Source organism: Nonomuraea indica, from assembly GCF_002850745.1.
GTDB classification, from domain to species: domain Bacteria; phylum Actinomycetota; class Actinomycetes; order Streptosporangiales; family Streptosporangiaceae; genus Nonomuraea; species Nonomuraea indica.
This window is the reverse complement of record NZ_KZ559477.1, coordinates 1-57546: the sequence shown is the minus strand read 5'-3', so window position 1 is coordinate 57546 and position 57546 is coordinate 1. Positions and strand designations below refer to the sequence as shown.

Annotated in this window: 52 protein-coding genes, 1 pseudogene and 1 riboswitch (1 of these 54 only partly in view); of the genes and pseudogenes, 30 read left to right on the top strand and 23 right to left on the bottom strand. The window is 72.3% G+C overall.

Annotated elements, in window-relative coordinates; all coding sequences use genetic code 11:
- Together CXR44_RS27270 and CXR44_RS27265 are read left to right on the top strand one after the other, a co-directional pair.
- Positions 1 to 475 carry the end of a glycosyltransferase family 2 protein gene (locus CXR44_RS27270; protein ID WP_101788996.1) on the top strand. Its footprint begins 518 nt before the window's first position, so 475 of the gene's 993 nt are visible here — the last part of the coding sequence; its start codon lies off the left edge, out of view; it ends in the stop codon at positions 473 to 475.
- Positions 472 to 1779: an alpha-2,8-polysialyltransferase family protein gene (locus CXR44_RS27265; protein WP_245899438.1), complete on the top strand. Its 1308-nt coding sequence runs from the start codon at positions 472 to 474 to the stop codon at positions 1777 to 1779. The genes CXR44_RS27270 and CXR44_RS27265 overlap by 4 nt, the downstream gene beginning before the upstream one ends.
- Positions 1780 to 1884: 105 nt before the next feature.
- On the opposite strand, the gene CXR44_RS27260 is transcribed toward CXR44_RS27265, so the two are convergent.
- Positions 1885 to 3084: a DUF6716 putative glycosyltransferase gene (locus tag CXR44_RS27260; RefSeq protein ID WP_101788995.1), complete on the bottom strand. Its 1200-nt coding sequence runs from the start codon at positions 3082 to 3084 to the stop codon at positions 1885 to 1887.
- Complete coding sequence (locus CXR44_RS27255) at positions 3081 to 4022, bottom strand: hypothetical protein (protein ID WP_101788994.1); 942 nt, start codon at positions 4020 to 4022, stop codon at positions 3081 to 3083. The genes CXR44_RS27260 and CXR44_RS27255 overlap by 4 nt, the downstream gene beginning before the upstream one ends.
- Positions 4023 to 4198: 176 nt before the next feature.
- Here CXR44_RS27255 and CXR44_RS27250 point away from each other — a divergent pair, with 176 nt between their 5' ends.
- The 9 genes from CXR44_RS27250 (at position 4199) to CXR44_RS27210 (ending at position 14506) form a co-directional block, all read left to right on the top strand.
- Positions 4199 to 5152, top strand: coding sequence for a Gfo/Idh/MocA family protein (locus CXR44_RS27250; RefSeq protein WP_101788993.1), 954 nt, complete (start codon positions 4199 to 4201; stop codon positions 5150 to 5152).
- 124 nt (positions 5153 to 5276) lie between these two features.
- Positions 5277 to 5414: riboswitch (cyclic di-AMP (ydaO/yuaA leader) on the top strand.
- A 13-nt stretch (positions 5415 to 5427) separates the two neighbouring features.
- A complete protein-coding gene (locus tag CXR44_RS27245) occupies positions 5428 to 6105 on the top strand; it encodes a CHAP domain-containing protein (RefSeq protein ID WP_101788992.1) in 678 nt (225 codons plus the stop codon).
- Between the two features lie 332 nt (positions 6106 to 6437).
- Positions 6438 to 7766 (top strand): ABC transporter substrate-binding protein, encoded by a 1329-nt coding sequence (locus CXR44_RS27240; protein ID WP_101788991.1) that lies wholly within the window; start codon positions 6438 to 6440, stop codon positions 7764 to 7766.
- A 79-nt stretch (positions 7767 to 7845) separates the two neighbouring features.
- Complete coding sequence (locus CXR44_RS27235; protein WP_101788990.1) at positions 7846 to 8796, top strand: carbohydrate ABC transporter permease; 951 nt, start codon at positions 7846 to 7848, stop codon at positions 8794 to 8796.
- Positions 8793 to 9629, top strand: a complete 837-nt coding sequence (locus tag CXR44_RS27230) for a carbohydrate ABC transporter permease (RefSeq protein ID WP_101788989.1) — start codon at positions 8793 to 8795, stop codon at positions 9627 to 9629. Before CXR44_RS27235 ends, CXR44_RS27230 begins: the two co-directional genes overlap by 4 nt.
- Complete coding sequence (locus tag CXR44_RS27225) at positions 9626 to 11035, top strand: GH1 family beta-glucosidase (protein ID WP_101788988.1); 1410 nt, start codon at positions 9626 to 9628, stop codon at positions 11033 to 11035. The genes CXR44_RS27230 and CXR44_RS27225 overlap by 4 nt, the downstream gene beginning before the upstream one ends.
- A complete protein-coding gene (locus CXR44_RS27220) occupies positions 11016 to 12014 on the top strand; it encodes a LacI family DNA-binding transcriptional regulator (RefSeq protein WP_101788987.1) in 999 nt (332 codons plus the stop codon). The genes CXR44_RS27225 and CXR44_RS27220 overlap by 20 nt, the downstream gene beginning before the upstream one ends.
- Positions 12015 to 12104: 90 nt before the next feature.
- Positions 12105 to 13103, top strand: coding sequence for a phosphotransferase family protein (locus CXR44_RS27215; protein ID WP_101788986.1), 999 nt, complete (start codon positions 12105 to 12107; stop codon positions 13101 to 13103).
- A 65-nt stretch (positions 13104 to 13168) separates the two neighbouring features.
- Positions 13169 to 14506: a class II 3-deoxy-7-phosphoheptulonate synthase gene (locus tag CXR44_RS27210; RefSeq protein ID WP_101789115.1), complete on the top strand. Its 1338-nt coding sequence runs from the start codon at positions 13169 to 13171 to the stop codon at positions 14504 to 14506.
- A gap of 91 nt (positions 14507 to 14597) precedes the next feature.
- On the opposite strand, the pseudogene trxA reads toward CXR44_RS27210, so the two are convergent.
- Both trxA and CXR44_RS27200 read right to left on the bottom strand, forming a co-directional pair.
- Positions 14598 to 14987 (bottom strand): annotated as a pseudogene (gene trxA / locus CXR44_RS27205) (thioredoxin); the annotation flags it as partial.
- A gap of 164 nt (positions 14988 to 15151) precedes the next feature.
- Positions 15152 to 16834 carry an ExeM/NucH family extracellular endonuclease gene (locus CXR44_RS27200; protein ID WP_101788984.1) on the bottom strand — a complete coding sequence of 561 codons (1683 nt, stop codon included), beginning with the start codon at positions 16832 to 16834 and terminating at the stop codon, positions 15152 to 15154.
- 106 nt (positions 16835 to 16940) lie between these two features.
- On the opposite strand from CXR44_RS27200, the gene CXR44_RS27195 reads away from it, so the two are divergent.
- Together CXR44_RS27195 and CXR44_RS27190 are read left to right on the top strand one after the other, a co-directional pair.
- Positions 16941 to 18299, top strand: coding sequence for a pentapeptide repeat-containing protein (locus tag CXR44_RS27195; protein WP_101788983.1), 1359 nt, complete (start codon positions 16941 to 16943; stop codon positions 18297 to 18299).
- 84 nt (positions 18300 to 18383) lie between these two features.
- Entirely contained in the window at positions 18384 to 19049 is a 666-nt protein-coding gene (locus CXR44_RS27190; protein WP_101788982.1) for a permease prefix domain 1-containing protein, read from the top strand.
- A 9-nt stretch (positions 19050 to 19058) separates the two neighbouring features.
- Here CXR44_RS27190 and CXR44_RS27185 read toward each other — a convergent pair whose 3' ends face one another.
- Entirely contained in the window at positions 19059 to 19418 is a 360-nt protein-coding gene (locus CXR44_RS27185) for a helix-turn-helix transcriptional regulator (protein WP_101788981.1), read from the bottom strand.
- Between the two features lie 84 nt (positions 19419 to 19502).
- On the opposite strand from CXR44_RS27185, the gene CXR44_RS27180 reads away from it, so the two are divergent.
- The 8 genes from CXR44_RS27180 (at position 19503) to CXR44_RS27145 (ending at position 27928) form a co-directional block, all read left to right on the top strand.
- A complete protein-coding gene (locus CXR44_RS27180; protein ID WP_101788980.1) occupies positions 19503 to 20669 on the top strand; it encodes a cytochrome ubiquinol oxidase subunit I in 1167 nt (388 codons plus the stop codon).
- A gap of 10 nt (positions 20670 to 20679) precedes the next feature.
- A complete protein-coding gene (locus CXR44_RS27175; RefSeq protein WP_101788979.1) occupies positions 20680 to 21444 on the top strand; it encodes a cytochrome d ubiquinol oxidase subunit II in 765 nt (254 codons plus the stop codon).
- A gap of 6 nt (positions 21445 to 21450) precedes the next feature.
- A complete protein-coding gene (gene cydD, locus CXR44_RS27170) occupies positions 21451 to 23586 on the top strand; it encodes a thiol reductant ABC exporter subunit CydD (RefSeq protein WP_245899437.1) in 2136 nt (711 codons plus the stop codon).
- Positions 23583 to 25292 (top strand): thiol reductant ABC exporter subunit CydC, encoded by a 1710-nt coding sequence (gene cydC, locus CXR44_RS27165; protein ID WP_245899436.1) that lies wholly within the window; start codon positions 23583 to 23585, stop codon positions 25290 to 25292. Before cydD ends, cydC begins: the two co-directional genes overlap by 4 nt.
- Before the next feature lie 81 nt (positions 25293 to 25373).
- Positions 25374 to 25997: a transporter gene (locus tag CXR44_RS27160; protein ID WP_101788977.1), complete on the top strand. Its 624-nt coding sequence runs from the start codon at positions 25374 to 25376 to the stop codon at positions 25995 to 25997.
- The gene (locus CXR44_RS27155; protein ID WP_101789114.1) at positions 25994 to 26317 is read left to right on the top strand and encodes a transcriptional regulator; all 324 of its coding nucleotides are present in this window, start codon (positions 25994 to 25996) and stop codon (positions 26315 to 26317) included. Before CXR44_RS27160 ends, CXR44_RS27155 begins: the two co-directional genes overlap by 4 nt.
- Positions 26314 to 27195 (top strand): ABC transporter ATP-binding protein, encoded by an 882-nt coding sequence (locus CXR44_RS27150; RefSeq protein WP_101788976.1) that lies wholly within the window; start codon positions 26314 to 26316, stop codon positions 27193 to 27195. Before CXR44_RS27155 ends, CXR44_RS27150 begins: the two co-directional genes overlap by 4 nt.
- Positions 27188 to 27928 (top strand): ABC transporter permease, encoded by a 741-nt coding sequence (locus CXR44_RS27145; RefSeq protein WP_101788975.1) that lies wholly within the window; start codon positions 27188 to 27190, stop codon positions 27926 to 27928. The genes CXR44_RS27150 and CXR44_RS27145 overlap by 8 nt, the downstream gene beginning before the upstream one ends.
- Before the next feature lie 136 nt (positions 27929 to 28064).
- On the opposite strand, the gene CXR44_RS27140 is transcribed toward CXR44_RS27145, so the two are convergent.
- Positions 28065 to 29315, bottom strand: coding sequence for a S1C family serine protease (locus tag CXR44_RS27140; protein WP_101788974.1), 1251 nt, complete (start codon positions 29313 to 29315; stop codon positions 28065 to 28067).
- A 253-nt stretch (positions 29316 to 29568) separates the two neighbouring features.
- On the opposite strand from CXR44_RS27140, the gene CXR44_RS27135 reads away from it, so the two are divergent.
- A complete protein-coding gene (locus CXR44_RS27135; protein ID WP_101788973.1) occupies positions 29569 to 30018 on the top strand; it encodes a hypothetical protein in 450 nt (149 codons plus the stop codon).
- 272 nt (positions 30019 to 30290) lie between these two features.
- On the opposite strand, the gene CXR44_RS27130 is transcribed toward CXR44_RS27135, so the two are convergent.
- From CXR44_RS27130 to lon, 8 genes are all read right to left on the bottom strand, one after another.
- Entirely contained in the window at positions 30291 to 30899 is a 609-nt protein-coding gene (locus CXR44_RS27130) for a cadmium resistance transporter (protein WP_101788972.1), read from the bottom strand.
- 122 nt (positions 30900 to 31021) lie between these two features.
- Positions 31022 to 31153 (bottom strand): hypothetical protein, encoded by a 132-nt coding sequence (locus CXR44_RS41780; RefSeq protein WP_281260303.1) that lies wholly within the window; start codon positions 31151 to 31153, stop codon positions 31022 to 31024.
- Between the two features lie 73 nt (positions 31154 to 31226).
- Positions 31227 to 32762 carry an AMP-binding protein gene (locus CXR44_RS27125; protein ID WP_101788971.1) on the bottom strand — a complete coding sequence of 512 codons (1536 nt, stop codon included), beginning with the start codon at positions 32760 to 32762 and terminating at the stop codon, positions 31227 to 31229.
- Between the two features lie 143 nt (positions 32763 to 32905).
- Positions 32906 to 33484 (bottom strand): hypothetical protein, encoded by a 579-nt coding sequence (locus tag CXR44_RS27120; protein WP_101788970.1) that lies wholly within the window; start codon positions 33482 to 33484, stop codon positions 32906 to 32908.
- A gap of 137 nt (positions 33485 to 33621) precedes the next feature.
- The gene (locus CXR44_RS27115; RefSeq protein ID WP_101788969.1) at positions 33622 to 34446 is read right to left on the bottom strand and encodes a MetQ/NlpA family ABC transporter substrate-binding protein; all 825 of its coding nucleotides are present in this window, start codon (positions 34444 to 34446) and stop codon (positions 33622 to 33624) included.
- 10 nt (positions 34447 to 34456) lie between these two features.
- Positions 34457 to 35113, bottom strand: a complete 657-nt coding sequence (locus CXR44_RS27110; protein WP_101788968.1) for a methionine ABC transporter permease — start codon at positions 35111 to 35113, stop codon at positions 34457 to 34459.
- A gap of 31 nt (positions 35114 to 35144) precedes the next feature.
- On the bottom strand, positions 35145 to 36095 hold the full coding sequence (locus CXR44_RS27105; RefSeq protein WP_101788967.1) for a methionine ABC transporter ATP-binding protein: 951 nt from the start codon (positions 36093 to 36095) through the stop codon (positions 35145 to 35147).
- Between the two features lie 614 nt (positions 36096 to 36709).
- Positions 36710 to 39082, bottom strand: a complete 2373-nt coding sequence (lon, locus tag CXR44_RS27100; protein WP_101788966.1) for an endopeptidase La — start codon at positions 39080 to 39082, stop codon at positions 36710 to 36712.
- 166 nt (positions 39083 to 39248) lie between these two features.
- On the opposite strand from lon, the gene CXR44_RS27095 reads away from it, so the two are divergent.
- A complete protein-coding gene (locus CXR44_RS27095; RefSeq protein ID WP_101788965.1) occupies positions 39249 to 40526 on the top strand; it encodes a sensor histidine kinase in 1278 nt (425 codons plus the stop codon).
- A gap of 89 nt (positions 40527 to 40615) precedes the next feature.
- Complete coding sequence (locus tag CXR44_RS27090) at positions 40616 to 41272, top strand: response regulator (RefSeq protein WP_180903721.1); 657 nt, start codon at positions 40616 to 40618, stop codon at positions 41270 to 41272.
- A gap of 146 nt (positions 41273 to 41418) precedes the next feature.
- Here the strand turns inward: CXR44_RS27090 and CXR44_RS27085 are convergent, their stop codons facing one another.
- The gene (locus CXR44_RS27085) at positions 41419 to 42612 is read right to left on the bottom strand and encodes an ROK family transcriptional regulator (protein WP_101788963.1); all 1194 of its coding nucleotides are present in this window, start codon (positions 42610 to 42612) and stop codon (positions 41419 to 41421) included.
- 54 nt (positions 42613 to 42666) lie between these two features.
- On the opposite strand from CXR44_RS27085, the gene CXR44_RS27080 reads away from it, so the two are divergent.
- From CXR44_RS27080 to CXR44_RS27070, 3 genes are all read left to right on the top strand, one after another.
- Positions 42667 to 43311, top strand: coding sequence for an HAD-IA family hydrolase (locus tag CXR44_RS27080; protein WP_219602008.1), 645 nt, complete (start codon positions 42667 to 42669; stop codon positions 43309 to 43311).
- 30 nt (positions 43312 to 43341) lie between these two features.
- Positions 43342 to 43749, top strand: a complete 408-nt coding sequence (locus CXR44_RS42245) for an alpha-amylase family glycosyl hydrolase (RefSeq protein WP_219602007.1) — start codon at positions 43342 to 43344, stop codon at positions 43747 to 43749.
- A gap of 576 nt (positions 43750 to 44325) precedes the next feature.
- Positions 44326 to 44970 carry a biliverdin-producing heme oxygenase gene (locus CXR44_RS27070; protein ID WP_101788962.1) on the top strand — a complete coding sequence of 215 codons (645 nt, stop codon included), beginning with the start codon at positions 44326 to 44328 and terminating at the stop codon, positions 44968 to 44970.
- Between the two features lie 108 nt (positions 44971 to 45078).
- Here CXR44_RS27070 and CXR44_RS27065 read toward each other — a convergent pair whose 3' ends face one another.
- Positions 45079 to 45783: a type 1 glutamine amidotransferase domain-containing protein gene (locus CXR44_RS27065; RefSeq protein ID WP_101788961.1), complete on the bottom strand. Its 705-nt coding sequence runs from the start codon at positions 45781 to 45783 to the stop codon at positions 45079 to 45081.
- 191 nt (positions 45784 to 45974) lie between these two features.
- A complete protein-coding gene (locus CXR44_RS27060; protein WP_101788960.1) occupies positions 45975 to 46880 on the bottom strand; it encodes a LysR family transcriptional regulator in 906 nt (301 codons plus the stop codon).
- Positions 46881 to 47067: 187 nt separating this feature from the next.
- Between CXR44_RS27060 and CXR44_RS27055 the strand changes: the two genes are divergently transcribed.
- Positions 47068 to 47667 carry a TetR/AcrR family transcriptional regulator gene (locus tag CXR44_RS27055; protein WP_101788959.1) on the top strand — a complete coding sequence of 200 codons (600 nt, stop codon included), beginning with the start codon at positions 47068 to 47070 and terminating at the stop codon, positions 47665 to 47667.
- Between the two features lie 66 nt (positions 47668 to 47733).
- Positions 47734 to 49131 carry an MFS transporter gene (locus CXR44_RS27050; protein ID WP_245899435.1) on the top strand — a complete coding sequence of 466 codons (1398 nt, stop codon included), beginning with the start codon at positions 47734 to 47736 and terminating at the stop codon, positions 49129 to 49131.
- A gap of 79 nt (positions 49132 to 49210) precedes the next feature.
- On the opposite strand, the gene CXR44_RS27045 is transcribed toward CXR44_RS27050, so the two are convergent.
- A complete protein-coding gene (locus CXR44_RS27045) occupies positions 49211 to 50455 on the bottom strand; it encodes a cytochrome P450 (protein WP_425437455.1) in 1245 nt (414 codons plus the stop codon).
- Between the two features lie 168 nt (positions 50456 to 50623).
- Between CXR44_RS27045 and CXR44_RS27040 the strand changes: the two genes are divergently transcribed.
- Positions 50624 to 51988, top strand: coding sequence for an FG-GAP and VCBS repeat-containing protein (locus tag CXR44_RS27040; RefSeq protein ID WP_101788957.1), 1365 nt, complete (start codon positions 50624 to 50626; stop codon positions 51986 to 51988).
- Positions 51989 to 52149: 161 nt separating this feature from the next.
- On the opposite strand, the gene CXR44_RS27035 is transcribed toward CXR44_RS27040, so the two are convergent.
- The 5 genes from CXR44_RS27035 to CXR44_RS39690 form a co-directional block, all read right to left on the bottom strand.
- Entirely contained in the window at positions 52150 to 53682 is a 1533-nt protein-coding gene (locus tag CXR44_RS27035; RefSeq protein WP_101788956.1) for an alkaline phosphatase D family protein, read from the bottom strand.
- A 195-nt stretch (positions 53683 to 53877) separates the two neighbouring features.
- Positions 53878 to 54459: an HAD family hydrolase gene (locus tag CXR44_RS27030; RefSeq protein ID WP_101788955.1), complete on the bottom strand. Its 582-nt coding sequence runs from the start codon at positions 54457 to 54459 to the stop codon at positions 53878 to 53880.
- Positions 54456 to 55277 (bottom strand): hypothetical protein, encoded by an 822-nt coding sequence (locus CXR44_RS27025; RefSeq protein ID WP_101788954.1) that lies wholly within the window; start codon positions 55275 to 55277, stop codon positions 54456 to 54458. The genes CXR44_RS27030 and CXR44_RS27025 overlap by 4 nt, the downstream gene beginning before the upstream one ends.
- Positions 55278 to 55780: 503 nt before the next feature.
- Positions 55781 to 56251, bottom strand: coding sequence for a hypothetical protein (locus CXR44_RS39040; protein ID WP_144070090.1), 471 nt, complete (start codon positions 56249 to 56251; stop codon positions 55781 to 55783).
- A 42-nt stretch (positions 56252 to 56293) separates the two neighbouring features.
- A partial coding sequence (locus CXR44_RS39690; protein ID WP_180903720.1) for a hypothetical protein occupies positions 56294 to 57546 on the bottom strand: 1253 nt, incomplete at its 5' end.

Genomic DNA, 57546 nt, shown 5'->3' with positions numbered 1-57546 from the left:
GCTGCGTTTCCCCGGCTCGCTGCACACCGCCGAGGACCGGCCGTGGATCTGGCGGCTGCACCAGGAGGCGGCCACGTTCGCCGTGGTGTCGCTGGCCGGGATCTTCTACCGGCGGCAGGTGGCCGGGTCGCTGACGCAGGTGGGCGACGAGCGGCAGCTGCACTTCTTCGACGCGTTCGAGCTGGTGCTCAAGGACGTCGAGGAGGAGTTCAGGCCCAAGGCGGTGCGCAACTTCTGCTCGCTGCTCGCCCACCACCTGCGGCTCGCCGACCGGTTCACGCCGCGGCTGCGGGCCCGTTTCGAGGAGCGGGGCGCCTCCATGGTGCGCGGGCTGCCCCCGGACCTCGTCGCCGAGGCGCTGGCGGGCATGTCCGCCGAACGCGAGGCCGCCCTGCGCGCGCTGCTGCCCGACCTGCCCCCCAGCCCACACGTGCGGTACCGGTCCCGGCCGGGCCGCGACCGGGAGGACCCGTGACCGGACCCGACCCCGCCGGCACACCGGGAGGGCGCGCGAGCGCCGCCGCCCGGCCCGCCGGCACCACGGTCTGCTACGCCTCGACCCTGTTCGGCGCGATGTCGCTGGCCGCGGCGATCGACGAGGGACGCTTCGGCTCCGGCGGCCGGCGCGTCCTCATCGTCTCGACGAACTCCGCGGTGCCCGAGGTCACCACACCGCTCGACCGGACGCCCGGGTTCGCGGCGCTGCGCTCCCGCTTCGACGAGATCCACTCGTGGAACGAGCTGATCGCGCCGCTGCACCCGGCCGACTGGCGGGCGCGCGTGATCGAGGTGCCGATGCTGGAACGGCTGGTCAGCGGCCACCTCGCGCTGGGCCGGGTGGACGAGCTGGTGCTGGAGTCCATCGCGGTGCCGCCCGCCCGGACGATCGCCGGGCTGGTGCGCGACTGCCCGATCACCGTCTACTCCGACGGGCTGATGAGCTACGGTCCGACCCGTGACCCGCTGCCCGCCGAGATCTTCCGCCGGATCACCCGGCTGCTCCACCTCGACCTGGTGCCCGGCCTGACGCCGCTGCTGCTCAGCGAGTACGGGGTGCCCGCCGAGGTGCTGCCGGAGGCGGCGTTCCGCAAGGTGGTGCGGGAGGTGGCCGCCACCTCCGCGGCTCCGCCGGAGGGCGAGGCGATGATCCTCGGGCAGTACCTGTCGTCGCTCGGCATCGTCACGCCCGAGGAGGAGGCGCAGCTGCACGAGTCGATGCTGGGCGCGCTGGCCGCCCGCGGGCACGCGACGATCGTCTTCAAGCCGCACCCGGCCGCCGGGCGCGGGCACGCCCGACTGCTGCGCGCCGCGGCCGGGCGGCTGGGCGTGCGGCTGGAGGTGGTGGGCGAGAGCGTGCCCGCCGAGGTGTGCTTCGACGCGTCGCGGTTGCGGCTGGTGGCCGGCTGCTTCTCGACCGGGCTGGTGACGGCGCGGCGCTACTTCGGGCTGCCGGTGGCCTCGTACGGGACCGGCCTGGTGCTGGAGCGGCTCACGCCGTACGAGAACAGCAACCGGGTGCCCGTGACGATCGTGGACGCGCTGCTGCCCCGGCTGTCGGCGGACGGCGAGCTGCGCGAGCCGCCCGCCGTGGACCTGGCGGCGCTGGTGCGCGGCGTGGGCTACTGCATGCAGGCCGACGCCTACCCGGAGCTGCGTCCGGAGGGCGTGGCGTCCTTCGATCCCCGTTACTTCAAGCGCAAGCGCCTGGAGACCCTGGGCCTCGCCCCGCGTCCCACCGCCCTCACCCGCCTGCGCCGGAAGCTCCGCGCCGCCCTGTGACGCCGGAGGTCCGTCCCGGGGTCCAGGTCGCCGGCGAGGACGGCCTGCCCCCGTGGCCGGGGGCCTGGGCGTCACGGGCCCCGGCCGCCCGGCCCGGGGTGCTGGTCAGGTGAGGGCGCGCAGGTAGCGGCGCACGCGGCGCCGGGCGCGGTAGCCGGCCCGCAGCATGTGCGGCGGCACCTCGACGCGGAGCCTGGCGCGGCGCCGGGCCGCGGCGTGTTCGGGTCCGTCCAGCAGCGAGCGCGGCCGCTCGGCCGGGCCGGTCACCAGGGCGGCGAGCCGGTCGGTCCAGTCGTCGGCGTCGGCGGGGTGGAAGTAGTTGGCCGCGCACCATGCGGGGTCGGCGGCGCGGAAGGCGCCGCCGGCCAGGTCGTCGAGCGTCCCGAGCAGGCCGGAACCCTCGAACACCAGGTTGATCATCTCGGCGCTCACCCCGAAGTCGGCGAGCACCAGCGACGGCACGCCCTGCGCCACCGCCTCCAGGGCGGCCGTCGAGCTGACCGTGACGAACCCGGCGGCCCGCGCGAGCTGCTCGTGCATCGGCCCGGTCTCGAACGCGAGCCTGCCTGGCTCGCCCAGGTCCCGCCAGAGCCGCCGGTAGTGGTGGCGTTCGTTGTGGGTCTGCCGTTCGTCCTCCCAGGCGCGCAGCTTCACCACCACGTCGAGGTCGGGGCGGCCGGCGGCCAGCCGGGCCAGGGCGTGCAGGATCCGCTCCCGCTCCTCGCGCGGCCCCGGCACCTTGGCCTGGGTGGCGAACACGACCCGGTCGCCGCCGCCAGGCCGGGCGGGCAGGCCGTCGCGGCCCGCGCCGCGCGGGCGCAGGAACGGCAGCCGCGCCAGGCCGATCGCCCCTCCTCCGCCCAGCCGGGCCGCGATGCCGGCGAACTCGGCCACCTCCCGGCGGCTGTGCACCACGAACAGGTCGCAGCCGCTGCGGAACAGCCACGCCTTCTCCGTCGCCGGCACCGAGATGCCCGGCAGGCCGGTGACGAACACCGGCCGCGGGCGCAGCCCGTCCAGCACGTCGGCCACCAGCACGTCCACGACGGGGCCGGTGCAGGCCACGAGCACCACGTCGGGCCGCATCCGCTCCGCCGCGCGCCGCAGGGCGCGCGCCGACAGCACCTGCGGCAGCGGCTCCGCGGCCGGGGTGCCGCTCAGGGCTGCGGCGATCTGGCCCGGTGAGGGGGCGATCGGCGTGCGGACCACCGCGAGCCGTGTCGCGGGGTCCGGCGGCAGGTCGGCGAGCAGGCAGGCCGCCCATTTCAGGTACGAGTCGGAGTCGGCGACCGCCAGAACCCTCACCCGGTGACTCCCGTCAGATGCGATCGCAGGGCGGGCGCCGCCCTGCTGGTCCACCAGTCGTCCGGCACCTCGACCGGCTCGACCGCGACGCCGCGCGGCCCGAGGAGCACGCGCAGCGAGGTGATGGCCGTGGACGGCAGGCTGAGCACCCGCTGTCCCGGGTCCAGACCGCGCAGCGTCAGCTCGGCCGGGGCGCCGCCCTCGTGCACGGTGATGCCGGGCCGCTCGCGGATGAGTGCCACGTCCACGGGGTCCTCGCGCCGGTGCGGGTAGTAGGCGAGCGGCTCCTCGCCGGCCAGGTTCGTCAGCCAGCGCAGGTAGCGGTCGCGGTGCACGAGGCCGTTGCGGACCAGCGCGGTGCCCAGCACGACGGTCCGCTCGGCGGGGCCGGGTCCGGACGGCTGGGCACGCAGCCAGGCGAAGTCGTGGCGGACCAGGTCGGCTCCGGCACGGCGCACGGCCGCCTCCAGCTCCGCCGGGACCGGCAGCGCGGTGAACACCGTCACGCTGCTGGCGCGCAGGCGGAGGGCGGCGGCCAGCCCGAGCGCCGCGCGCGCGAGGCCCGGCTGGGCGCGTGCCCGCAGCAGCGGCCGGTACGGTCCGGCGGCGAGCAGCTCCAGCAGCCGGATCGTGGCCAGCCCGTCGTCGACGACGACCAGGCGGCGCGGTCCGGCGGTCAGCCAGCGCAGTTGCACCCGGCCGGAGAAGGCGTCGCCCGCGGCGTCCACCCGGCGCGGCAGGCGCTCGGCCGGCTCGGCCAGTTCGAGGCCCGGCGGGAGGGCCATGCGGCGCAGCTCCCGGCGGGTCGCCTTGAGCGCGCGCTGCCCGGCGCGGGGCACGACGACCGTCGCGGGGCCGAGGAGGCCGGCATGGTGGGCCTCGACGGCGCAGAGCATCTGAAGGGGTGACTCGACCCAGGCCGACGCCCGCTCGCGCACGCTGCTCCCTTCGCCGGTTGCCCGGCTGCAGCCGGTGCGCCACAAGGTAACCCGGCCGCCTTACACGGCCGGGAACGACGCGTGAACAACAGCCCCCGGCGCCTGTCAGGGACACCAGCGCGCAGACGGGGTCATAGGTGTCTAAAAGGTAATGCGGGTCGATAGGATCCTTTGCCGTGAAAGATCTCGCATGGGGCATCGCAGCGACCGGCGGCATCGCGCGGACCGTGGGGGCGGTCATCGCGGCGGAGCCCGGCATGCGGGTCGCGGCCGTCGGCTCCCGCGACGTGACCCGGGCCAGGGAGCTGGCCGGCGTCCTGGGGGCCGAGTCCGCCTACGGCTCCTACGCGGAGCTGTGCGCCGACCCCGCCGTGGACGCGGTCTACGTGGCGACGCCGCACGCCCAGCACCTGGAGGTGGCCGAGGCCGCCATCGCCAACGGCAAGGCCGTGCTGTGCGAGAAGCCGCTGGCCGCGTCGGTGGCCGACACCGAGCGGATGGTGCGCCTGGCCCGCGAGGCCGGGATCTTCCTCATGGAAGCGATGTGGATGCGCTTCAACCCGCTGATCCGGCGGGTCGCGACCGATCCGCGGTTCGGTGAGATCCGCTCGGTGCACGCCTCGTTCGGCTTCTCCTCGCCGTACGACCCGCTGCACCGGCTGTGGGCGCCCGAGCTGGGCGGCGGAGCCCTGCTGGACCTGGGGATCTACCCGTTCGGGCTGGCGCAGCTGCTGCTCGGCCGGCCCGAGCGGCTGTCGATGACCGGGTCGCTGGCGCCGTCGGGGGTGGACGCGGAGGCGGCCGGACTGCTGACCTACCCCGGCGGGCGGCGGGCGCTGGTCGAGGTGTCGCTGCGCGGCGCCTTCCCCAACAGCGCGTACGTGGTGGGCACGGAGATGCGCGCCGACCTCCAGGCGCCGTTCTGGGCGCCGAAGCGGCTGGTGCTGAGCGGGCCGTCCATGGAGCCCGAGGTGTACGACCTGGACCCGGCCGACAACGGCTACGCCGGGGAGGTCCGGGAGGTGCGGCAGGCGCTGGCCGAGGGCCGGACGGAGAGCGCCGTGATGCCCCTTGACGAGAGCGTTGCCATGGCCAGGCTGCTGGCCGACGCCCGCGAGCAGATTTCCTGACTTCCGCTTTGCCCTATTGTAAACCGCTTGCCGCATGCATTACCTTATGGGGCATTCGCGGCATACGTCCGGTTTCAACCGGTTCGTAGCCGGACCATCGCAAAGATCGAAGCATCACAGGACCCCCCTGTGACCGCTGAATCCGCCACGCGCGGAACCGGGGACCCACGTCCTTCTGGGGTGAATCGGCACATCAGTGCCGTAGGGCAGCTTCCACGCCCGAACCCGTCAGCTAACCCGGTAAGCGGCATGGAAGCAAGGAGTATCCCCGCTCGATGGCCATCAACCGTCTTCAGCATGCCCGCAAGACCGCCCTGCTGCGCGCCGGCGCCGGCGCCGGCCTCGCCCTCACCGCCACTTTCGGCCTAGCCTCCCCCGCCCTCGCCGACGTCCCCGAGAAGGCGCCGCAGGCCGCGCGGGTCGCGTCCGCCCCGCAGACCCAGCAGGCCAACAAGATCAGCGTGACCGCCTCCCAGCTCCTGCAGCTGGCCAAGGCCCAGGTCGGCACCTCGGAGAACGCCTACGGCGGCGGCACCAAGTTCCAGCAGTGGTACGCCAACTCCCAGCGCGCGCTGGAGACCATCCGCCGTGACGGCGGCACCCGCCGCGGCTACCTCAACGCGCCGTGGTGCGCGATGTTCGTCTCCTGGGTGGGCGAGCAGCTCGGCGCCCGCCCGCAGGTCGGCTGGGACGCCTGGACGGTGGCGCACGCCAGGTGGTTCGTGGCCAACAAGCGCTGGGGCGACGCGCCCAAGCCCGGCGCCGTGGTCTTCTTCTCCTGGAGCGGCGGCAAGTCCCTGAGCTCGATCAGGCACGTCGGCTTCGTGGTCAAGGACAACGGCAACGGCACCATCTCCACGATCGAGGGCAACACCGGCAACGGCCGCGTCGAGGAGCGCGTCCGGTCCAAGTCGGACGTCGTCGGCTACGGCTACCCCGAGTACGCCGGCTGATCCTCCCCACACATCGCGCGGCGAGTGCGCGCCCCGAACCCTGGGGCGCGCACTCGCGGTTTTTCCGGGACGCCGTCAGCGCCGGAGACGCCGGGCATGGACACGAATGCCGCGTGGCGATGGGAGCGCTCCCAGGTCTCGCCCAGCGGCTTTTCGGACTCTAAACCCGTTTCACCCCCACCAAAGCACCGTCAAGGTAACGGTTCCGTTTCGGGACGTTGACGCCCGCACATCACGCGGGCACTCTTTGTGGGAGCGCTCCCAAGGACCCTCCCACACGCCGCGGCAGGCCGCGGTGCACCTCCCACATCCACACCCAAGAGGGGTACGGAATGACGAACCACAAGCGCTTTGTTGTGACCGGCCTCGCGCTGACCGCGCTGGCGACCGTGGCCGCGTGCAGCGGCGGCGGAGGCAACACGCAGACGGCCACCCAGAGCGGCTCCGCGGCCGAGCCGGTCACCATCAACGTGCACACCTTCGGCGGCGGCGAGAACTTCGGCTACGACGAGGCCGTCAAGAAGTGGAACGCCGAGCACCCGAACATCCAGATCAAGTACCAGAACCTGACCGACCGGTTCGAGGACGTGTACCTGCCGCAGTTGCTCCAGCGTCTCCAGGCGGGGGCAGGCGCCGGGGACGTCGTCGGCATCGACGAGGGCGCGATGGGCCTCATGGCGGCCCGGCCGCAGTTCTTCACCGACCTCAGCCAGTACGGCCTCGACAGCCGCAAGGCCGATTTCCCCGCCGCCAAGTGGGAGGCCGGCCTCAACGCCGACGGCAAGCTGTTCGCCCTGGGCACCGACATGGGCGGCATGACGATGTGCTACCGCAAGGACCTGTTCGAGAAGGCGGGCCTGCCCACCGACCGCGAGGAGGTCGGCAAGCTCTGGCCCGACTGGAACGCCTTCTTCGAGACCGGCAAGAAGTTCGAGGCCGCCAAGACCGGCGCCAAGTTCATGGACGGGCCCAACACGATCTACAACGTGATCCTGTTCCAGGAGGCCCCCAAGAACGGCAACGTCGCGTACTTCGACAAGAGCAACCAGCTCATCCTGGAGAAGAACCCCGCCATCAAGACCTCCTTCGACTGGGTGCAGAAGTTCAGCCAGGCCGGGCTGACCGCCAAGCTGCAGGCGTGGAGCCCGGCGTGGGACAAGGCCATCAAGGGCGGCGGCTTCGCCACCATGGGCTGCCCGTCGTGGATGCTCGGCGTCATCGAGGGCAAGGCCGGCGAGTCCAACAAGGGCAACTGGGACGTCGCGGCCGTGCCGGGCGGCTCCGGCAACTGGGGCGGCTCCTGGCTCGCGGTGCCCAAGCAGAGCAAGCACCCCAAGGAGGCCGCCGAGGTCCTGAACTACCTCACCGGCAAGGAGGGCCACGTGGCCGCCTTCAAGGAGGCCGGCGCGTTCCCCAGCTCGATCCCCGCGCAGCAGGACACCGAGGTGTCGGGCCTGAAGAACGCCTACTTCAACGACGCGCCGACCGGCCAGATCTTCTCCGCCTCGGTGGCGAACCTGCAGCCGGTGTTCTTCGGTGAGAAGCACGCGCAGGTGAAGACCGCGGTCGAGAAGGTCCTGGAGGGCATGGACCAGGGCGCGGTCAAGTACGACGAGGCCTGGTCGAAGTTCGTCGAGGCGGGCGTGAAGGCGGCGGGCTGACCCCCGTACCCCGGACGCGGTGGCGCCCGTCCTCCCTCCTCGGGCGCCACCCCTCCCCCACCTCGCCGGAAAGGTATCCATGACTCTCCAACTCGCGCCGCCGCGGCAGGGGTCGCGCAGGCAGGCCCCGCCGCCCAGGCGGATGAGTCGCTTCGATCTCAAGGGCGTGCCCTACCTGCTGGTCTCGCCCTACTACGCGCTTTTCGCGATCTTCGGTGTCTTCCCCCTCGGCTACACGCTCTGGCTGTCCCTGCACGACTGGGAGCTGGCCGGCGACAAGACGTTCACCGGCCTGGACAACTACGCCGCGCTCGTCACCGACGCCGCCTTCTGGAACGCGGTCATCAACACGCTCGGCATGTTCGCGCTGGCCACCGTCCCGCAGCTGGTGCTGGCCCTGATGCTGGCCAACGCGCTGAACAAGCGGCTCAAGGGCAGGCTGCTGCTGCGCCTGGGCGTGCTGCTCCCGCTGGTCACCTCCGTGGTGGCCGTGGCGGTGATCTTCAGCCAGCTCTACAGCCGCGACTACGGGCTGTTCAACTGGATCCTCAGCTGGTTCGGCGTCGAGCCGGTCGTCTGGCAGAACGAGAAGTGGTCGTCCTGGCTGGCGATCTCCACGATGGTCGACTGGCGCTGGACGGGCTACAACGCGATCATCCTGCTGGCCGCGATGCAGACCATCCCCCGCGACCTGTACGAGGCGGCCGCGCTCGACGGAGCCTCGGCCCGCAGGCAGTTCTGGCAGATCACGGTGCCGATGCTGCGGCCGACCCTGGTGTTCGTCGTCTTCATCTCCACCATCGGCGGGATGACGCTGTTCGCCGAGCCGGTCATGTTCGAGGGCAACCCGATGATGACGGGCGGCACCACCGGCCAGTACCAGACCGTGGCGATGTTCATCGTCAAGGAGGGCTTCCGGGACTTCCAGATGGGCTACGCCGCGGCGGCGGCCTGGCTGCTGTTCGTGCTGATCCTGCTCGGAACGATGATCAACTACGGGTTCACCCGGCGCATCAGGGGGGCGCGATGAGGAACAGGCCCTGGGACGCGACGCTCCTGACCAAGGTGACGCTGGTGTTCGCCCTGGTGATGTCGGCGTTCCCGATCTACTACATGTTCATCATGGCGACCCGCACGAACGAGGACGCCGTGGAGACGCCCCCGCCGCTGCTGCCCGGCGGCCACCTCGGCGAGAACGTCGAGCGGCTGCTGGCCACCGAGGACGCCCACTTCCTGACCGGCCTGGTCAACTCCGCGATCGTGGCCACCACGGTGACGGTGTCGGTCGTGCTCATCTCCACGCTGGCCGGCTTCGCGTTCGCCAAGCTGCGCTTCCCCGGCTCCAAGCTGCTGCTCGGCCTGATCCTCGTCACCATGATGGTGCCGCTGCAGCAGATGGGCGTGGTGCCGCTGTACGAGCTGATGGTCACGCTCGGCTGGACCGGCCAGCTCCAGTCGGTGATCCTGCCGTTCCTGGTCAACGGCTTCGGCGTGTTCATGATGACGCAGTACACCTCCCAGGCGGTCCCCGACGAGCTGGTCGAGGCGGCCCGGGTCGACGGGGCGACGACCATGGGCATCTACCGGCGGATCATCATCCCCGCGCTGCGGCCGGGCATGGCGGTGCTCGCGCTGCTGGTGTTCATGCAGACGTGGAACGAGTTCATGTGGCCGCTCATCGTGCTGCACCCGGACAACCCGGTGGTGCAGACGTCCATCGCGGCGCTCAACTCCGCCCATGGCACCGACTACGTGATGCTGTTCACCGGCACAGCCGCCTCGGTCCTCCCCCTCTTCGTGGTTTTCGTGCTGTTCGGCCGGCAGATCGTCGGCGGCCTGATGGAAGGTGCGGTCAAGGCGTGACGACTCAACAGGAGCAGACGAGCTCCCACCTCCGCTTCCCCGCGACGTTCGCGTGGGGCGCGGCCACCTCGGCGTACCAGATCGAGGGGGCGGTGAACGAGGACGGCCGGGGCGTGTCCATCTGGGACACCTTCACCCGGACACCCGGCCGGGTGCTCGGCGGCGATCACGCGGACGTGGCCATCGACCACTACCACCGGTTCAGGGACGACGTCGCCGTCATGGCCGACCTGGGCCTGACCGCCTACCGCTTCTCCGTCTCCTGGCCGCGGATCCAGCCCGACGGCTCGGGGAAGGTCAACGTCAAGGGGCTCGACTTCTACAAGCGGCTCACCGACGAGCTGCGCGCGCACGGCATCGACCCGTGGCTGACGCTCTACCACTGGGACCTGCCGCAGGCGCTGGAGGACGCGGGCGGCTGGCCCAACCGCGACACCGCCTACCGGTTCGCCGACTACGCCCGGTGCGTGCACGACGTCCTGAAGGACCACGTGCACACCTTCAGCACGGTCAACGAGCCGTGGTGCGCGGCCTTCCTCGGCTACGCCTCCGGCGAGCACGCGCCGGGCCGCCGCGAGCCGGCCAACGCGGTCCGGGCCGCCCACCATCTCAACCTGGCGCACGGGCTCGCGGTCCAGGCCATGAACGCCCGGCGGGTGGGCGGCTGCGTCAACCTGTACGCGATCACCCCGGACACCGCGAGCGAGCGCGACCTGGACGCGGCGCGGCGGATCGACGGCCTGCAGAACCGCTTCTTCCTCGACGCGCTGCTGCTCGGCCGCTACCCCGACGACGTGATCGAGGACCTCGGCACCGGTCTGGACTTCGTCGCCGACGGCGACATGGCCGTCATCAACGCGCCGATCGACGTGCTGCTGGTCAACTACTACAGCCGCTTCACCGTCTCCGGCGCGCCCGGCGGGAAGGCGTCCGCCGCGGCGGCGCCGACCGACACCGGCTCGCCGTGGGTGGGCAGCGAGCACGTGTCGTTCGTCAACGGCGGCCGGCCGGTGACCGCCATGGGCTGGGAGATCGACCAGGAGGGCCTGCTGGAGGTGCTGACGCGCGTGGCGCGCGACTACCCGCCGATCCCGCTGGTCGTCTCCGAGAACGGCGCCGCGTTCGACGACGTGCTGGAGCACGGCCGGGTGCACGACGCCGAGCGGCGCGCCTACATCGACGCCCACCTGGGCGCCTGCCGCGCCGCGATCGACGCCGGCGTGCCGCTGGAGGGGTATTTCGCCTGGTCGCTGATGGACAACTTCGAGTGGGCCTGGGGCTACGGCAAGCGGTTCGGGCTGGTGCACGTCGACTTCGACACCCAGCGGCGGGTGCTCAAGGACAGCGCTCTCTGGTACGCCGAGATCATCCGGCAGAATAGGCGACATGAACCGACCGACTCTTGAGGCAGTCGCGGCCCGGGCCGGTGTCGGCCGGGGCACGGTGTCTCGGGTCATCAACGGATCGCCCAACGTCAGCGACAAGGCGCGCGAGGCGGTGCGCCAGGCCATCCAGGAGCTGGGCTACGTGCCCAACCGGGCGGCCAGGGCGCTGGTCACGCGGCGCACCGACACGGTGGCGCTGGTGGTCTCGGAGTCGGAGCTGCGCGTGTTCGACGAGCCCTACTTCGCCGGCACCATCCGCGGCATCGGCTCGGCGCTGTCCGAGACGGGCCTGCAGCTCATCCTCGCCATGGCGCAGTCGCGCGAGGAGCACGAGAGGCTGGAGCACTACCTGACGGGGCAGCACGTCGACGGCGTGCTGCTGCTGTCGCTGCACGGCGCCGACCCGCTGCCGGGCCGGCTGGAGGCGATGGGTGTGCCGACGGTGCTCGGCGGCAGGCCCGTCGGCCTCAACCCCTACAGCTACGTCGACATGGACAACCGGGCCGGCGCCCGGCAGGCGGTCAAGCACCTGCTGAGCCTCGGCCGGGGCGCGGTCGCCACCATCGCGGGTCCCCAGGACATGGGCGTGGGCGTCGACCGTCTGGCCGGCTACCACGACGCGCTGCTCCCCTCCGGCCTGCCGGAGATCGTGGCGTACGGCGACTTCTCCGAGGAGAGCGGCGCGTCGGCGATGCGCGAGCTGCTGGACCGTCATCCGGGGCTCGACGCGGTGTTCGCCGCCTCCGACCTGATGGCGGTGGGCGCGATGCGGGTGCTGAAGGCGGCCGGCCGGGCCATCCCGGGCGACGTCGCCGTGGTCGGCTTCGAGGACTCCAAGGCCGCCATGCACACCGACCCGCCGCTGACGACCGTCCACCAGCCGACCGAGGCGATGGGCCGGCAGATGGCCCAGCTGCTGGTGGCCCGGATCAACGGCGAGGAGCTGCGCCAGCCGGTGGTCATCCTCGACACCTATCTGGTGCGCCGCGAGTCCGCCTGACCTGTCCCGTGACCGGGCCGCTGACCGGTGGCACGCGCGTCGCACGGTGCGGGGCTGGACGATCAGCACGGGCGCCCGGACAATCGGCGCGTGGAAAGTAGGACGAAACGGCGCCTTTCGCCCGGTGAGCTGGACGGGCTGGCGCGGCGGGCCCTCGGCGCGGGCGTGCGCTCCTCGGCGGAGCTGACCGACGGGTTCGCCAACGCGGTGTGGCGGCTGACCCTCGACGACGGGCGCGAGGTGGTGCTCAAGCTGTCACCGCCGCCCGAGCTGGAGCAGCTCAGCTACGAGCGCCACCTGCTGCGGACCGAGGCGCGCGCCTGCGAGCTGGCCGCGGCGGCGGGCGTGCCGGTGGCGGCTCTGCTGGCGACCGGGTTCGACGACCCGGTGCTGGGCGGCGACTACCTCGTCCTCGGCATGCTCGACGGCGTCGCGTGGAACGCCGTGACGCCCGCCGTCCTGCCCGCCGGCGCCGAGGCGGCGCTCCGCCGCGAACTGGGCCGCCACCTGGCCCGGTTCAACACGGTGACGGGCGACGTGTTCGGCTACCCGCACGCCGGCATCACCGGGGCCACCTGGCGGCAGGCGTACCTCGCGATGGCCGGGGCGCTGCTGGCCGACGTCGAGCGCTACCCCACACCGCTGCCGCTGCCGCCCGCGGAGATCGCCGCGGTGCTCGCGGCCGCCTCGCCCGCGCTGGACGAGGTCACGACGCCGCATCTGGTGCACTTCGACGTGTGGGCGGGCAACGTCTTCCTGGACCTGACCGGGACGCCGCGGATCCAGGCCATCATCGACCACGAGCGGGCCTTCTGGGGCGACCCGCTGGCCGAGTTCGTCACCCCGACGATCTTCGCCGAGCTGCGCGAGGACGACCCGCTGCTGGCCGGCTACCGCGAGGTCACCCCGCTGGAGCTCACCCCGGCCGCCCGCGTCCGCCTCGACCTCTACCGGGCCTACCTCTACCTGATCCTGCTGGTGGAGAACGGGCCCCGGCAGTATCCGGAGGCGGAGTACGCGCGGCTGCGCGACGCGTCCACCACGGCGCTCACCGAGGTGCTCGACCGCCTCGCGCGGACCGGTTCGTGAAATCGCCTTCTCACAACGTGGACATCGGGGTCGGCCCAGACGAGCCGGTGGAATACCCTCGTCTCGTGAGCGCACAGAGCAATCTCGATTCCTGGCGAGCCCTCCCCGCGGCGCAGCAGCCTGACTGGCCCGACCGCGGCGAGCTCGACAAGGTCGTCGCCGAGCTCGGCGGCCTGCCCCCTCTCGTCTTCGCCGGTGAGTGCGACCAGCTCAAGGAGCAGCTGGCCGCCGTGGTCCGCGGCGAGGCGTTCGTGCTGCAAGGCGGCGACTGCGCCGAGACGTTCGCCGGGGCGACCGCCGACAACGTGCGCAACAAGCTCAAGACCCTCCTGCAGATGGCGATCGTGCTCACCTACGCGGGCAAGGTGCCGGTCGTCAAGATCGGCCGGCTCGCGGGCCAGTTCGCCAAGCCGCGTTCCAAGGGCACCGAGACGCGCGACGGCGTGGAGCTGCCCGCCTACCGGGGCGACATGGTCAACGGCTTCGACTTCACCGCCGAGTCGCGCACGCCCGACCCGTGGCGGCTGCTGAAGGCCTACCACTCCTCCGCCGTGACGCTCAACCTGGCCAGGGCGTTCACCAAGGGCGGCTACGCCGACCTGCGCCAGGTGCACGCCTGGAACCAGGACTTCGTGGCCGAGTCGCCCGCCGGGCGCCGCTACGAGCAGCTCGCCCGGGAGATCGACCAGGCGCTGGCGTTCATGCGGGCCTGCGGCGCCGACCCGGAGGAGTTCCACACCGTCGAGTTCTACTCCTCCCACGAGGCGCTGATCCTCGACTACGACCGGGCGCTGACCCGCATCGACTCGCGGACGGGCCTGCCGTACGACGTGTCGGCGCACATGGTGTGGATCGGCGAGCGCACCCGCCAGCTCGACGGCGCCCACGTCGACTTCTTCGCCCGCATCCGCAACCCGATCGGCGTCAAGCTAGGACCGACCACCACGCCCCAGGACGCCCTGGAGCTGGTCGAGCGGCTCAACCCGGACAACGAGCCGGGCCGGCTGACGTTCATCACCCGGATGGGCGCCCCCCGCGTCCGCGAGCTGCTGCCCAGCCTGGTCAAGGAGGTGACCTCGTCGGGCGCCCAGGTGGCCTGGCTGTGCGACCCGATGCACGGCAACACCTTCGAGGCGCCGAGCGGCCACAAGACGCGGCGGCTCGACGACGTGCTGGACGAGGTGGCGGGCTTCTTCGAGGTGCACCGTTCGCTGGGCACGCACCCCGGCGGCATCCACATCGAGTTCACCGGCGACGACGTGACCGAGTGCGTGGGCGGCGGCCAGGAGATCGCCGAGGACGACCTGGCCCTGCGCTACGAGACGGCCTGCGACCCGCGGCTCAACCGCGGCCAGTCGCTCGACCTGGCCTTCCGGGTGGCCGAGCTCTACCGCTCGGCCTGACCGGCCTCCCGCTCATCGCCTCGCACCGCCGCCCGTGCTCGCCTGAGCGCGGGCGGCTCGCCCTGACCCGGCCCGCGGCCCGGCCACAGGGTCAGTTCTGCTGGGCGTTCTTCATCTCCTCGTTGAGCTCCGTCCGGATGGCGTCCATGTCGAGGGCGCGCACCTGGCGGATGAGGTCCTCGAGGGCCGGCTCGGGGATGGCGCCCGGCTGGGCGTAGACGACGATGCCGTCGCGGATCGCCATCAGCGTCGGGATCGAGGTGATGTCGAAGCCCTGCGCGAGGGCCTGCTGCGCATCGGTGTCGATCTTGCCGAACGTGATGTCCTCGTGCTTCTCGGACGCCTTCTCGAAGATGGGGCCGAACATCCGGCACGGCCCGCACCACGCCGCCCAGAAGTCGAGCAGCACGATGCCCTTGTCGGCGATGTCGTTGAAGTTGGTCTCGGTTACCTCGATGGTCGCCACAAGAGGCTCCTCGTATCGTCTCTGTCGTCTCGTGTCGTCGGGTGCGTCTGCCGGTCTCCGTGCCCGCGAACCGTGCCGGGGACACGCCGCGCGGACGTACCCCTGTCAACCACGTACCCGTCGCCAGCATTCCATGCCCCCGGCCCGGCCGCGTCACGGCCGGGCCGGGGGCGTGCGGGTCATCGACGGGGCAGGGACAGGCCGACGACGAGCGGATCGTGGTCGGAGGAGCGGTAGGCGTCCGGACGGTAGAGGCCGGGCGGGTTGAACTCGGTGTTGTAGTCGAGGATGCGCGGCTCGTCGGCGTTGACGTGCCAGATCGTGGCGCCGGTGACCCGCTTGCGCAGGTCCCTGCCCACCAGGGCGTGGTCCAGCTCGCCCGCCAGCCCGTCGAAGACGTAGCTGTAGCGCTGCCGGGCCGGCACGAACCGCTTGGTGACGCTGGTCAGGCCGCCCGCCTCAAGGGTGTCGATCGGGTCCTCCTCGCCGTAGGCGTTGAGGTCGCCGAGGACCAGCGGGCTCGGCAGGTCGGCCACGAGCCCCAGCAGCGCCTGCGCCTGCCGGACCCGGGTGGCGTTCCAGCAGCCCTGCCCGTCGCCCTGGTCGGCGTCCGGGCCGCCGCCGGACGGGCAGGACCCCTTCGACTTGAGGTGGTTGACGACCATGGTGAACGGCCGGCCGCCCGCGGTCCTGCGGAAGGTCTGGACGAGTGGCGGCCGGCTGAACACCGGGTCCTGCGAGGCGCGCGGCTCGCCGACGGGGCTCAGCCTGGCCGGCTTGTAGATGAGGCCCACCTGGATGGCGTCCGTGCCGGGGTGGGGGTGCCGCAACGCGGCGTAGGTGCCGGCGCCGACCTCGGCGTTGATGGCGTCGACCAGCGCCTGCAGCGCGGTCTGGCCGTTGTTCTCGACCTCCATGAGGGCCACGGCGTCCGCGTCGAGGCCCTTGAGCGCCGCGACCAGCTTGGCGAGCTGGCGCTGCTGCTCCTCGGCGGTGGTCGCGCCGCGCGAGCCGAGGGTGGTGAACCAGTTGAGCGTGTTGAACGAGGCCACCTTGACGTTGCCGCCGACGGGCAGCGGGCGTGCCCGGCGCGGGTTGGCGTCCAGGTACGTGACCGGCTCGACGGGCTGCAGCCGGTAGGCGTCGAAGCCGTAGCCGAGGACGCCTGTCACACCCGTGGCGACCGCGCCGGCGCGGACGACCGGCGGCAGCGTGGCGGGGTTCTGCCGGGTGGAGCCGTCGTCGATGAGCAGCGCGCGCCGCCGGTTCAGCCCCGGGTCGACGCCCGGCCGGTCCGTCGGCTGGAACAACCGGCCGCCGGAGGAGACGGTGACCTCGCCGAACCGGCCGAGGTTGTAGTGGTCGCTGACGGTGAGCGGCTGCGGGAACGTCAGCAGCATGTTCTCGACATGTTCGAGCCCGTCGCTCGGCAGCCGGTACGGCAGGGCCGGGACGGTGCCGCTGCCGCAGACGTCCACCGCGGTCACCGGGGACAGCTCCGTCCACCCGTTGAACTCGAAGGCCCGGCCGGTCACCAGGACCCGGTCACCCGGCTTGACGTCCTTGAACGTGTCCCGGGCGAAGGCGAACAGGCCCTCGGAGGTGGCCGGGTCGCCGTCCGGCGCCGGATCCTGCAGGAAGAACCCGCTGAGCTGGTCGCTCCGCTGGAAGTCGCCGGTGACGACGCCCTCCACCCGGACGGTCTGGCCGGCCACCGGCGTCGCGTCGCCGCTGCCCTGCACCTGGGAGATGCGGTGGGTCGGCGGGGTGGCGCAGGGGTCGGCCGGCGTGGCGGCGGCGGGGGTGGCGGACAGGGCGGCGGCGACGAGCGCGGCGGCGACAGTCCGGGCTAAAACACGCATGACCGGCACTTTAGAGGGAGATGCGGTCACATATTTCTACATACATATAGCGAGAGCGTGAAATTATCGAACCTTGACATCGGCCCGCAGGGGGTATGACCCGTGCATGGACTGGGTCACCTGCACGCACTCCGCTGCCTGCACGGGAATCGTTCGCCGGCCGTACGGACTCTGCCTGTCACACCTGCACCCCGACGATCTCACCGCCACGCTGGCCGAGATGGCCCCCGGCCGGCTGCTCGACCTGCGCGGCACCGTGCTCGGCGGTGACCTGCTGACCCGCGTGCTGGATGCCACCGGGCGCCGGCCCGGCCGCACCCGGCTCGACCGGGTGCGCTTCACCGGCGACGTGCGTCTGTCCGGCGTGACGTTCGCCGGCGACGTGTCGCTCGACGGAGCGCTGTTCGAGCGGCTGGCGTCGTTCTTCGGCAGCCGCTTCGAGGGGAACGTGTCCCTGTCCGGGGCGAGGTTCGCCCGCGAGCTGTCCTTCCACGGCGTCGAGGTGCGCGGTCGCCTGTCGCTGGACCGGGCGGTGATGGCTCGCGACGCCCTGTTCAGCCAGGCGGGCTTCGGGCATGGCCTGTCGTGCGAGCGGGCCCGGTTCGACGGGTTCGCCACCTTCGACGGGGCCCGGCTGGGCGACGGGGCCACCTTCCGCGGCACCCGGTTCGGCCGCACGCTGTCGTTCCGCAAGGTGCGCGGCGGGGCCCTGTTCGAGGCCGCGCACTTCGCCGCCGACGCCTACCTGTCGGCGACCGGCCGGCTGTCTGCCGTCCGCGCCCGCGCCGACGGCATCCTGGACGTCACCGTCAGTGACGGCGGCGCGGACCTGCGACGGCTGGCGGTGGCGGGCGCGACCACGTTGCGGCTGGCCGACGCCCGGGCCGACCTGGAGGGCGCCGTGCTGCGCGGCCCCGCCACGGTGACCGGCCGCGGCGGCTCCGCGCTGACCTCGCTGCGGGAGGTGGACGCGCCCAGCCTGGCCCTGCACGGGCTCGACCTGTCGGCGTGCGGGTTCGCCGGGCTGGTGCATCCGGCGGGCGTCCGCGTCGAGGAGTGCCGGTTCGGGATGAGCGCGCGCGGCGTGCGGGAGGGCGTGCGGGCGCCGGTCATGCGCTGGCTGACCCGCCGGTCCGCGCCCGCCCGGGGGCAGGCGACCCGGCCCGACGAACGCGCCACAGGCACGGACGACGCACGCGCCGGAGGCTCGCCGGCGAACACGCATCGCGCCACGGGCACGGACGACGCGCGAGCCGGTGGGCTGCCGTCGCACACGCATCGCGCCGCGGACACGGACGACGCGCGAGCCGGTGGGCTGCCGGCGCACACGCAGCGCGCCGCGGACACGGACGACGCGCGGGCCGGAGGCTCGCCGGCGAGCACGGATCGCGGCACGCGCCCGGCCCGCGTCGCGGGGCGCGGCGCGGGCGTGCGGGCGTCGGAGGCCGGCAGCCGTCACCCCTGAGGCGGCCGGGCCGCGGCGATCCGGGTGCCCGGCAGCGGGTGATCCCCGATGGCCGCCCGTGGGGGAGATCCGTACACTTGGGGCATGCTGATCGACGACTACGTGGCCGATCTCAGCAGGGCCCTGGCGGGCCCGGCCGGCCCGAAGCGTGATCTGGTCGTCGAGGCGCGCGACAGCCTGACCGACACCGCCGACGCCCTGGAGGCGCAGGGGCTCGACCGGGAGGCGGCCGAGCGGGCCGCGGTCGAGGAGTTCGGCGTGGTCGCCGAGATCGCGCCGGGCTACCAGGAGGAGCTGACCGCGGTCTCCGGCCGACGGCTCGCGGCACTGCTGTTCCTCACCCTGCCGATGAGCGTGCTCATCTGGTCGGCGATCTGGCACCTCTTCCCGGGCGACCACAACGCGTGGAGCGCCCGGCCCGCCTGGTACGCCACCGCCACCACGCTGCTCGACGCGGTCCAGGTGGTGACCGGCCTGTACGGCGGGCTGGCCCTGTTCGCGCTCGGCCGGGGCGCCCGGCGGTTCGGCCGGACGGCGCTGATCACCAGGTCGCTGGGGCTCACGGTGATGGTGGCGCTGCCGCTGTGCGGCACGCTCAGCCTGCTCGTGACGGCCGTCTCCGACCTGCCCCCCGGGTTCGACCAGCTGGCGCCGGTCGCCGTGGCCGAGCTGGTCACCTCGGCCTTCTGGGTCCTCCAGCTCTACTGCGCCGTGCGCTGCCTCGCCCTCACCCGGCGCGCCCGCGCCTGACCGCGGTCCCTAGGAGCGCAGCGGACCCGTCTCGGCCCGCGCGTCGCCGGGGCGGGGCCGCAGCACGCTGCCGATCGCGGTGGTGAAGTCGCGCCACGCCGACCGCTCCCCCTCCAGTTGCCGGCGGCCCGACTCGGTCAACCGGTAGGTGCGCCGCTTGCGCCCGCCGACCGTGGCCCACTCGCTGGCCAGGTGGCCGGTGCGCTCCAGCCTGCGCAGCGCGGGATAGACCGTGCCCGTCGGCACGCTGAGCGCACCGCCGCTGCGCTCCTGCAACGCCTCGATGATCGCGTAGCCGTGCAGCGGCTCCGCTTCCAGAACGGACAGCAGCAGGGCGTCCATGTGGCCGCGCAGCGCGTCGGGGTTCATGTGCACGATCCTAGGCAACCCTGCAGCATGTAGACAGCCTACATGTAGGGTGTCTACACAACGGGAGGGAACGAGGAGGACGCCATGGATGTGCTCGACCTGGCACGGTTGCAGTTCGCGGCGACGGGAAGCCTGCATTTCCTGTTCGTGATGGTGACGCTGGGACTGGCGCCGCTGGTGGCGATCATGCACACCCGGTGGGTGCGCTCCGGCGATCCGGAGCACGAGCGGATGACCCGCTTCTGGGGCGAGGTCTACGTCATCAACTACGCCCTGGGCATCGTCACCGGGCTGGTGATGGAGTTCCAGTTCGGACTGTCGTGGGCCGGGTTGTCGCACTACGCCGGCGACGTCTTCGGCGCGCCGCTGGCCATGGAGACGCTGGTGGCGTTCTTCCTGGAGTCGACGTTCCTCGGACTGTGGATCTTCGGGTGGGGGCGGCTGCCGAGGCGGCTCCACCTGGCCTGCATCTGGCTGGTCACCCTCACCGCGTACGCCAGCGCCTTCTTCGTCATGGTGGCCAACTCCTTCCTGCAGAACCCCGCCGGCGCGCTGCTCAGGAACGGCCGGATGGAGCTGGTCGACGCCGCCGCGCTGTTCACGAACAAGGCCCTGGTGTTCGCGTTCCCGCACGTGATCGGCGTCGGGCTGTTCGCCGGAGGGATGGTGGTCGTCGGCGCGAGCGCGTACCGGCTGCGCCGCCGCGACGGCGAGGCCGCGTTCTTCACCGCGTCGCTGCGCACCGGCGTGGGCACGGCCTTCGCCGGGCTGTGGGTCGCGGTGGCCTTCGGCTACCCGCAGTTCGCCGGGGTGGCGGAGGGCAAGTTCGGCAGTGACCGGGGCGTGGCCACGACGGCGCTCGCGATCATGATGGAGGCGGGCAACCTGCTGTCCCTCGTGCTGCTCGCCCTGCTGGTGACGAGGAGCCGCCTGCCGCGCTGGCGGTGGTCGCACCCGCTGCTCATCGCCATGACGCCGGTGCCCTTCGCGCTGGCCGTCTGCGGCTGGCTCGCCCGTGAGGTGGGCCGGCAGCCGTGGATGATCTGGGAGCGGCTGAGCGTCGCCGACGCCATGTCGCCCGGGCTGACCTCCGGCATGGTCACCGCGTCGCTCGTCGGCTTCGTCGCGGTCCTCGGCATGCTCGCGGTCGCCGACTACGCGCTCATCGTCCGGGTGGTCAGGCGCGGCCCGCGCGACCTGCCCCTCGGCGCCACCGTCGACGAGCAGCGCTCCCCCGCGCTGAGCCACTAGGAGAGCCGTCGTGGAACTGATCTGGTACGCCGTCTTCGCGCTGCTGCTGGTCGGCTACTTCGCCCTGGAGGGCTTCGACCTGGGGGTCGGGATGCTGCTGCCCCTGATCGGCGGGGACCAGCGGGGCCGGGACCGCCTGGTGGCGGCCATGGCGCCGTTCGTGCTGGCCAACGAGGTGTGGCTGGTGGCCGTCGCCGGGACCCTGTTCGGGGTGTACCCGATGCTGGAGGGCGAGGTGCTGTTCGGCCTGTACCCGCTGGTGGTCGCCATGCTGCTGGCCTGGGTCGTGCGGGACGCGGGGCTGTGGTTCCGCCGCCGCGCCGACGGCGCCCGCTGGCGCTCCTTCTGGGACGCGATGATCACGGTGGGGTCGCTCGGGCTGGCGTTCGGCTGGGGCGTGGCGCTGTACGCCGCCGCCACCGGCTTCGCCGCCTCGCTGCTGCACCCGGCCGGGCTGCTGCTGGGCGTGGTGGTCACGCTGGTGCTGGCCTGGCACGGCTGGACGTTCCTCGGCTGGCGGGCGCCGGAGGCGGCCGGGATCACCCGTTCGGGGCGGGCCCTGGCGCTGTCGGGAGCGGCCGCCGCGCTACCGGCCGCCGCGGTGGTCGGGGGCGCCCTGCCGTACCTGCTGGAGCACAGCGCGCCGTCCCCTACGCTGAGTGTGCTCAGTGTCATGGTCCTCCCGTTCGCGCCGGTGATGGTGCTCGCGCAAGTATGGGTGTGGCGCACTTTCCGTCCCGGGAAGGGCCCGGTCAGGACTCTCTCGTTCTTCTGAGGTCACGTGCACAAGGATCTCCTGCGGCTCATGCGGGCCGAGCGGTCGGTACGGCGTCACCTGTCCGTCACGATGGTCGCGGCCGTGCTGGCGGGCCTGCTGGTGCTCGTCCAGGCCGAGCTGCTGGCCGGGGTGCTGTCCGGCCGGTTCGCCGCCGTCGCGCTGGCCGGCGTGGCCGGGGTGGTGGGCCTGCGGGCGCTGCTGGCCTGGACGCAGGGCGTCTTCGCCGGCCGCACCGCCACCGGCGTGAAGTCGGCGCTGCGTCACCGGTTGCTGGCCCGGCTGCAGGAGCTCGGCCCCGCCAGGCTGGCCGGCCACCGCTCCGGGGAACTGGTCACGCTGACCGGTCGCGGCCTCGACGGGCTCGACGCCTACCTGACCGGCTACCTGCCGGCCGTCGCCGTGGCCGGGGTGGTGCCGGTCGCGGTGCTGGTGCGGCTCTTCGCCGCCGACCTGGCGAGCGCGGTCATCGTGCTGGTGACGCTGCCGCTGATCCCCGTCTTCGGCGCGCTGGTCGGCCTGACGACCAAGGCGGTCACCGAGCGCCAGTACCACGCCCTGTCGCGGCTCGGCGGGCACTTCCTCGACGTGGTTCGCGGCCTGCCCACGCTGCGCGCCTTCGGCCGCGCCCGCTACCAGGCGGGCGTCATCCGGCAGGTGGCCGAGGCGCACCGGTCGGCGACCATGCGGACGCTGCGGGTGGCGTTCCTGTCGTCGCTGGTGCTGGAGCTGTGCGCGTCGCTGTCGCTGGCACTGGTGGCGGTGCCGATCGGGCTGCGCCTGCTGGGCGGGTCGCTCGACCTGACGACGGCGTTGCTGGTGCTGCTGCTGGCGCCGGAGGCGTACCTGCCGCTGCGGGCGATGGGCACCAGGTTCCACGCCTCGATGGAGGGCGTGGCCGCGGCCGACGCCGCCTTCGCCGTGCTCGACCGCTCCACCGAGCCGACCCCCGAACCGTCCCCTGTGCCCTCCCGTGAGCAGTCCCCCAAGCCGTCCCTGGGATCCTCCGTCGGGTCCTCCGCCGGAACCTCCGTCGGGTCCTCCGCCGGAACCTCCGCCGGGACCTCCGCCGGGACCTCCGGCGAGGACGCCGCCCGGACGCCTGCGGCCGGTACGGCCGGTACCTCCGGTGCGGCCGCCGCCGGGAGTGCCGGGCCGCCGGCCATCCGCCTGGAGAACGTGACCGTCCGCTACCCCGACCGTGACGACGCCGCCCTGACCGACGTGTCCCTCACGATCGGTCCGGGCGAGCACGTCGCCCTGGTGGGCGAGAGCGGCGGCGGCAAGAGCACGCTTCTGCACCTCCTCCTCGGCTTCGTCCGGCCTGCCTCGGGCCGGGTCCTCGTGGACGGCGTCGACCTGCGCGACCTCGACCCGGGGCCGTGGCGCGACCGGCTGGCGTTCGTCCCCCAACGCCCCCACCTGTTCACCACGTCGGTGGCCGGCAACATCCGCCTGGGCTCGCCCGACGCCACGCCGGAGGAGGTGCGCGAGGCCGCGACGGCCGCGTACGCCGACGAGTTCGTCCAGCGGCTCCCCGACGGCTATGACACGCCCGTCGGCGAACGCGGCGCCAACCTGTCGGCGGGCCAGCGCCAGCGCATCGCCCTGGCGCGCGCCTTCTGCCGCCCGCACGCCACGGTGCTGCTCCTCGACGAGCCGACGGCCCGGCTGGACGGGCGCAGCGAGGCGGCGGTGGTCGCCGCGACGGCCGACCTCGCCCGGGACCGCACGGCCGTCATCGTCGCCCACCGGCCCGCCATGATCGAGCTCGCCGACCGCGTCATCCGCCTGCACGAGGGCCGCGTCGTCGCCGACACGGCCGCCCGCGCCTCGCACCTCGAAGCCGACGGGACCCGGCACGGACCCACGACCGGAGCGCCACCACCCGGCACCGCCGACGTCGGGTCGCCGCGCGAGACCGCCGACGGCGGACCCCGAGCCGAAGCCACCGACGGCGGATTCCGGACCGAAGCCCCCACCGGCGGACCCCGAGCCGGGGCCGCTGACCGCGGACCCCGAGGCGAAGCCGCCGATGGCGGACCGCGGACCGGGGCCGCTGACGGCGGGGGGCGGGGCCGGAAAGGCACTGGAGACGGGAGGGCGCGGGCGGAGTCCCGCGGCCCGAGGGGGGACTCGTGAACCGGCGGATGGGAACCCGGCTCGGCTGGGCCGTGCTGGCGGGGGCGGCGGCCGACCTGGCCGGGCTCGGGCTGATCGCCGCCGCCGCCTGGCTGATCACCCGGGCGGCCGAGCAGCCGCCGCTGGCCGCCCTGAGCGTGGCGATCGTGGCGACGCGCGCGTTCGCCACCGGCAAGGGCGTCTTCCGCTACGCCGAGCGCCTCACCGGACACGACGTGGCCCTGCGCGCCCAGGCGGGCACCCGCGAGCGCCTGTACGAGGCGCTCATCGCGCCCCGCCCGCCCCGGCACGGCGGCGCCGACCTGCTGAGCCGGATGGTCGACGACACCGAGGCCGTCCAGGACCTGCTGGTCCGCTGCCTGCTGCCCGCCGCGGCCGCGGCCGTCACGGCCGTCGCCGCCGTGGGCATCGGACTGTTCGTGCTGCCGGTGACGGCGCTCGTCCTGCTGGCCGGGCTGGCCGTGGCGGGAGTGCTGCTTCCCGCGGTCACCGCGGCCGCGACGCGCCGCTGGGCGGCCAGGATCGCCCCGGCTCGGGCGGCGCTGGCGGGCACGGTGGCGGACCTGGTGCACGGCTCGGCGGACCTCGCCGCCTACGGCGCCGGCGAGCGGGCCCTGGAGCAGGCACGGGCCGCCGACGAGGCGCTGGCCTCGCTCGAACGCCGCCAGGCCCGCGTGCACGCCCTCGCCCTCGCCGCCGGCACCCTCGCCCAGGGGCTCACGGTGGCGGGCATCGTGCTGCTGGCGCAGGCGTCCGGCGCGGGCACGGTGGCCACCGCCGTGCTGGCGCTCACCGCGCTGGTGTCGTTCGAACCGGTCCTGCCGCTGGCGGCCGCGGGCGAGCGGCTGGCCGGCATCACCGCGGCGCTGCGCCGCCTCAAGGAGGTCCGCGAGGCCCCCACCGCCGTCACGGAGCCGCCGGCGCCCGCGCCGCTCCCCCGGCCGCCGTACACGGTCGAGGTCGCCGACCTGGTCGTCCGGCACGCGCCCGCCGGCCGGGACGACGGCCTGCCGCCCGCGGTGCCGCGGGCGGCGGTCGACGGTGTCTCGCTCACGCTGACGCCCGGCAGGCGGGTGGCGCTCGTGGGGCCGAGCGGGGCCGGCAAGAGCACGCTGCTGGCCGCCCTGATGCGCCTGGTCGAGCCGGAGTCGGGCAGCGTCCGGGTCAACGGCGTCGACGTCCGCGACCTCGCCTCCGACGACGTGCGGACCCTCATGACGGGGCTCACCCAGGACCCGTACATCTTCCAGACCACCCTGCGCGACAACCTGCGCCTGGCGGGGCCCGACGCGGGCGAGGAGCGGCTGCGCGAGGCCGTGCGCGAGGCGCGGCTGGAGCAGTGGGCCGACCGCACCGGCTGGGACGCGCAGCTCGGCGAGGACGGCAGGACCGTCTCCGGCGGGCAGCTGCAACGGCTCGCGCTCGCGCGGGCCCTGCTGTACGACCCGCCGGTGCTGCTGCTGGACGAGCCCGCCGAGGCGCTCGACGAGGAGACGGCGGACCGGCTCATGGCCGACCTGCTCGACGTGACCCACGGCCGCACCACGCTGCTGGTCACCCACCGGCTGCGGGGCCTGGAGGGCGTGGACGAGATCATCGTGCTGGAGGAGGGCCGCGTGATCCAGCGCGGCCCGCACGAGCGGCTGGTCGCCGAGCCCGGCTACTACCGCGACCTGTGGGAGTCCGAGGTCCTGACCCGCCGCTGAGCCCGCCCGGAACGGCCGTCTTGCCCTCGTCGCGCCAACAGGTTTACGATGCAAACCAGTTTGGCGATGAGAGAGGTTGAGATGGCAGACGACGGCGAGCCGGCACCGAGCCCCGAGGAGATGCTGCGGCTCATCGAGCGGCAGCGCGCCGACACCGTCAGGCGCCTCAAGGGTGATCCGCGGTTGTTGTACGCACCGTGGGGGGTCGCCTGGCTGCTCGGGTTCGGCACGCTGTTCCTGCACTACGGCCTCGGCGGCGAGCCGTACCTGGCGATCTCGCAGATGCAGGCGGTGGGCGTGATGCTGAGCCTGCAGGTGCTGGCCGGAGGCGTCGCCGCCTACGGCATCACGCGGATGAGCGGCCAGGTTCGCGGTGACAGCTCCGCCCGCGGGACGATGTACGGCTACGCGTGGTTCGCCGGGATGGTGCTCATGGCGGTCGTCGCGAGCCGGATGTCCCCGCAGCTCCCGCCCGAGGAGAGCGGCCTGCTCTGGGCCGCGGCGTCCATGCTGGTGGTGGGCGTCCTCTACATGGCGGGCGGGGCGATCTGGCTCGACTGGTCGATGTTCTTCGTCGGCGTCTGCGTCCTGGCCGTCAACGCGGTCGGCGTCGTGCTCGGCGCCGGCTGGCACGCCCTGCTGTCGTCGGTGCTCCTCGGCGGCGGCTTCGTCGTCGTGAGCTTCTGGCTGTGGCGGCGCGGATGACGGCCGGCAGCCCGCCGCCCGAGCTCGATCCCGTCATCCACGCCCAGGCCCGGCTGCGCGTGGTCGCCGCGCTCAACACCCTCGGCGACGGCGACGAGATGGCCTTCCCGGCGCTGAAGGACCTGCTCGGCATGACGGCGGGCAACCTGTCCGTGCACCTCACCAAGCTGGAGGACGCCGGATACGTCCGGATCACCAAGACCCACCGGGGGCGCACCCCGGTCACCTACGTCGCCCTGACCAAGCGCGGGCGGCTCGCCTTCGACGAGTACACCAAGGCGATCCGCGCGCTGCTCGACACCGCTGGAGGCCCGTCATGACCGTCCTCGCCCGTGCGACCGAGGTCACCCGCCGCTACGGAGACGTCCTGGCCCTCGACCGGGTCTCCCTCGACATCCGGGCGGGCGAGCTGGTCGGCCTGCTGGGCCCGAACGGCGCCGGCAAGTCCACACTGATCAACCTGTTCACCGGCCTGCGCAGGCCCACCTCCGGCACGGTCGAGCTGCTCGGCGGCTCCCCGCGGGACCCGGCGGTACGGCGGGACATCGGCGTCACCCCGCAGGAGACCGGCCTGCCGGAGGCCTTACGGGTGGGCGAGGTGGTCGACTTCGTCTCCGCGCACTTCCCGCGCCGTACCGGCCGCGACGAGCTGCTCGACCGGTTCGGGCTGCGGGACCTGGTCAGACGGCAGATCGGCGGCCTGTCCGGCGGGCAGAAGCGGCGGCTGGCCGTGGCGCTGGCGTTCGCGGGCGAGCCGGAGCTGGTCTTCCTCGACGAGCCGACGACCGGCCTGGACGTGGAGGGGCGGCGGGCGCTGTGGGACGGCATCAGGGCCTTCCACGACGGGGGCGGCACCATCCTGCTGACCAGCCACTACCTGGAGGAGATCGAGGCGCTCGCGCAGCGGGTCGTGGTCGTCGGCCACGGCCGCGTGCTGGCCGACGACACCGTTCCGGCCATCCGCGACATGGTCGGCGTGCGGCGGGTCACCCTGTCCGCCGACGCCCTGCCGGACCTGCCCGGCGTGCTGGGTTCGGAGCGCGAGGGCGACCGCGTCCACCTGCTCACCGCCGACCCCGACCGGCTCGTCGTCGAGCTGGTGCGCAGCGGCACCCCGTTCTCCGGGCTGGAGATCCGGCCGACCACCCTCGAGGAGGCCTTCCTCACCATCACCGCGAAGGAGAGCACCCTTGTCTAGCCTCGTGCTGGCCCACACCCGCTACCAGCTGCTGGAGCAGATCCGGGTGCCGATCGGGCTGATCTCCAGCGCGTTCTTCCCGGCCGCGTCCATGCTGGCGTTCGTCGTGCCGTTCGCGGCCGACGATCCGATGGCCGCGACGACGGCCACGGGATCGATGATGATGGTCGGCGCCATGTCGGCGTCCCTGATGGGGCTGAGCATCTCGGTCGCGCAGGACCGCGAGCAGCCGTGGAACGGCTACCTGCGCACGCTGCCCGCCGGGCCGCTGCCCCGCTTCGCCGGGCGCATCCTGACGACCATGGCCGTCATGCTGCTGGCGGTGATCCCGGTGCTGGTCATCGCGGCCCTGTTCACCGAGGCGACCATCACCGTGCCGCGGCTGCTGCTCGGCCTGGCGGCGCTGCTGGCCGGGTCGGTGCCGTTCATGCTGCTGGGCCTGCTGCTCGGCTTCCTGTTGTCGTCGAAGGCGGCCATCGGGGTGTCGCAGCTGCTGTTCTTCCCCGTGGCGATCCTGGGCGGGCTCTTCCTGCCCCTGCGGGTCATGCCGGCCTTCGTGCAGGCCGTCTCGCCGTTCGTGCCGAGCCGCGGCGCCGTCGAGCTGGTCTGGAGCGCCACCACGGGCGCGCCTGCCGACCTGGTGTCCGTGCTGGCGCTGGGCGGGTGGACCGCGGTCACGGCGGTGGGCGCCGCCTGGGCCTACCGGCGCGACGAGGGCCGCCGCTTCTCCTGACCGCGGTCCGCGGCGGGGAGGTCCTCATCCGCCACCCGCACGGCTGTGACGTGCGTGGCTTCCCGCAACGGTGAGGGTGTGCCGCCGAGTCCGCAGCGATCTCGACGGCACACCCGTCCGTGAGGGGGTCTGTGTGTTATTTCTTCTCCGCGAGGGTCACGGTGGCGGTCTGCTCCTTGCCGTCCCTCACGTATGTGATCTGAACCTGTTGGCCCACTTTGAAACCTCTGACCTGCCCAACCACTGTATCTCCCCCATCGACCGGCTTGTCGCCCATCTTGGTGATGAGGTCGCCTTCTTTGAGTCCGGCCTTGTCCGCCGGGCTGCCGGCGGTCACCTGACGGACGAGGGCGCCGGGCACGTCACCGGTGGCGTCGGTGACGCTCACCCCGAGGAACGCGTGGGTGACCTTGCCGCCGTTCATGAGCTGGTCGGCCACCTGCTTGGCGGTGTTGATGGGGATGGCGAAGCCCACCCCGATGTTGCCGGTGCCGCCGCCGGTGGCGATGGCCGTGTTGATGCCGACCACCTGGCCGGCCGCGTCCACCAGGGCGCCGCCGGAGTTGCCGGGGTTGATGGCGGCGTCGGTCTGGATGGCGCCGCCGATCGTGGTCGTCTCGCCCGCCTGACCGCGCTGCCCCCAGCCCGGGGGCATCTGCTGCTGCTCGCCGCCGACGGTGAGCGTACGGTCCAGCGCGCTGATGATGCCCGCGGTGACCGACCCCTGCAGGCCGAGCGGGCTGCCGAGGGCCAGCACCGGGTCGCCGACCCGCAGCGAGTCGCTGTTGCCGATGGTGGCGGCGGTGAGCCCGGAGACGCCCTCCGCGCGGATGACCGCGAGGTCGGTGGACGGGTCGGTGCCGACGACGGACGCCTTGGCGGTCTTGCCGTCGCTGAACTTGACCGTGAACATGGCGTCGCCGCCCTGCAGCCCGCCCTGCATGGCGCCCTGCACCACGTGGTTGTTGGTGAGGATCAGCCCGTCCGCCGACAGGACCACACCGGAACCCTCGCCGCTGTTGCCCTGGATCATCACGACCGACGGCTCCACCTTCTGCGCGACGTCGGCGATCGTCAGCGTGCTCGACGCCTGCCGGAAGGACGCCGGGGCGGGAGCGGCCGCGACGGTGCCGCTCTCGGGCTGGAACGCGGTGGCCACGGCGGCCCCCGTCACGCCGCCTCCGAGCGCCATCGCGGCGAGCGCGAGCCCCGCCACGGTCTTCCTACCGGGAGAGAAGCGGGGCCTCGCCGCCGCAGGAGGCGGCGGGGGCGTGGGAAGGCCCATGTGCAGGGTGTCCCGCCGGGGGAACCCACCCGCCGTGGGCGGGGTGTCACCGAACTGGCTCCAGCCGCCGTTCTTCTGCTCGCCAGGCTCGTTCGTGTTCATGTCATCTCCTCAAGTCCCGATGACTCAAGGGTGCCAAGAGCCGCGTAAGTGCAGGTTAAGGCGGTGATCGGAGCAGGTCGAGAAGCCTGACGGACGCCTTATCACCGCTGGTGAGGGCTCGGTCACCCAAGCCTGAGCCGCCGGAAAGATCTCGCGACTCACCGCTCTCCGCCTTGACGATGTAGATCACAAGGGTCGGCGGCTCCGCAAAAAGGGGAGGAGGAGGGAGCGGCTTCGCTGAGACAATCAGTGGATGATCAGCAAGGAGATCCGGTTCGACTGCCGGCAACTTGGCGACGGCGGCGCGCTCGTGATCGTCCCCCGCGTCGACGGAACACCGTTCACCGAGCTGATCGACAGGTTCGAGATCACGGCCGGGATGCAGCCCGCAGGCGACGCCTACGGCGGTCTGATCCCGCAGTTCTTCCGGTTCGGCCCGATGCGGGACCACTTCCTCGGACGATCCACCAACGCCATGGGGCCGAAGACACCTGTTCTCGGGTGTGAATGCGGCGAGTGGGGATGCTGGCCTCTCATGGCCCGCATCACCGTGACAGCTGACCTCGTGATCTGGACCTCCTTCGAGCAACCCCATAGCCCGGCCCGCGACTACACGGCATTCGGTCCGTTCCCGTTCGACCGTCACCAGTACGATGACGCCCTGCGCGCGCTGGACGCCGCGATCGGCTCCGACGAGACGTGATCCGCCCCCGCCCGGCCGCCAGTCCGGAGAGGCAGGGCAGCCGCTGCCCGATGGTGGACGTCGACCTGACGATGTTCGGCCGGCTCGACGAGATCGAGGAGGCGAGTACGGCTCAGCCTGCGCGCGCCCATCAGCCTCGGCATGCATCGACGGGGCATCCGCCCGGTGGCTCGCGGGGGTCCGGCGTTGCGACCGGCCAGCACCAGGCGGCAGGCAGGCGCATGCAGGCCGACCTTCACCTGGACCGGAGCACGCCGCCTCGTGACGAAGCTCTACAGCCCGAATGCGCCGCCTTCGATCAGGATGAACAGGCCGATGCCGGCCAGCACGATCGGCAGCAGGATGTGGCCCCACCGGCTCAGCGCCTTGGCGATGACCGGTCGAGTGGCGAAGAATCGGCCGGCAACGCACCACACGGCCACCAAGGCCAGGAAGACGATGACGTAGACAGCCATCGAGCCGATACCGCCGGTGGCGAAGACGGGGACGTACACGCCGATGTTGTCGCCGCCGTTCGCGAAGGTGACCGCGGCCACCTCCAGGACCTTCGGCCCCCCGGCACGTTCCTCAGCCGGCTGCCCGTCTCCGTTGCGCCCGTCACGGTGGTCCTTCCACGCCTGCAGGCCCGCCTTGATGCCCAAGGCCAGCGGGAGCAGGCCCAGGTAGGGCCGGAACGGCTCGGGAAGGAAGGTGGCGCCGAACGCTGCTGCCACCGCCACCGCCGAGATGCCCAGGAAGCCGAGATATTGACCGGCCACCACCCGCGTGGCGGCTCCGCGATGTCCGGCGCCTTGGGCGAAGAACAACGCCAAGAGCAGAATGTCGTCGATGTTCGTGACGGCGAACAATCCCGCCGCTTGCCCGATGATGCCCGCACTCACGCCGAGACGTTTCCTTCCACGCCAAGATGTCCCCGGCGACCCTACCGGCCGCGAGGGCCCATCAGCCCGGCGACATTGCGGCAGAGGGCTGTACGGGCTGTACAGCCCCGGTCCCGCCGCTGTCAGTCTCGCGTCGGGGTGCCGTCGCCGACCGCGGGGTCGCCCCGGTCCCGCCAGATGAGGACGGCGTAGAGGGCGCCTCCGACGCCGAACAGTCCGACGAGGAAGAGGACCGCGAGCAGCCATTCGGGCATGACGCCCCCCAACGGGCCGGCACAGGTGGATTTCAGTGTCGAGCGGCCCGCCGGCGGCGTCAATGGCGGCGGCTCATCGGCCGGCGGCCCAGTACTCGTCCCTGAGCAGCCGCTTGTAGAGCTTCCCCGTGGCGTGGCGCGGCAGCTCGGACCGGAAGTCCACCGACTTCGGGCACTTGTACGCGGCCAGCCGGGACCGGCAGTACGCGATCAGCTCGGCCTCCAGCGCCGGCCCCGCCTCGGCCGTCGGCACGGGCTCCACCACGGCCTTGACCTGCTCTCCCATCTCCTCGTCGGGCACGCCGAAGACGGCCACGTCGGCGACCTTGGGGTGCACCGACAGGACGTTCTCGGCCTCCTGCGGATAGATGTTCACGCCACCAGAGATGATCATGTACGAGAGCCGGTCCGTGAGGTACAGGAAGCCCTCGGCGTCGAGGTGGCCGATGTCGCCGAGGGTCGTCCAGCCCCGGCCCTGGGGGTCCTGCGCCGAGCGGGTCTTGCCGGGGTCGCCGTGGTACTCGAAGCGGATGCCGCTGTCGAAGTAGACCAGCCCCCGCTCCCCCACCGGCAGCTCGTTGCCGGCCTCGTCGCAGATGCGTACGGTGCCGAGCAGCGAACGGCCGACGGTGCCCCGGTGCGCGAGCCAGTCGTGGGAGTCGGTGTAGAGGAAGCCGTTGCCCTCGGTCCCCGCGTAGTACTCGTGGATGATCGGCCCCCACCAGTCGATCATCTGTTCCTTGACGGGGACCGGGCAGGGCGCGGCGGCGTGGATCGCGCAGCGCAGCGACGACAGGTCGTACGCCTTGCGGGTTTCCTCGGGCAGCTTGAGCAGCTTGCTGAACATCGTCGGCACGAGCTGGGTGTGCGTCACCCCGTGCCGCTCGATCAGCGCGAGGTACCGCTCGGGGTCGAAGCGTTCCATGACCACGACCGTCGCGCCGAGCCGCTGGAAGGTCATGCAGTAACGCAGCGGCGCCGCGTGGTAGAGCGGGGCGGGAGACAGGTAGACGCTGTCGGAGTCCGGCTTGAACAGGCCCTCGATGAGCCGGTAGAGCATGCCGGGCTCGGTGAGCGGCGCCTTCGGCAGGCCGGGTTTGACCCCCTTGGGCCTGCCGGTGGTGCCGGACGAGTAGAGCATGTCGGCGCCCTGCGACTCGTCGGAGATCGGGGTGACCGGCATCCCGGCCACCGCCTCCTCGTAGGAGGTGAAGCCCTCGGCGACGCCGTCGAGCATGAGCCGCAGCTCGACGCCGGGGGTGGCCCCGGTGATGGAGGTGGCGACGCCGGCCAGGTCGGCGCTGGACAGGAACACCTTGGCGCCGCAGTTGTCGACGATGTAGGCGAGTTCCTCGGACAGCAGCCGGGAGCTGATCGCCGTGTAGTACAGGCCGGAGCGGTGCGCCGCCCAGGCCACGGCCAGGAAGAGAGGGTGGTTGGGCAGCATGAAGGCGATGTGGTCGCCGCGCCGCAGCCCGGCGGCGCGCAGGAGGTGGGCCAGGCGGTTGGACTCCTCGTCCAGCCGGCGGTAGGTGAGGATCTCATCGGAGCCCGCCATGATCACAGCGGGCTTGTCAGGGGTGGCTGCCGCGATGACTCCCGGATGCATGGCCGAACACTATTCGGTCATTGCCGCCCGCGCCAGGATCCCCGCCCGCACGAACGGGGCCGCGCTCTCGCCCACACGAACCGGGCCGCGCCTCGTCGGCCGAGAGCGCGGCCCCGTCATGTGCCGCCCGTCCGCTGGGAACATCAGGCGGCCGCGTGGTAGACGTCCTTCCAGCCGGAGTGTCGGCCGGTCGGGCCGCCGAAGTGGCCCCTGCTCACGTCCACGAGGATGTGGGCGGCGTCCTTGCCGGAGAAGGAGAACTCGGCCGGGGACTTCTTGCAGTTGCGGAACTTCCTGACGTACGTGTCACCGTCGTGCTCGACGACCTTGAAGGTCTCCCACGCGCACTTCCTGCCGCCCCACCACTTGTCCGTGAAGAGCTTGCTGTGCACGGTGAAGACGTCGTGGTGCTTCCACACCCACGCGCGCTTCTTGGTCTTCGTGACGACGATCTTGCAGTGCGCGGGGCCGCTCTTGCCGGGCTTGCAGACCCGCTTCTTGACGACGACGGTCTTCCAGTACCAGTGCTTGTACGGCTTCTTCTCCACGCTCACGTGACCGGTGGCCTTGGCCTGGTGATCGGTGGAGAAGTAGGGGCCCCAGTCCGCCTCGTAGGCGGACTGGGCGCCGGCGGGGGTCGCCGCGTGGGCGGCGACCGGGGCGCCGACGGCCACGGCTGTGGCGGCGGCGGCGCCGATCAGGATGCGCGAGACGATTCGCACGGTCGGGTCCTCCTCGGGAGAGGTGTTGCTGTCCCCCCATGGGTACGCCGACCCCATTGCCGAATGCTTACAAATACCTTGAGAAGCGCTATAGCCCTAAATGCAGGCAATATCCTGATCTATCGGAAATATCGACACTATTCGGCGGCGATCACCGAGCCCGCGTACTTCTGCTTGATGAAGTCCTTGACCTTCTGGTCCTGCAGCAGCTTGCCGAGCGTGACGATGTTCGCGTCCTTCTCGTGCCCGGCCGCCACGACCAGGCCGTTGGCGTACGGGTTGCCCTCGGCCTTCTCCAGCACCAGGGCCTGCGAGGCGGGCTTGAGTCCGGCCTCGATGGCGTAGTTGCCGTTGATCACAGCGGCGTCGACGTCGTCGAGGGAGCGCGGGAGCTGCGCGGCCTCCAGCGGCTTGAACGCCAGGTTCTTCGGGTTGCCGGTCACGTCGCGCTCGGTCGCCGTGGTGCCGACGCCGTCCTTCAGCGTGATCAGGCCGTTGTCGGCGAGCAGCTTGAGCGCCCGGCCCAGGTTGGTGGCGTCGTTCGGCACGGCCACGGCGGCGCCGTTCGGCAGCGCGGACAGCTCGGTCACCTTCTTGGAGTACAGGCCGAGCGGCTCCAGGTGCACCGGGGTGACGAAGCTGAGCTTCGTGCCCTTGGAGGCGTTGAAGTCGTCCAGGTAGGGCTTGTGCTGGAAGAAGTTGGCGGCCAGCTGGCCCTCACCGAGCTGCACGTTCGGCTGCACGTAGTCGGTGAACTCCACGATCTCCAGCTTGAGCCCGGCGGCGGGGGCCAGGTTCTCCTTGACGTAGGTGAGGATCTCGGCGTGCGGCACCGGGGTGGCCCCGACCTTCAGCACGGTGTCGGCCGACTCGGCCGGACTGGAGGTGACGGGCTGCGACGACCCGCACGCGGTCAGCAACAGAGACAGGACGGCAGCGGCTACTACGCTCAGGTATTTCATCTTTTTTTCCTTACTTGTGTGACAGACGCCGGGCGACCACGTCGCCGAGGCTCTGGACGAGCTGCACGATCACGATCAGCACCACGACGGTCACGATCATGATCAGGGTTTCGAATCGCTGGTAGCCGTACCTGACGGCCAGGTCGCCCAGCCCTCCCCCGCCGACGGTGCCCGCCATGGCCGAGTAGCCGATGAGCGCGACGACGGTGACGGTGAGCCCGGCCACCAGCCCGGGGAACGCCTCGGGCAGCAGCACCTTGCCGACGATGGTCGTCCGGCCCGCGCCCATGGCCTGGGCGGCCTGCACCACGTCGGCGCCGACCTCGCGCAGCGCCGTCTCGACCAGGCGCGCGAAGAACGGCACCGCGCCGACGGTGAGCGGCACCACCACCGCGGCCGTGCCGATCGTCGTGCCGACGACCAGCCGGGTGAACGGGATGATCGCGATCATCAGCACGATGAAGGGCAACGACCTGCCCACGTTGACGACCACGCCCAGAACGGTCTTCACCGCCGGCAGCGGCAGCAGCCCGCCCCGGTCGAACACCACGAGCGCCACGCCGAGCGGCAGCCCGAGGAGCACGGTGAACAGCGTGGACCAGCCGACCATCTGCGCGGTCTGCCAGGTGGCCTCCACCAGCAGCGGCGCCATCTCGTCCCAGGTCATCGGTTCTCCTCCGTCACGGACGGGCGGGGGCTCACGGGGCCACCTCCACGATCAGCCCGCGCTCGCGCAGGTAGGCCAGAGCGGGCTCGGTGTCGCCGGTGACGGCGACCCGCAACCGGCCGACCGAGCCGCCGGCGAGCTCCTCGATCGAGCCGCCCAGGATGCTGATCTCCACGTCGAACTTGCGCACCGTCTCCGACACGACCGGCCGCTGCGGGTCGCCGGTGAACGTCAGCGTCACCGAGCCGGGCGGGGCGGGCTCGGGCAGCGGGAAGATGTCCCTCGTCAGGCGCGACCCCGGCGTCCTGATCAGGTCGGCGATGCGGCCCGACTCCCGCACCCGGCCGTCCGCCATGATGGCGACCGAGTCGCAGACGCTCTTGACGACGTCCATCTCGTGGGTGATCAGCAGGATCGTCAGCCCCAGCTCGGCGTTGAGCCGCTTGAGCAGGTCGAGGATGGAGTGCGTGGTGGCCGGGTCGAGGGCCGAGGTGGCCTCGTCCGACAACAGCACCGCGGGGTCGCCGGCCAGGGCGCGGGCGATGCCGACGCGCTGCTTCTGGCCGCCGGAGAGCTGGTGCGGGTGGTCACCGCCCCGGCCGCCGAGGCCGACGAGGTCGAGCAGCTCGGCCACGCGGCGCCGCCGTTCGGCCCGGGGCACGCCCATGACCTCCAGCGGGAAGGCCACGTTGCCGGCGACCGTGCGCGACGACAGCAGCGCGAAGTGCTGGTGGATCATGCCGATGCGGCGGCGGGCGCGGTTCAGCTCCCGCTCCGTGAGCGCGGTCAGCTCCTGGCCGGCCACGGTGACGGTGCCCGCGGTGGGCCGCTCGAGCAGGTTGACGCAACGCAGCAGCGTGCTCTTGCCGGCGCCGCTCTCGCCGAGCACGCCGTAGATCTCGCCTTCGCGCACGTGCAGGTCGACACCGTCGAGCGCGACGGTGTCACCGTACAGTTTGCGCAGGCCGGACACCTGGATCACAGAACATCCCCACGACTGGGGCGCGGCGCACGCCGCGCGGACCGAACAACGACCGGAACGAGACCGGCGGGTCAGCGGGTGCCCGGGGGGAACGGCAGGTGGCTCAGCCTGCGCAGCACGAAACCTGGCGAGATCATGGGTGACCTATCGGGGAGGGAACGGGCGGACTTGCTCGGCGGCTTGCTCAGCCGGCCTGACAGCACCTGCGGGCCGGACAGCCCATGGCACACATTCGCCCCATACGCATGCGACACCGGACGCCGGCGTGGGCGCTCGCGTGGCTTTTCGCGTATGCCTCGTTCACAACCCATGCCAACGACATGGGGACATGGGGCTATTCCCGGCCGCCGACGTGATCCGCGTCACGGTACGGGTCACGCAGGGCGCGGGGCCCGTCGCCGGCGGAGCCCCTCCTCCGGCGCGGGCCCGTCGCCGGCGGAGCCCCTCCTCCGCCTGGTAGCGGCTGCGGCGCGGGCGCCGGATCGCGGAAGACGCCCGGCCGGGGCACAAGCCCCGGCCGGGCGTCTCGCCGTGCCGCTCGCGGCCGATGGTCGATCTCCTGTGTACGCGACCGCCCCGCTCCCCCACGGGGTGCGGCGGGGCGCCCGCCCCGGTCAGGCGGCGGCCGTGGAGGGGACCTTGGCCGGGGTGAGGGCGATGTCCAGCACCTCGCGCACGTCGCTGACGGTGTGGATCGTCAGCTCGTCGCGCACCTCGGCCGGCACGTCGTCCAGGTCGGGCTCGTTGCGGGCCGGGATGAGCACCGTGGTGATGCCCGCCCGGTGCGCCGCCAGCAGCTTCTGCTTGACGCCGCCGATGGGCAGCACCCGCCCGGTCAGCGAGATCTCACCGGTCATGGCCACGTCACCGCGCACCTGGCGGCCCGACAGGAGCGAGGCCAGCGCCGTCGTCAGCGTCACGCCGGCCGACGGGCCGTCCTTGGGCACCGCGCCCGCCGGGAAGTGGACGTGCACCGAGCGGTCCTTCAACGCCGTGACCGGCAGCTCCAGCTCCGCGCCGTGCGAGCGGAGGTAGGACAGGGCGATCCTGGCCGACTCCTTCATCACGTCGCCGAGCTGGCCGGTCAGGGTGAGGCCCGTCTCGCCGGTCTCCGGGTCGGCCAGCGACGCCTCCACGTACAGGACGTCGCCTCCGGCGCCCGTGACGGCCAGGCCCGTCGCGACGCCCGGCACCGAGGTGCGCTGCCGCGACTCCGGCAGTGACGACTCCGGCACGAAGCGCGGCCGGCCGAGGTAGTCGACCAGGCTGTCGGCGTCCACCTGGACGGGCAGCTCGTCCTTGGCGGCGACCTTGCGCAGGATCCGGGCGACCGAGCGCTCCAGCGAACGGACCCCGGCCTCGCGGGTGTACTCGGCGGCCAGCCTGCGCAGCGCCGCGTCCTCGACCGCGACCTCCTCGGCCGTCAGGCCCGCCAGCTCCAGCTGCCGGGGCAGCAGGTGGTCGCGGGCGATGGCGACCTTCTCGTCCTCGGTGTAGCCGTCGAGCGTGACGACCTCCATGCGGTCGAGCAGCGGCCCGGGGATGGCCTCCAGGACGTTGGCCGTGGCCAGGAACAGCACGTCGCTCAGGTCGAGCTCGACCTCCAGGTAGTGGTCGCGGAACGTGTGGTTCTGGGCCGGGTCGAGCACCTCCAGCAGCGCCGCGGTCGGGTCGCCGCGGTAGTCGGCGCCCACCTTGTCGACCTCGTCGAGCAGGACGACCGGGTTCATCGAGCCTGCCTCGCGGATGGCGCGGACGATGCGGCCGGGCAGCGCGCCGACGTAGGTGCGCCGGTGGCCGCGGATCTCCGCCTCGTCGCGGACGCCGCCGAGCGCGACGCGGACGAACTTGCGGCCCATCGCGCGCGCCACCGACTCGCCGAGCGACGTCTTGCCCACTCCGGGTGGGCCGGCCAGCGCGAGGACGGCGCCGCTGCGGCGGCCGCCCACCACGCCGAGGCCCTTGTCCTGGCGGCGCTTGCGCACGGCCAGGTGCTCGATGATGCGGTCCTTGACGTCGGCGAGGCCGGTGTGGTCGGCGTCGAGCACGGCCCGCGCGCCGGCGATGTCGTAGTTGTCCTCGGTGCGGTCGTTCCACGGGATGTCGAGCACGGTGTCGAGCCAGGTGCGGATCCAGCCGGTCTCCGGCGACTGGTCGGAGGTCCGCTCCAGCTTGTCGACCTCCTTGAGCGCGGCCTCGCGGACCTTCGCGGGCAGGTCGGCGGCCTCCACGCGGGCGCGGTAGTCCTCCTCCTCGCTCTCCGCGGAGTCGCCGTTGAGCTCCTTCAGCTCCTTGCGGACCGCGGCGAGCTGCTGGCGCAGCAGGAACTCGCGCTGCTGCTTCTCCATGCCCTCCTGGACGTCCTTGCGGATCGTCTCGGCCACGTCGAGCTCGGCGAGGTGCTCGCGGGACCACTCGACCAGCCGGGCCAGCCGGTCGGCCGGGTCGGCGGCCTCCAGCAGCTCGACCTTCTGGGCCGTGGTCAGCCACGGCGTGTAGCCGGAGCTGTCGGCGAGCACGGAGGGATCGTCGATCTGGTTGACCTGGTCGACCACCTGCCAGGCGCCCCGCTTCTGCAGGATCGTGGTGGCGAGCGCCTTGTACTCCTTGGCGAGCTCGTGGGCGCGCTCGCTCACCGGGACGGGGTCGACCGTGAGGGCCTCCACCCAGAGCGCGGCACCCGGGCCGGTGGTGCCGGTGCCGACCCGCACCCGGTCGACGCCGCGCACGACGGCGGCGGGCTCGCCTCCCGGCAACCTGCCCACCTGCTCAACGACGGCCTGCACGCCGACGGCGCCGTAGCGGCCGTCGATCCGGGGAACGAGGAGCACCCGCGGCTTGTTGAGCCCGGATGCGCGGCTGGACGACTCCGCCGCGTCGATGGCCGCCCGCACCTCGGAGTCGGACAGGTCCAGCGGCACCACCATGCCCGGCAGCACGACCGCGTCATCGAGCGGCAGGACCGGCAGGATCAAGCTCTCACTCATGCGCACTCCCAAGGGTTGAGTTATACAGGCTCAATTCATCAGAGCCTCTGGATGTTCCCTTGCTTGCCGATGTTCGCTCAGAGCGAGCGTAATCATGTAAGTCATACCTGGGGATGAGGACCTGAGGCTGATGCACGGGTCCTGGCCGGGCTCGTAAGCTGGCCGGGTGATCTCGGCAGCGGTGCGTCCCTTCGCGCTGGCGCTGTTCCGGGGGCGAGCGGATCCGCCGCCGGTGCGTTCGGGGCGGTTCACGGCCCCGAGAGTGCCGCGCCGCCTGTCCGTCCTGCTGCCGTTCCAGCGGGTGCACCTGGCGCTGGTGGCCGACCTCCTGCTCGCCTACACGCTGTACGGGAGCACGCTGGGCGAGCTCGAGTCGTGGAACCTGGAGAGCAGGCTGCCGGTCGACGACAGCCTGCTCCACCTGCCCGCCCTGGCGGTCTCACTGCCGCTGGGGCTGCGCGACCGCCTGCCGCTCGCGGCCTGGCGGACGGCTCTGGTGCTGCTCCCGGCCTACCTCTTCGTGATGGTCGCCATCCGCCCTGAGGGCTCCATTCCGTACACGATGCCGTTCGTCCTGGCCTACACCCTGGTGCTCTACTCGGTGGCGGTGCGCTGCGCCAGACCCGTCACGTTCGCCGTCTGGGTCGTCAGCGTGCTGGGCATGGTGCTCATCGACACCGTCAGCATGCCGATCGGCGCGGTCGTCGTCACGGTGACGGTCCTGTTCGGCCACAACGTGCGCATCCGGCGCAGCGCCACGGCCAGGCTGGCCGAGGAGGAGCGGCGCACGCAGCTCGCGCTCGGCGCCCGGCTCGTGCTGGAGGAGCGCGCCCGCATCGCGCGGGAGCTGCACGACGTGGTCGCCCACCACATGTCCGTCATCGCGATCCAGGCCGAGGCCGTGCCGATGACGGCCGCGGGCGACGCCGCGCGGCTGGAGGCCGGGCTGGCGGAGATCCGCGCGCTGTCGCTGGAGGCCCTCGCCGAGCTGCGCCAGGTGCTCGGCGTGCTGCGCGACGAGGAGGGGCGCACCGACACGGCGCCGCAGCCCGGCCTCGACCGGATCGACGAGCTGGCGGCCAACGCCCGCAGCGCCGGCCTGACCGTGCGGGTCGAGCGTTCGGGTCCGCTCGACGGGCTGCCGCCGGCCGCCGGGCTGTCGGCGTACCGGATCGTGCAGGAGTCGCTCAGCAACGCGATGCGCCACGCGCCGGGGGCGGCGGTCACGCTCGTCCTCACGCGTGACGGCGACCGCCTGCGGCTGCGGGTCGCCAACGGGCCGGGCACCTCTCCCGGCGGCGCACCCGGAGCGGGGCAGGGGCTGGTCGGCATGCGCGAGCGGGCGGCCCTGCTGGGGGGCACCCTCCAGGCCGGCCCGGTGACCGGAGGCGGCTACGAGGTGACGGCGACCCTCCCGGTCGCCGCCCCCGAGGGGCCGTCATGAGCCGGGGCGACCCCGCCCGGGGCGGGATGCCGACGGGAGACGCTGGTGGGCCGCGGGCGGCAGGGCCGGATGGTGAGGGGAGTCGTGGGGTGATCCGGGTGCTGATCGCGGACGATCAGGGCATGGTCCGGACGGGGTTCGGGGTGTTCCTGGGCGCCCAGCCGGACATCGAGGTGGTGGGCGAGGCGGCCGACGGCGAGGAGGCGGTGCGGCGGGCCGCCGAGCTGCGGCCCGACGTGGTGCTCATGGACGTGCGCATGCCGGTGATGAACGGGCTGGAGGCGGCCAGGCGGCTGCTGACCGGCGGCGGCGGGCCCAAGGTGCTCATCCTGACGACGTTCGACCTCGACGACTACGTCTACGAGGCGTTGCGGGCCGGGGCGAGCGGGTTCCTGCTCAAGGACGCCTCGGCCGCGCAGCTCGCCGAGGCCGTGCGGGTGGTCGCCGCCGGCGACGCGCTCATCGCCCCGGCCGTGACCAGACGGCTGATCCACGAGTTCGCGCGGCTGGGCGGGCCGCGCGCCCCGACGGCCAGGCGGCTGGCCGACCTGACCGAGCGTGAGACGGAGGTGCTCACCCTGGTGGCCCAGGCGCTGTCCAACCAGGAGATCGCCGAACGGCTGGTCGTGGCCGAGCAGACGGTCAAGACACATGTGGGCCGCGTGCTGATGAAGCTCGGCCTGCGCGACAGGGCCCAGGCGATCGTGTACGCCTACGAGACCGGCCTGGTGCGCCCAGGCGAGTGACCCGACGCCGCACGGCCATACCCACGCAGACCGGCGCGACCCTCACACCGGCCCCAGCGGGCGGGCGTCACCGCCATGTTCCACAACTCCATCGGCGAGGTGGCCCGGTCCTCCCGGGAACCAGGTGGGGCATCGGGCGGAGCACCTTACGGGCGACCGGCGGCCCAGGCGCCCAGGCCCTCCTCGGTGAGAACATGGTCGAGCGCCACCGCCGCCGCGCCGTGCAGCGCGCCGTCCCCGCCGAGCACGGCCGCGAGCACGGGCGGCGGATCCGGGCGGCGGAACCGCATCAGCCCGGCCCTCAGTGCCGCGTCGAACTCCGCGGCCGCCGCCACGCGCAGCGGCTCGGCGAAGCCGCCGAGCGTGACGACACCGGGGTCGAGGGCGTTGATCAGTCCTGCCAGGCCGCGGCCGAACGCGCCGGCGACGTGGCCCAGCGCGGACCGCACCGCCGGATCGCGCTCCGCTCGCTCCAGCGCCGCCTGCGCGTAGCTGCGCGGGTCGCAGGGCTGCGGTTCGCCGAGGTGGCGGGCGACGGCGCGGCCGTCCACGGCGAGATCCCAGCAGCCAAGGGCGCCGCACGGACAGCGCAGCGCCGGATCGCCCAGCGGCAGGTGCCCGAACTCGCCTCCTGCGCCGGAGGCGCCCGCCACGGGCCGGCCGTCCACGACCAACGTGCCGCCCACGCCGACCTCGATCGTGACGTGCAGTGCCGTGCCCGCCCCGGCGGCGGCGCCGTACCGGCCTTCGGCGGCGCCGGCCAGGGTCGCGTCGTTGCCGACGAGCAGCGGCACGTCCGGGTGCGGCGCCAGCGGGGCGAGGTCCACCGCGTCCCAGCCCAGCGCCGCCGACTGCACGACCCGCCCGTCACGCACCGTGGCCGCCACCGCCGCCGACACCGCGCGGACCCGGCCGCCGTGGCGCTTCCGCGCGCGCCGCACCGCCGCCGCGACCGCGCCGATCACCTGCGCGGGCTCGCGGTCGGCGTGCGCGCGGGCCTCGACGACGTGCGGCCGGCCGTCGAGCGCGGCGACCGCGCACCGCCAGTCCTCCTGCCGGATGTCCACGGCGACCACGAGCGGGCCGTCGGGATGCGGGTGCAGCACGGTCGTGGGCCGCCCCCGCCCCGTCGCGGCGGCCGGGGTCTCGGCGAGCAGCGCGAGCTCGCGCAGCCGCGCGGTGATCTCGGTGGCCGACCCGGTGGTGAGCCCGAGGCGCTGCGCGACGTCGGCGCGGGTGGCGCCGGGCCTCCGGCGCAGCTCCTCCAGCACGGCCAGCGCGCCGCGCCAGCGGGCGTCTCTCGCCCGGACGGACCGCCCGCCATCTGCGGGGCTTGCCATGGACACCCCCTCGTTGTTTATGCTCGTGGCACGAGTTTATAGGAGGGAGACCCTGTGCGACGACTGCTGGACCTGGGGGCGGTCGAGGCGGTGCTCCTCGACATGGACGGGACGCTGGTCGACTCCGACGCTTCGGTCGAACGGGCCTGGAGGACGTGGGCGGAGGAGTACGGCGTCGACGAGGCGGCGGTGCTGGCCGTCGCGCACGGCAGCCCGGCGGCGCGCACCGTGCGGCGGCTGCTGCCCGAGCTCGACGAGCGTGGCGTCGCGGAGGCGGCCCGTCGCCAGCACGCGCTGCAGTACGACGACCTGGCCGACGTCGCCGCCGCGGCCGGCGCGCACGACGTGCTCGCCGAGCTGGACCGGCTCGGGCTGCCGTGGGCCGTGGTCACCAGCGCCGACGGCCGGCTGGCCAAGGCGCGGCTGGACGCCGCCGCGATCGACCCGCCGCTGCTGCTCAGCATCGACGACGTGCGCGCGGGCAAGCCCGACCCCGAGGGCTACCTGCTGGCCGCGGCCCGGCTGCGCGTTGACCCGGCCCGTTGCCTGGTGGTCGAGGACTCCGAGCCCGGCCTCGCCGCCGGCCGGGCGGCCGGCATGCCGACCGCGGCGCTGCGTGGGCTGGACGGCGACCTGTGCCTGCTCGGCCTCGGTCAGCTCGCCCACCTGCTGCACCGCGCCCAGGCCAGGCCATGGTGACGGGAGGCTGTCCCACTTCGGCGGCCCCGCGTGGACCTTCGCCCGGCCACCGGCCAGTACTACCTCCACCTGTTCCGCCCCGAACAGCCCGCCCTCAACCGGCGCAACCCCGCTCTCACCGCCGAGATCCACGCGGCGATCGAATGCTGGCCGGCACGCGGGCTCGACGGCTTCCGCATCGACACCGCCGCCTACCTGGTGAAGGACGAGGACCTGCGGGACAACCCGCAGGTCCGACCAGCTCGCGCCGACGCCGGGGACGACGCTGGAGTGGCGGCGTCAGGACCACCGCCACGACATCCACCAGCCCGGCGTGCACGCCCCGCACGAGAGGTGGCGCCGCCTCGCCGACCGCCGTGTTCGCGCGCAGGCGACGCCTGGCGCGCGGCGCATCGGCGGTCTTCCCGAACGGAGGGTAGGAGATGTCCGACCAGGTGACCCCGTTCCGGCTGCACGTCCCGGCGCCTACGGCAGGGGGCCTCGCGGCAGGAAACGTGGCGCATTCGCGGGCCGGCTGTTCGCCGTGGGGGCTGCCGCACCGGTGCGGAACTGCGCTCTCTGGGGCGACCCGTCACGGACCGCCACGTCGCCGTCCGCCGATGACGGTGGGGCCGTGCTGCAGCTACCCAGCAGATACGCCGGGTAGCCGTTGGCGACCGCTGGACCGCCTGCCTCGTTCGGGGTGTCGAACATGGGGAATCGGTCGTGAGTCATGTCGGATGCCTCGGTCCCGCCGACGTATGTGTTTCTCTTCGATGTGCCTGAGGTAGGTTCCGGATGACGCGCCGAACGCGAGACCGCATCGGGTTCGCGTCCGGATCAGCGGGCAGGTGAGTCCCGCAGGAGACGAACTGTACATAACCTCAAGAGCGCGCCACCGACGTATGACATGAATCCCTCTCATCTGCCTCCGCCGGGTGCCCGTTTTGACGACACAGTGTCGTCTCCTACTTGACGTGGGCGCCCCAGGTTTGTGACACTTCGTCGTGAAAGATTCGTACACGGTGGGGTGAAGTGTTGACGTCGTTCTCCGAGATCCTGAAGAGCGCCACCTGGAGCGACCACGAAGCGGCCGAGGGTGAGAGCTACCTGACGGAGCTGATGGGCGGCCGGCTCACCACGACCGAGTACGGCGAGATGGTCGCCCAGCACTACTTCGCCTACGTGGCGCTCGACGGCGTCTCCAGGACGCTGGCCGGGCACCCCGTCGCCGGCCGGTTCGTCTTCCCGGAGCTCTACCGGGAGCGGGCGCTGGAGCGCGACCTCGCCGCGATCTACGGGCCGGACTGGCGTGACCGCATCGCCCCCTCCAAGGCGACGCGCACCCTGGTGGCGAGGATCCACCAGGTCGCCGACTGGCCCGGCGGTTACATCGCCCACCACTACACCCGCTACATGGGCGATCTGTCGGGCGGGCAGTTCATCCGGATGGAGCTGCAGAAGATCTACGGCTACCAGAAGGGCGGCGGCGTCGACTTCTACGTCTTCGACGAGGTGGGCAGCCTGCCGAGGTTCAAGAACGAGTACCGGGCCCGGCTCGACGCGCTGTCCCTGGACGAGCGCGAGCAGCAGCGGATCATCCGCGAGGTCAAGTTGGCGTACCAGCTCAACACCGAGGTGCTGACCGAGCTGCTGCACGTGGTGAAGACGGCCGCCTAGCCGCATGCCCGGCTGCCGGGCCGGCCGGTCGAACCCGGCCGGCAGCGCCGCGCCCCGGCCGACGACCGCCCGGCCCACGACCGCGCCGGCCGGCGACCGCTACGTGGCTCAGCGGGCGGTCAGCGCCTTGAGGACGGCCTCGGCGGTGGAGGTGCTGGACTGCGGGTTCTGGCCGGTGATCAGGTTGCCGTCCTCGACGACGGTGTCGCTCCACGCGGCGCCGGCGCGGACCACCGCTCCGCGTTCGCGCAGCCGGCTCTCCACGAAGAACGGCGTGCTGTCGCCCAGCCCGCCCTGGCGCTCCTCCTCGTCGGTGAAGGAGGTCAGGACGCGGCCGGCGAAGGTGAAGGCGCCGTCGTCCCTGGTGGCGCTGAGCAGGGCGGCGACGCCGTGGCACAGCGCCGCGACGACCTTGCCCCGGGCGTCGGCCTCGTTGAGCAGCCGGCCGAGGTCGGCGTCCTGGGCGAGGTCGGCCATGGGGGCGTGCCCGCCGGGGATGTAGATCGCGTCGTAGTCGTCCGCCCGGGCCTCGGCGAGGGAGAGCGGGTGGCCGAGCCGGTTGGCGATGCCGTCGAGGTAGGCGCGGAACCGCTGCGCCTCGCCCGGCGGGACACCGCCGCGCTCGTCGAGGCTGAGCGCGTCGACGGTCGGCCGGACGGCGCCCGGCGTCGCGATCGTCACCTCCGCCCCGGAGGCGGCGAGCACCTCGTGGGACGCGGCGACCTCCTCCGCCCAGAAGCCGGTGGGGTGGGTGGTGCCGTCGGCCAGCGTCAGGCTGTCCGCGCCCGAGACGACCATCAGGATCTTCGACATGAGTGCCTGCTTCTCGTGTAGTGGGGTCCGCGACGCCGAGCGCCGCGGACGCCGCGAGCCCGTGCCCGCGATGTCCGGAACAACACCAGCATCCATCAGAAGGAATCCAGGAACATCTCACCAGCCATAAGATGCCTTATGGCTGGGCGCGGGAGCCCGGTCGGAATGGGACCGTCGAGTGGTCACAGCTCTCACAGCTCGTCCCATTGGCGGGCGGCCTGTCGGAGCCGGTCGCGCAGCACGGCGACGGCCGGGTTCGCCGCGCTGCCGCGCCGGACGGCCAGGTAGAGGGTGTTCAGCGGCGCCGCCTGCGGATCGTGCAACCGCACCACCTCCCCCGCGTGCAGCGCCGGCGCGGCGATGTAGCGCGGCAGGACCGAGATCCCGGCCCCGGCGACCACCGCCGCCAGGACGCCCCGGAGATCGGGGACGATCATCGCGACCGGATTCGGCGGGCGCCGCCCGAACTCGCTGCGCCAGTAGCGGCGCAGGATGGGCAGTTCCTCGGCGTAGGCGACCAGCGGCAGGTGCGCCAGCGCCGCCACCGGCTCCGTGCGCAGCCGCTCGGCGTCGATGGTGTGGGCCAGCGCGGGACACGCGACCAGCACGAACTCCTCGTCCACCAGCGGCTCCGCCAGTACCGCCTGCCGCTTCGGCCGGACCGCCGACACCACCAGGTCCAGGCGGTCGGCGGCCAGCTCGGACAGCAGGTCGTCGGCCAGCCCGAGCGTGGTGTGCACGCGCACTCCCCGCCGGGCGAGGCCGGCCAGCACCGGGATGACCAGCAGGGTCATGAACTCCGCCGCGCCGCCGATCCGCACCGTCCCGCCGAGGACCGGTTCGGTGTCCGCCGGGTCCAGCGCCCCCCGCAGCCCGTCCACGTGCGTACCGACCCGCGAGGCGAGCACGGCCGCCCGCTGGGTCGGCGTCACGCCCCTGCGCGTCCGTACGAACAACGGCTCCCCGACCTGCTCCTCCAGGCGGGCGAGCTGTCCGGTGACGGCGGGCTGCGTCACCCCGAGGCGTTGCGCGGCCGCCGACAGGGACCCGGCCCGGTAGACCTCCAGGAACGTCAGCAACAAGTCGAGACTCGGCACGCCACCCCGTTTCTCCGGCACCACCACATCCACAGAAAAGCACGCGGCCGGCGGCGGGCGCACCGAGCCTCCCGCATCTCGCGGGAGGGCCGTGGGGCCCTGGTCCGGGGCCGGCCCGGCCGGGTGGCGGTGCGTCCTGGGCCGCAGGCCGCAGTGGCGGGCCGCCGCCCGGCCTACCATAAGGCGTATGCCCCGCATCTCCGCCGCCACCATCGGCGAGCATCGTGCCCAGACGCGTGATCGCATCCTCGGGGCCGTGTCGCGCCTGTCGCGGGAGCAGGGCATCGACGCCATCTCCATGACCGACGTGGCCGGGGAGGCGGGCATCACCCGCACCGCCCTCTACAACTACTACCCCGACAAGGCCGCGCTGCTGCTCGCCTTCACCGAGCAGGTCACCCGCTACTTCATCGACAGCTACGAGCGGGAGCTGCCCGAGGGCGCCTCGCCCGCCGACCGGCTGCGGGTGTTCGTCCGCCTGCAGCTCGCCGGCCTGGTGGCGCACCCGCACCCCGGTCCGGCCGACCTCAGCGCGGCGCTCGGGCCCGACGCCTACCAGCGGCTGGCCGAGCATGTCGCGCCGATGCAGCGCATCCTGGTGGAGATCCTGGAGGCCGGCAGCGCCCGCGGCGACTTCCAGGTGCCCGACGTGGACGCCACCGCGCGCATGGTCCTCGCCGTGATCGGCGCCGAGCGGGTGCCCCTGATCAGCGGCCAGGTCAGCGTGGAGACGGCCGGGGAGCTGGTGTCGGGGTTCGTGCTCAGGGCGCTCGGCGGCCACGCCTGACTCCTCCGGCTCCCGTGGCGGGGGGCAAGATCCGCGGCCGGCGGGGCCGATGACAGGATGGGGGCCATGGACAACGGGCACGTGATGTTCGCCTCCGGCCGAGGGCGATGGATCCTGACGGCCACCGTGCTCGGTTCCGGCCTGGCCATGCTCGACAGCACCGTGGTCAACGTGGCCCTGCCGTTCCTCGGCGACGAGCTGGACGCGAGCATGGCCGGCCTGCAGTGGACGGTCAACTCCTACACCCTCGCCCTGGCCGGGCTCATCCTGCTCGGCGGCTCGCTCGGCGACCGGTTCGGCCGGCGCCGGATCTTCCTCCTGGGCACCGTCTGGTTCGCCCTCGCCTCGGCGCTGTGCGGGCTGGCGCCGAACATCGAGTTCCTCGTCGCCGCCCGCGCGCTGCAGGGCGTCGGCGGAGCGCTGCTCACGCCGGGATCGCTGGCCATCATCCAGGCGTCGTTCGTCCGGGCCGACCGGCCGCGCGCCGTCGGCGCCTGGTCGGGGCTCGGCGGCGTGGCCGGCGCGATCGGGCCGCTGCTGGGGGGCTGGCTGGTGCAGACGGCGGGCTGGCGGTGGGTGTTCCTGATCAACCTGCCGTTCGCGCTGCTCGTCGTGCTGGTCACGCTGCGTCACGTGCCGGAGAGCCGCGACGAGCAGGCAGCGGGCCGCTTCGACGCGCTCGGTTCGGCGCTGGCCGCGCTCGCGCTGGCCGGGATCACCTACGGGCTGATCGAGCGGGGCGCTCCGGTGCCGCTGGTCGTGGGCGTGCTGCTGGGCGTGGCGTTCGTCGTGGTGGAGCGGCGGCGCTCGCCCGCCGCGCTGGTGCCGGTCGGGATCTTCCGCGACCGGGTGTTCACGGCGGTGAACGTGGTCACGCTGATCATGTACGCGGCGATGGGCGTGGTGTTCTTCCTGCTGGTCATCCAGTTGCAGGTGGTGTCGGGCTTCTCGCCGGTGGCGGCGGGCCTGGCCCTGCTGCCGGTCACCATCCTCATGATGCTGCTGTCGCCCAGGGCCGGCGAGATCGCCAAGCGGCACGGGCCGCGCCTGCCGATGACGGGGGGCATCGTGGTCGCCGGGCTCGGGTTCGTCTGGATGGCCACGATCGGGCCCGGATCGTCGTACGTGCTGCAGGTGCTGCCCGCGGTGACCGTGTTCGGCCTCGGCCTGTCGGCGGCGGTGGCGCCGCTCACGGCGACCGTGCTGGCCAGCGCCGAGGAGCGCTATGCGGGCACGGCCAGCGGCGTGAACAACGCGGTGGCCCGCACCGGCAGCCTGCTCGCGGTGGCGGCCGTGCCGCCGCTGGTGGGGCTGGTCGGCGACGCCTTCGAGCGGCCCGCGGTGTTCGACGCCGGATTCCGGGCCGCGATGCTGGTCAGCGCCGTGATGATGCTGGTCTCCGCGCTGATCACGTTCCTCACGATCAGGTCGAACGTCCTCGCGCCCGAGGAGGCCCGCGCCTGACCGGCCGCGCCGGGTCAGCCCGTCGCTCGAGCACGCCCGATCAGCACGCGGATCAGCCCGCCGGATCGGCCCCGGCCGGTCAGAACGTGAACGGCTGGCTGCGGACGCTGTTGTCGAAGTTGGACAGCAGCAGTTCCGGCTCGCCGACCGACCGGATGCCGGGCAGTCTCGTCAGCAGCTCGCGGAACATCGTGCGCATCTCCTGCCTGGCCAGGTTGGCACCCAGGCAGAAGTGCGGTCCCGGCCCGCCGAAGCCGACGTGCGGCTTGGTGTCGCGGGTGATGTCGAACGTGTCGGGGTCGGGGAAGACGCTCTCGTCACGGTTGGCCGAGCCGTAGAACAGCACGACCTTGTCGCCCTTCTTCAGCTCCAGGCCACGCAGGGAGTAGTCCTCGGTCACCGTGCGCCTGAACTGGATGATGGGCGAGACGTGGCGGACCATCTCCTCGATGGCGCCGTTGATGTGGCCGTCGAAGTCGCTCAGCAGCAGCTCGCGCTGCGCCGGGTTGTCGGTGAGCAGCTTGATGCCGTGGGCCATCGTGTTGCGGGCGGTCTCGTTGCCGGCCACCAGCAGCAGGGCGAAGAACGAGCCCAGCTCCTTGTCGGTCAGCTTCTCGCCGTCGGGGTTGGCGGTGACGAGCAGCGAGATGAGGTCGCCGGCCGGGGCGGCGGCGCGCTCGTGGCCGAGCTTGATGACCATGCGCTGCAGGGCCAGCAGGGCCAGCATGTTCTGGCCGGCGAGCTGGACGCTGCGGGCCAGGCTCGGGCGGACGCCGGTGTAGGCGGTGGAGACGTCGACGTGCTGGTGGACCTTGGCGCGCAGCTCCTGCGGGATGTCGAGCATGTCGCAGATGACGTGGATGGGCAGCCGGGCGGCCACCTGGTGCACGAAGTCGCGCGGGCCGTCCTTGACGACGTCGTCGACGATGCGCGTGCAGGCCGCCTCGATGTCGCTCTGCAGCCCGGCCAGCATGCGGGGGCTGAACGAGCGGGTGACGATGCGGCGCAGCCGGGCGTGGCGGGGGTCGTCCATGTTGACCATCGACTCGCCGAACACCTGCTTGACCCAGCCCGGCGGCTCCGGGTTGGTGACGGCCGGCTCGCTGGAGAAGACCTTGGCGTTGCGGCTCGCCTCCACCACGTCGGCGTGGCGGACGAGGGCGTAGAAGCCCTTGCCGGAACGCAGCAGCGGCACCTTCTTCTCGGGGAAGAACACCGGGTGCTCCAGCTGCCGGAGCCGGGCGAACGCCTCGTGCCGTTCTTTGAGCGGTTTGCGCCAGAAGTCCAGGTCGGCGAGATCGATGTCCGCGAGATCGATGTCCACGGGCCTATCCTGGCACGTTCCTTCGCCGGTCCCGCCACGGATCCCGGTGCCCGTCCGCTGCCCGTCCGCTGCCCCCCGCGGCGGCCCGCACCGATGTGCATCAGGACCTCGGGGAGCGTTCGCGGGCCGTTCAGGCCGGGTTTCACCCGGCCGGACATCACTGGAGGCATGAACGCACTGCTCGCCGCCTGCCTGGTCCTCCCCCTGGCCACCGGTACGGCGCACGCCGCCGCCCGGCCGTGCGACGGCACCCCGTCCGACTTCGACGGCGACGGCCGCGCCGACCTCGTCGTGGCCGCTCCGTACGACGACCGGCGGACCGGCTCGGTCACCGTGCTGTACGGGGACGGCCGGACGGTGAAGCTCGTCCAGGAGGAGCCGGAGCCGGGAGACGCGTTCGGCTCGGCGCTGGCGGTGGGCGAGTTCGACGGCGACGGGTGCGCCGACCTGGCCGTCGGCGTGTCCGAGGAGTTCGCCGGCGAGCGGGTGCCCGGCGCCGACGGCAACGGCGCCGTCGAGCTGTTCCACGGCTCGCCGGAGGGGCTGCGGCGGGAAGGACGGCTGACGCTGCCCAGGCCGTCGAGCGACCGGTTCGGCGCCGCGCTGGCGGCGGGCGACCTGGACGGCGACGGCGACGACGAGCTGGCCGTGGGGGCGCCGACGCGGGGCAGGGGCGGGTCGGTCGTCGTCCACTGGATGAAGGGCCGCGACCGGCAGGAGATCACGCAGCGGACGCGCTGGGTGCGGCAGGCGGCCGGGGTCACCGACCAGTGGGGCGCGGCGCTGGCGGCGGGCGACTTCGACGGCGACGGCCGGGACGAGCTCGCCGTGGGGGCGCCCGCCGACACCGTGACGCACGACGGCCAGGGTTCGGTCACCGTGCTCGACCCGAAGCGGCGGCGATCGCTCACGCTCACGCAGAGCAGCCCCGGCGTGAAGGGGGCGGCGGAGAAGTGGGACGGGTTCGGCGCGGCGCTGGCCACCGGCGACCTCGACGCCGACGGGCGGGACGACCTCGCCGTCGGGGTGCCGGGCGAGGGGCTCAGCGCCCGGCAGCGGGCCATGGACTACGGGGACGGCGCGGTCCACGTGGTGTACGGGGGGCGTGCCGGGTTGCGGGGGGCGCGCAGCGAGATGTGGACGCAGCGGCTGCTCAAGGGCGAACCGCGCTACTACGACCGGTTCGGCGCGGCGCTGGCGACCGGTGACTTCAACGGCGACGGCGACGACGAGCTGGCGGTCGGGGTGCCGGGCGAGAACGCGGTGCAGGTGCTGGCCGCGGGGCGCTCCGGCGGGCTGACGCGGCGGGGTGACGTGGTGGTCAAGGGGCGCGGCTGGGTGCCGGCCGCGGTCCCCGGCGGGCGCGCGCCGGGGAAGGGACGGGTGGACGGGCTGGTGGTGGCCGACCCCGACCAGGGCGTGGTGTCGTACGTGCCGGGGGTGCGCAGGCCCGGCCCGTACGCGGGGGTGCGTCCCGGTACGGCCCGCAAACTGGGGACGGGCTCCGGGCTGTACGGCTACGCCCTGGCCTGACCCGCTACGGGCTGTACGGCTACGCCCTGGCCTGACCGCTTCGGGCTGTACGGCTACGCCCTGGCCTGACCCGCTTCGCCCGTCCCGTCCCGCGGGGGCTCGGCCCACCGCCGGGCCGAGCCGGACCCCGAACCGATCCGCAGGTCTCTCCCGGCGGACGGTCAGGCGCGCGACTGCTCCGCCGACGGGATCTTGACGCGGTGCGCGGTGCGGGCGGGGGCGCCCCTGCGGGAGATGTAGTCCAGAGTCCGGTACGCCACCGACAGGTCGTCGCGGGTCAGCCGGGCCATGATGTAGCCGCGCCGCTGGTCGATGTAGGAGATGTGCGGGTTCTCGGCCATCGACTCGGCGATCCACGTCCTGTCGCGGTAGCCGTCGCCGTCGCTGGCGATCGAGGAGGCCACCAGCTCGCGGGCGACCACCGGGGAGTCGGGGTCGTCGGTGTCGGCCTTGAGGTCGGCCAGGTGGTGCATGTGGGCGTCACCGGTCAGCACCACCGGGTTGGAGCTGGCCGCGAGCGTGCCGAGCAGCCGGGCGCGTTCGGGCGCGTAGCCGTCCCAGGAGTCGAGGTTCACCTCCCGGCCGGGCCCCGCCTTGTAGTCGCGGTGGGCCACCATGATCTGCTGGCCGAGCAGGTTCCAGCGGGCGGCGGAGCCGCGCAGGCCGTCCTCCAGCCAGCGCCACTGGCCGGCGCCGAGCAGCGTACGCCCCTCGTCCAGCCGCTCGTCGCAGCCGGCCCGCACGCCGTCGAGGCATGCCTGGTCGTCGCGGAACTGGCGGGTGTCGAGCAGGTGGAAGCGGGCGAGCGTGCCCCAGGAGACGCGCCGGTTCACCTGGAGCGCGGTGCCCCTGAGTGACGCGCGGCGGAGCGGCATGTTCTCGTAGTAGGCGCGGAAGGCGTCGGCGCGGCGGCGGTCGAAGGCGGGGGCCGCGGTGCTGGAGACGGGCCCGGCCCAGTTGTTCTCCACCTCGTGGTCGTCGAAGGCCACCAGCCACGGCGCCGTGGCGTGCGCGCGCTGCAGGTCGGGGTCGCTCTTGTACTGGGCGTGCCGCAGCCGGTAGTCGGCCAGCGTGGCGCACTTGCCGGGCGTGTGGGAGCGGACCCGGCCGGCGAGCGCGGTGTAGCCGCTCGGGCCGTACTCGTACAGGTAGTCGCCGAGGAAGACCACCAGGTCGGGCTCCTCCTCGGCGAGCCGCCGGTAGGCGGTGTAGAAGCCGTGCTCGTAGTGGGCGCACGCGGCGACGGCGAAGGCCAGCGGCCGCTCCCCCTCCGGTGTGGTCATGGTGCGGCCGGCGGGCGAGACCCGCCCCTGGGCGCGGAAGCGGTAGTGGTACGGCGTGCCCGGTCGCAGGCCGTCGAGCTCGACGTGCACGCTGTGCGCGGCGCCGGCCCGGGCGGTGACCGTGCCGGACCGGACGATCGAGGAGAAGCGCTCGTCGGCGGCGACCTGCCAGTCGACCTCCACGTCGCGGGAGGGCATGCCGCCGCGTCCGTCGCCGCCGAGCGGGTCGAGGGCGAGACGGGTCCAGAGCACGAACCCGTCCGCCGAAGGGTCGCCGGAGGCGACGCCGAGGGTGAACGGGTCGCCCTTCAGCGCCCTGGACGTGCCGGCCGAGGCGCCGGCTGAGGTGAGGGGGCCGGTGCCGGTGAGAAGGCCCGCGGTCGCCGCCGCGAGGAAGGATCTGCGGTCCACGCTCCAGGTATGTCCGGCCCGGCTGACCCCGCCATGACGGCGGGGGCACGTCCACGTGAACAGCGTCCGTCAGGGAGCGGGGACGGCCTCCCGGGCCGGCTTTCGAGGACGAACCGCGAGCTACGGGGTCCGGAGGCGACGGGCCCGCGCGAGGGCGGACGCGCGCGACGGCGGGACTGGTTCTCCGGCGTGGGCCTAGAGGGCGAGGGCGTGGCGCAGGGCGGCGGCGGTGGTGAAGGGGACGCCGGTCATGCCGGCGAGCCGGGCACCCTCGACGTTCTCGGGCCGGTCGTCGATGAACACGATGTCGGCGGGATGCGCGCCGAGCCGGTCGGCGAGGTGGTCGTAGATGTCCCGGCCGGGTTTGACCAGCCCGATCCGGCCGCTGTAGACGCGGTGCGGGATGGCGGCGATCCATGGCAGCCGGTCGAGCCCGTCGGCGGTGCGGGCGGGGGCGTTGGACAGCAGCGCCACGGCGGTGCCGGCCGCCATCAGCTCACGCAGGATGGCCACCGTGCCCTCGTCCGGGTGCGACCAGCTCGCCACGTCGAGCGCGCTCAGCCGGTCGATCTCCGCTGGGCCGGCGGACCGGCCCAGCACCGCCGACCAGTAGTCCGCGTCGGTCAGCGAGCCCCGGTCGTAGTCGAGGCGGTGCTTCCAGTAGCCGGCCCGGAACGTCTCCAGGTCGATGCCGGCCGTGCGCGCCATCGCCTCGACCTCGGCGTCGGGCTGGTCGAGGGACAGGACGTTGCCGTAGTCGAACACGATCCACGTCATACGAGGAATGGTCGCAGATGCGACGTGATGGCGGGGCAGCCCAGGTACTTGCCGGCGGTGTGGAAGTCGATCCAGTCGAGGTCGACCAGTTCCTCGTGGTCCACCCCGGAGAAGCTGTCGCACAGGCCGGGCGGGATGGCGGCGATGTCGTCCTTGTCGGCGATGTTCACCCAGCGGGCCACGCCGGGGGGCCGCTCGCCACGTCCGTTGACCGGCGCGGGCAGCAGGCGCTCGAAGACGACGTCGCGCATGCCGAGCGGGCTGCCCAGGGTGACCAGCAGCTCCACCTTCAGGCCGGGGTCGGACCAGAGCGCCTCGTAGGCGACGACGCTGCCGAGGGAGTGCGCGATCACCACGCGGGGATTGTTGCGGCGGATCGTGCCGGCGACGGCGTCGCGGCAGCTCTCGCGCCTGCCCGCGTCGGTCAGGTAGGCCGCCACCTCCGGCGCGAACAGCGCGGCGAACGCCGCCGACCTGCTGTCGAGCCGGGTCAGCAGCCAGCCGGTGAACGTCCTGAGCGCCCCCGTGACGTGCTCGCCCACGCCGAGCTGCCGGGCCCAGCCGGCGAGCACCTGGTGCGCGGGCGCCTCCATCGCGACGAGCTGCCGCGGATCGGCGGAGCGCGGCCGGCCGTCGTGCAGGAGGTGCGCGTAGTAGGCGACGTCGCTGAGGTACGGCCGGGGCTCCCCGCCGAGGGCCGCGTGCAGGTAACGATCCCACTTGCGGCGCATCGCCTCGGCCGCGCCGGAGGCAGAGTTGCCGGCGGCCACGAAGTAGTCGTACTTGCCGATCCCGTGCACGCCGACGATGCCGGACACAGCGCCTCCCACCAGACCCCGGTACATGCCAGGCGAATAGTGGCACACCGGGCGGGCGTCCGCCTGCCCTTTTTCCTCTCCATGCCGTCCGTATGGCTCGTTCCCCGCAGGGCGGGCGAAGACGGGGGCCGCGGCCACGACTGGTCCGACTCGGCCACGCGGAACCGGCGCACCGCCCACCGCTGCGCGGCCGCGACCAGCTCACGCGCCGCCTTCGCGACGAGCCGCCCAGCTGCAAGCTGATCACATCATGAGCCCCTGGAACGAGGATGCCCGGCCCTCAGCTCAGCGGCGCGTCCGCCAGCCCACTGCCCGCGACCGCTCTGGTGGGGTTAGCGATCGGGCACACGTGGACGGTCATTGCCTGGTAGGACGAGGGGTGAACGTGAAAGCCTGTCCGACGCAAGAGATGGCGTGTCCCACTCTCAGTGTCGAGGATGTCCGATACGGGATGAAGTGCGAATTGTTCTTGCGCCTGATACAGTTGGGCTATCCTTAATACGTCATCCATCAATCCTATGCGCGTCCAGGATTACAAAGTTCTCTGAGGCATCTTTACCCCTAGCAGTCTGCAGTGCTTTCTCGACCTGAGGCTCAGGCTTGCCAGAGGACACGAAGAAGCTAGGACTGAATATTGATATTTGGATGTCCGGCCACCCATTCGCAGTCATCTCAACCCATTGCGCAGGGCGCCGGTCGGAGACTTTCCACCCACGCGCCTGCAGGCGCCTAGTAGCTTCGAGCAGTGCCGACTCGGCGTTTGAACTGCCAACATCAGCTATGACGATTCGAGTTACTACTGTAGTGCTGTCAAAGACGGCTTCGGTTTTGGTTTCGGCCAAGACCTTGCCGGCGCTCCGCATATCGCGAGTAACTGCATCGTCCACGTCTAGTGTGGCACCCCACAGGCAGCCAGTGAGGAGAAGAGGCGATATTAGGGCGATCACCCATCGCACAAATACGTTTCTCTTCAATAACTTAACCTTACTGTCCGATTTCAGTTCAGAGACTGTGCACTATTGCGCAGTTGTAAATGGATAGCACTTCTGGGCGACGCAACGCCAGTACTCGGACGCAGAATCATCTACCCACCCCTGGAAGGCGCCCTTCCCAAAGAAGGCTTCATATCGACGCTGGGCAGGACCCGAGTGCGCCTTGCTGGCCTGGTAGCCACTTTCGGCCCACTTTCGGAATTGAGCCGCGTTCCCTACACACCCGCAATAGGCGAGCGTTGCCTCCCAGTCATTGAGTGGCCTCAGGCGCCCGGTTGTCGAATCTGTTATCCTGTAGGTTTCCTTCACGTCTCGCATACGAGCAGCAGCCAGCGATATAGCCATCCGAGGGTTTTTGGTAATCAGGTTTGCAATGTCTCGATTGCTCATCTTACGCTGATCATACTCGCGCTTATAGTACTTATCCAGCAGTTTTCTGACTTTGTATACCTCCAGCTGCGATAGGCCCCATCCCTGCTTTTCATTGTCGCCGAATAGCCATACACCAACACTCACGATAGGGCCTTCATTCGGCTCCAGATGAATGCCTTCATAGATCAAGAGTGCCGCGAGAGCATTTGGATGAATGCCGTGCCGCTTGGCGGCCTCGGTTATGTACTTATTGTACTTAAGAAGTAGCATATAGTCGTTAAGGTGAGGGAAATATCCGCTTACCTTCCCCGCCTTCTTGCTCAAATAATAGGCTTTGCCGCTGGCACTTACCTTGACTCGGCTGGGGTTGAAGCTGCGAAGGCCACCAACAGAGACCCAGAGCGACGCCTTCTCTTTGCTGCTCAACTCAGGGTTCCAGACTGCCAAATACGTCTCGCGAACCTTCTCGCTGGCGTCCCAGAAGTTGGGCTGGTCCACTGGTTCGCCATTGGGCATGAGACCTCGCCTTTTGGCCTCGTCATCGGTGTAGATACGCAGCCATGACGTAATGATGACCCCGAAGCAGCCGGCCGCGTCGCAGCCCATGGCGCCGCCGCCTATGTCATCTCTGGAGCAGGCTCTTCCAATGCATAGGCCGCTGCTGCCGCCGCCTCCGCTGATGATGATGCCGTTGCGGGCGTAGGATTCGGCGACTTCTTGTGGGTCTCGGCTGAGGTCATACTCAGGGCCGCCGGTTCTGCTGAGGTGGTCGGTGTAGTGGCCGGTGGGGTCGATGCCGGTGAGGGGGGAGGCGTTGGCGTAGGTGTAGCGGTTGGCCTGGACCGAGGGGTTGGGGGTGAGGGTGGCGGTGTCGCGGCTGGTGAAGGTACCGGTGCCGGGCTGGT

What these genes read in the sequence shown, in the direction of transcription:
- CXR44_RS27220 (WP_101788987.1), top strand. Translation starts at nt 11,016, where the DNA reads ATGAACCGACCGACTCTTGAGGCAGTCGCGGCCCGGGCCGGTGTCGGC.
- CXR44_RS27110 (WP_101788968.1), bottom strand. Translation starts at nt 35,113, where the DNA reads ATGACCTGGGACGAGATGGCGCCGCTGCTGGTGGAGGCCACCTGGCAG.
- CXR44_RS27125 (WP_101788971.1), bottom strand. Translation starts at nt 32,762, where the DNA reads ATGCATCCGGGAGTCATCGCGGCAGCCACCCCTGACAAGCCCGCTGTG.
- CXR44_RS41780 (WP_281260303.1), bottom strand. Translation starts at nt 31,153, where the DNA reads ATGCCCGAATGGCTGCTCGCGGTCCTCTTCCTCGTCGGACTGTTCGGC.
- CXR44_RS27040 (WP_101788957.1), top strand. Translation starts at nt 50,624, where the DNA reads ATGAACGCACTGCTCGCCGCCTGCCTGGTCCTCCCCCTGGCCACCGGT.
- CXR44_RS27195 (WP_101788983.1), top strand. Translation starts at nt 16,941, where the DNA reads ATGGACTGGGTCACCTGCACGCACTCCGCTGCCTGCACGGGAATCGTT.
- CXR44_RS27235 (WP_101788990.1), top strand. Translation starts at nt 7,846, where the DNA reads ATGACTCTCCAACTCGCGCCGCCGCGGCAGGGGTCGCGCAGGCAGGCC.
- CXR44_RS27190 (WP_101788982.1), top strand. Translation starts at nt 18,384, where the DNA reads ATGCTGATCGACGACTACGTGGCCGATCTCAGCAGGGCCCTGGCGGGC.
- CXR44_RS27245 (WP_101788992.1), top strand. Translation starts at nt 5,428, where the DNA reads ATGGCCATCAACCGTCTTCAGCATGCCCGCAAGACCGCCCTGCTGCGC.
- CXR44_RS27050 (WP_245899435.1), top strand. Translation starts at nt 47,734, where the DNA reads ATGGACAACGGGCACGTGATGTTCGCCTCCGGCCGAGGGCGATGGATC.
- CXR44_RS27160 (WP_101788977.1), top strand. Translation starts at nt 25,374, where the DNA reads ATGGCAGACGACGGCGAGCCGGCACCGAGCCCCGAGGAGATGCTGCGG.
- CXR44_RS27135 (WP_101788973.1), top strand. Translation starts at nt 29,569, where the DNA reads ATGATCAGCAAGGAGATCCGGTTCGACTGCCGGCAACTTGGCGACGGC.
- CXR44_RS27055 (WP_101788959.1), top strand. Translation starts at nt 47,068, where the DNA reads ATGCCCCGCATCTCCGCCGCCACCATCGGCGAGCATCGTGCCCAGACG.
- CXR44_RS27180 (WP_101788980.1), top strand. Translation starts at nt 19,503, where the DNA reads ATGGATGTGCTCGACCTGGCACGGTTGCAGTTCGCGGCGACGGGAAGC.
- CXR44_RS27030 (WP_101788955.1), bottom strand. Translation starts at nt 54,459, where the DNA reads ATGACGTGGATCGTGTTCGACTACGGCAACGTCCTGTCCCTCGACCAG.
- CXR44_RS27150 (WP_101788976.1), top strand. Translation starts at nt 26,314, where the DNA reads ATGACCGTCCTCGCCCGTGCGACCGAGGTCACCCGCCGCTACGGAGAC.
- CXR44_RS27240 (WP_101788991.1), top strand. Translation starts at nt 6,438, where the DNA reads ATGACGAACCACAAGCGCTTTGTTGTGACCGGCCTCGCGCTGACCGCG.
- CXR44_RS27115 (WP_101788969.1), bottom strand. Translation starts at nt 34,446, where the DNA reads ATGAAATACCTGAGCGTAGTAGCCGCTGCCGTCCTGTCTCTGTTGCTG.
- CXR44_RS27140 (WP_101788974.1), bottom strand. Translation starts at nt 29,315, where the DNA reads ATGAACACGAACGAGCCTGGCGAGCAGAAGAACGGCGGCTGGAGCCAG.
- CXR44_RS27230 (WP_101788989.1), top strand. Translation starts at nt 8,793, where the DNA reads ATGAGGAACAGGCCCTGGGACGCGACGCTCCTGACCAAGGTGACGCTG.
- lon (WP_101788966.1), bottom strand. Translation starts at nt 39,082, where the DNA reads ATGAGTGAGAGCTTGATCCTGCCGGTCCTGCCGCTCGATGACGCGGTC.
- CXR44_RS27185 (WP_101788981.1), bottom strand. Translation starts at nt 19,418, where the DNA reads ATGAACCCCGACGCGCTGCGCGGCCACATGGACGCCCTGCTGCTGTCC.
- CXR44_RS27085 (WP_101788963.1), bottom strand. Translation starts at nt 42,612, where the DNA reads ATGGCAAGCCCCGCAGATGGCGGGCGGTCCGTCCGGGCGAGAGACGCC.
- CXR44_RS27200 (WP_101788984.1), bottom strand. Translation starts at nt 16,834, where the DNA reads ATGCGTGTTTTAGCCCGGACTGTCGCCGCCGCGCTCGTCGCCGCCGCC.
- CXR44_RS27065 (WP_101788961.1), bottom strand. Translation starts at nt 45,783, where the DNA reads ATGTCGAAGATCCTGATGGTCGTCTCGGGCGCGGACAGCCTGACGCTG.
- CXR44_RS27155 (WP_101789114.1), top strand. Translation starts at nt 25,994, where the DNA reads ATGACGGCCGGCAGCCCGCCGCCCGAGCTCGATCCCGTCATCCACGCC.